Raw genomic sequence first — 54190 nt, forward strand, 5'->3', positions numbered from 1 at the left:
GCGCAGTGGTTCAGATTCTCCTGAGCCACTCACAAACACCAGTGCTCGCGCACAAGGACGGCCACGGCAACCGTAAAGAGGGTGGTCAGCGCTGCTGCCAGAATCTCTGGCTCTCGAAGGCTGCACTCTTTCCGGTCGTCACGTCTCAGTCATGTCGTGCTGACTTGGGGGCCGCTGCGAATAATCGACTGCGAATACTCGGTCATTAAGAGCCACGGCGCTCAAATTGCCTTCAGCCTTTTTCCGGCGCGCCGTTCAGCCGCCTTCCCCGGGGCAGCTAGCGGAGAACTATCACGCCGCCCATAGGCGGAGATAAGACCCATCGGGATCGTATTCAGCGGCCTGCTTGCGGGCATTGAACCGCCTGCCGCCACGTGGGTCTGTGCCGCGCCCCGCGATATACAACCAATTGCCCTGATTGCTGTAGACGTCGTAGTCAACGAGTTGCGATTCGAACCACGCGGCACCCGCGCGCCAGTCGCCTTTCAGATCATGCACGAGGTAGCTGGCGACCACCTGCCTGAGCCTGTTACTAAGGTACCCGGTGGCCTCCAGTTCGCGCATCGCGGCATCGACAAGCGGTTCTCCGGTCGATGCACGACGCCAGCGCTCGAAGCCCTGGGCATCGAGGCGCTCGGCGTGCTGCGGTTCATCGGCGAGACCACGTGCCCAGTACAGTCGCGCCCCATGCTGAAGATGCAGGAAGCGGAAGTAGTCTCGCCACAGCAACTCGAACCACAACCAATAGCTGCCGTCACTCTTGCCGTGCAACTGTTCGAACTGCTGCAGCTCCGCCATCACGCGTCGCGGCGATAACGCACCGCTGGCCAGCCACGCAGACCATTTGCTTGAGAAGTCCAGCCCAGCCAAGGCGTTGCGCGTGCGCTTGTACGTATGAGGCAGCTTGCGCTGCAGGTAATTGGCCAGATGCTGAAGGCCTGCCGTCTCACCTCCATCAAACTCCGGCCTGCCATACGGAAACGACGAGCGCGAATCCGCCGACGCGATTTCAGCTGCATCGGGAGCGGGCGCACGCGCCAGGCCCGGCGGAATGACGAGGCCAAATGGCCGTGGCGGAAGATAAGCCGGCGGCGGCAGCGGCTGCGAAGGTTGGATCTGCGCTTGTTCGATCGCTTGCCTGAACGTTGTGAACACACGCGGCAGCAATTGAACGGGCCAAGGCAGGCCAAGCGGATCCATCAGACTGCTCTGCCAGACGGTCTGCACGTGCAGCCCCGCACTTCGCAGTTCGGCCACGTCTGCCTGCTCGTATGGTGCGGCGATGTCTTCGCAAAACACAGCCGCGGCGCCCATAGCGTGCGCCAATGCGGGCAGGACCTTTCCAGGCGGGCCGCAGCACTCGACCAGCGGGTTGCCGAGATCGGCCAACTGGCGCCTCAAGTCCCGGACAGCTGCAGCAAGCACGGCCCGGCGGTGCACACCCACGCGTGCAAAACCCCAGGGCGTCAGGTCGTCGTAATCTGCATGGCAGTACACCGGTACGAGGTGCCTGGCCCCGCTCTCGCACGCTGCACGCAGTGCCGGCTGATCATGCAGCCGTAGATCGTTACGGAACCAGAACAGGACGGTACTCAACGCGCTTCTCCAACGCGTGCCTTGCCTTGCGCGGCTTCCCTGCGGCAACGCTCGGAGCAATACTTGACCGCCTCCCAGTCCCTTGCCCACTTCTTGCGCCAGGTGAATGGCAAGCCGCAGTGCACGCAGTGCTTGCTCGGCAAATTCAGCTTCTTGTGCATCGACGGATTTACAAGTCGAGACTGAGCTGCGAATACGTAGCCCCATTCCCACGGGGGGCGTCAACACGATCGCGGCGCAGGCGGGAGGCATGCCTCTTCACGATCGCGTCATTGGCGGCGCGAACCTCCGGCCGGGCGCGCAACGCATGAATGCGCATCTTGGCGTGCCGCGTTGCCGCCTCAAGATCGACCAGCGGAACAGGGATGTCTTCGCCAACCCGCACACCACAGCGGGTCTGAACATCGGGCGGCATGCGCCACGGCTGCAAGAGCCACGCATCGGGCACGCGGCGCAGGGCTGGCAGCCAGCGCCGGACAAACCGGCCGTGGGGGTCCTGGTCTTGCGCCTGCTTGATCGGGTTGTAGACCCGCGTGGTGTTGATGCCGGTGGTGCCGGCTTGCATCTGCATCTGGCTCCAGTGGATTCCCGGCTCGTAGTCGATGAACTGGCGGGCCAGCCAAAGGCCCACCGGCCGCCAGTGCAGCCATAACGGGTAGGAAGCAACCGAGACGAGCATGGCCCGCATGCGAAAGTTGATCCAACCGGTTTCCCCCAGCATGGCCACACAGGCATCCACCATCGGCCAGCCGGTACGCCCCGCTACAAGGGCGGCAAAGTGGCCCGCGTTCCATCCTGCTTCGCGCAGGCCGTCGTAGCCGCGGTGCACATTGCGGAACTCGATGGCGGGTTCAGATTCCAGTTTCTGGATGAAGTGGCAATGCCAATGCAGGCGACTGACAAACGCGGACAGCCCTTTACGCTGCCACACCGCATCGTCGTCTGTGTTGCCCTTGAGTTGGAGCAGGCGTTGCTCTGTGCCCTGCACCACTTCACGCAGGCTCAGGCATCCGTATGCCAAATAAGGGGAAAAACGCGAGCATGCGCTTGGCGCCGTCAAAGGTGAGGAGATGCCGCCTCGATAGTGGCGGCTTCGCTCAGACAGGAATTCGCGCAGTACCTCAGCGCCGCGTGCTCGTCCGCCGCGCTGGCGGCGCGGTGGCGAAGATGCATCCAGGCCAAGTGCCTCGCACCCGGGCCAATCCATCGTCTTCCATGGCAAAGCGACATTACTCAGGCTGCCCGCTTCGGGCGCAGCCACGCGCGGCGCGTACATGTGTTCGGCCCAGCGGTCGTGCCAGACGTCCCGGGTGGGCAAGCGCCGCACCACCCCATGCTGCGGCCACTCGCGCCAAGTGACGCCCTGATCGACACACCAACGGGCGACGGCCTTGTCGCGCGCAAATGTATGACCGTTGCCCGTCTCTTCGTGAGACACCAAGTGACTGAAAGGCACCGCCGCATGCAGCCGCCCGAATACCTCCGTCACTTCACCCACGGCGACCTGCAGCCGTGCCCCGCATGCACGCAGCTGCTGCGCGAGATCCTGCAAGCATTCCTGGATAAAGAGATAGTGCTGCGATGCGGCGTCGGGCTGAGCCCAGAGGCTTGGCTCGATGACGTACAGACACAAGACCTTTCCCTGGCGGGCGGCATGGACAAGCGGAGCATGGTCGTGCACCCGCAGGTCACGCTTGAACCAGACGACGGTGTAGCTCATTGGACTTCGGTGGCTTACAGCACAACTTGATCACGTCGCCCGAGTATAAGAACCACGGACCCGCTATGGACGACTGACCGGGCCAGCAGAGCCCGAATTTCCAACACATTCCCGATTCAGCCAGCCTGGCACGCCGTAGAAAATCCGTTTCACGGCCCTGTATTGCACAGCTGCATGGCGCGCTCAGGCGCTGGCCACGAAGCGCGCCACATCGGAAAGCACAGGCCCCAGAAACTGCAGCGGCGAAGCCAGCGCGGCCACGATCGTTTTGTGGTCCAGCCGTGGATAGACCTTGAGTTCCACCGGGTGCCGATACTCCATCAGGCGTTCAGCGAGTGACAGCGTATTTCGCCGGACATCCACGTATGCATCGTGCTCCCCCGTTAGCAGCAACGCTGGAGGCAGCCACCCCTGGCTTACGTGGAACACCGGCTGGCTATCCGGTGTTTCGTTCGGGTGGTTGAACACGGGCAACACATCGGCCGCTTGAATCGGCAGGAAGTTGTAGGGGCCGGCCATACCGATCCAGCCCGACAGCGTTTCGATGCGCAGACCCTGCGCTTCGAGCCAGCGGCTATCGGTTGCCACCATCGCAGCGTTGTAGGCGCCCGCGCTATGCCCCGCAACGAACAAGCGCGAGCCGGCATGGCCCTGCCGATCCAGCCAACGCCGTGCGAAGGCCGTGGCGGCTGCGCAGTCCAGCAGGAAGTCTGGGTAGCGCACCTCCGGATACAGCCTGTAGTCGGCAACCATCGCAATCGCCCCGGTTGCGGCCAATGCTTCACCCACGAATGCGTAATCCTTGCGGTCACCCTCGCGCCACGACCCGCCGTAGAAGAACACAACCGCACGGGGCGGCCCTTCCATCGGCCGGACGGGTCGATAAATGTCCAATCTCTGGCGCGGGTGTGGGCCGTAGGCCAGCCCCAGCGTCGGCACGCTTGCGTCGGACTTGGTCACTGCGTTGAGCACATCCAGGGCAGAACACCCTGCGAGGCTCGCCAACGCGGCTGCCATCCATGCTCGGCGGGTCACACCACGCATCGACTTCCTCCTTGCAGCCAAAAGAATACCGGGCAAACGCACGGGTAGCGGTCAACGCCGCCCATGCTCGATGAGATAGGAATCAAGTGCAGGCACATACAGGTTGATGTCAAGACAGAGCGCTCGAAGATATACGCACACCCGTGCGCGTTGGATGCAGTGCCCAGGATGGTTCGCAAAAACGTGGTCGCACAGCTGGCCAACCCGCGCACGCGCCTATCTGTGGCGCTAGCGCTCGAGCAGGGCCGCATGAATCTGCACGGCTGGGTCTATGACATAGAAACGGGCAGCATCGATGCGCTGGATGGCGCAACACGCCGCTTTGTGGCGTTGGCTGAATCCCCCACCACGGTGGCGGTCACGTCGCGCAACCTGCGGCAGGTCCGACGAAGATGACCGAGAGCCTTCGGGCACCGGTCGCTACCCGGCTATGCGCTGCGGGCGCGATGCCCGCCGCTGGAGTCATGCTGCGGGGCGCCGGGTAGCGGGATGTCTCGCGCGCCCCAACAGGCAATCCAATGCCGCTTCCAGATGCGGAAAGCGAAACAGATAGCCGGCCTCCATGGCCCGCCTGGGCTGCAGGTGTTGGCTGCCCAGCAGCAACACTGACATTTCGCCCAGCGCCATCCGCAATGTCCAAGCGGGAACAGGCAAGAACATCGGCCGGCGCAGCGTAGCCGCCAGCCTGCCGGCAAAGTCCGCGTTGCTGACAAGATGCGGCGCACATGCATTGAAGGCGCCCTTGCAATCGGTGCGGTGCAAGAGAAAATCGATCAGGCCCACCACGTCGTCAAGATGGATCCACGGCATCCACTGCTGGCCGTTGCCGAGTCGCCCACCCAGTCCCATGCTGAACGGCAGACGCAGTCTGGGCAACATGCCGCCATCGCTCGCAAGCACGGGCGCCGTGCGCAGCAAGACGACGCGCATGCCCAGCCCTTCCGCACGGCGGGCTTCCTCCTCCCATGCGACGCACAGCTGACTGCCGAAGTCGTGCTCGCCAGGGGGGCTGGCTTCATCCAACGGCTCCTGCCCTCGATCTCCGTACCAGCCGGCGGCGGATCCGGAAACAAGCACGCTAGGGCGCTTCTCGCAGCGGCCCAGCCAATCCACGAGTTCCCGTGTCAGGTCAACCCGGCTGCGCCATAGCACCTTCCGCCGTTGAACCGTCCATGGGCGATCGGCAATCGGCGCGCCCGCCAGATTGATCACCGCATCAAATGGCGCGGCACCATCCAGCTCACGCAGCGTTGCGACACCGCGTGCACCCGCACACAGCCGAGCCACCCGTTCAGGCGAGCGGCTCCAGACAACCAGATCGTGGCCCTGCGCACGCCACTGGCGGCAAAGCGCGCGCCCGATCAATCCGGTGCCGCCAGTCAACAAGATGCGCATGATGGGTTGATCTCCTGATTGCAGTTGAGCCGTGCGGGCCGCCGCATCCGTCATAGCGCTTCAAGCCGCGCGCGCACCTCGGCCGCACGCATGCGTAGTGCATCGCGCTCCTCGGTGTCCATCTTGGCGAGTTGCCGATACACCATGGCCAGGCGCGGATTGCGGCCGAACACGTCAATATGACGTGCGAAGAAATCCCAGTACAACGCGTTGTAAGGGCATGCGCGCTCTCCGACACGCTGCTTGCTGTCGTAGTGGCAGCCCTTGCAGTAATCGCTCATGCGCGAAAGGTAAGCGGCACTGCTGACATACGGCTTGGTGGCAATGCGTCCGCCGTCTGCCCACTGGCTCATGCCCACCGTGTTCGGCAGCTCCACCCATTCGAATGCGTCGATATACACACCGAGATACCAGCGGTGCACCTCGTCGGGTGAGAGTCCTGCCAGCAAGGCGAAGTTGCCGATCACCATGAGGCGTTGAATGTGATGGGCGTGAGCGGTTTGCAGCGACTGGCCAATCGCCAATTGCAGGCAGCGCATCTGGGTCTTTCCATTCCAGAACCACGATGGCAGCGGCGCATCATGGTTCAGCACGTTGTACGACGCGTATCCGGGCATCTGCGCCCAATAGATGCCGCGTACATATTCCCTCCAGCCCAGGATCTGACGGATGAACCCCTCCACTGCTGGCAACGGCGCCCTGCCATGCCGATACGCTGCCTCTGCCCGGTCGATCACCTCGCGCGGATTCAGCATCTTCACGTTGAGGGAAAAAGACAGCAGCGAGTGGAATAGCCGCTGGTGGCTGCTGCTCATGGCGTCTTCGAAATCGCCAAAGTGCGGCAGCGTCTGTTCGATAAATGCGTCAAGGCAAGCCAGCGCTTCCGTGCGGTTCACAGGCCACCGAAACTCACTGGCCCGCGGGTCGCCGAACGATTTCACGCCGCTGCGTTCCACGGTGCGCCACAACGCTTGGTGGTCATGCACGGGGCGCGCGTCGGCAGGTTCGGGGGGCGTGCCGCGCCACGGCTTGCGGTTGTCATGATCGAAATTCCATTGCCCGCTCTCCGGCCCACCTGTGTCGTCGAGCAGCACGTTGAAGCGGCGGCGCATCTCTCGATAGAACCGCTCCATCAGCCACTGCTTGCGGCCTGCAAACATGGCGGCCAGGTCATGCCTGCCCGTGAGGAAGTGTTCGGTGTCGACTTCGCACGTGGATAGCGACTGCGCTTCGGCCCATTCGCGCAACTGTGCATCCACGCGCCACTCGTCCGGGGATTGCCACTCCACCCGCTCGGCGCCGTAGTGTCCGGCCAGCGCGGCGAGATTCTCGGTCAGGGACTGGCGGTTGCTTTCATCGTCGATCGCCACATAGCGCACGCGGTGGCCGCCGGCTCTCAGCCCCTGTGCAAAGTCGCGCATGGCTGCAAAGATGGCGAGGATCTTTTGCGCGTGGTGCAGCACGTAGTCGGTTTCTTGCCGCACCTCCATCAGCACGTAAACCACGTCGTGGTCCACATGCGCAAACCAGGAATGCTGCGGGTTGAGCTGATCGCCCAGCACCAGCCGGAGCGTCTTCGCACGCTGGTTCATGTCATTGCTCTCGGGAACATGGCGCCACGGTCTTGCGCCTCGTACTCGCCCTTGGTGTGGTGCATGCGCCCTCGCTGCTACTGAGACGGGTCCTGCCGCTCATGGGGCACGGAAATCAGCGCGGACGTATCGATGCCGAGCGCACGCGCACGCGCAAAGATCGCCTCACGCTGTGCGGGGTCGAGATGCTTGTCTCGTGTCAGCACCCAGCAGTAGCTGCGGTCAGGCCCGACAACCAAGGCCCAGCGATAAGCTGGATCAAGCGCCGCCACGTGATAGCCGCCGTAGAACGGGCCGAAGAATGACACCTTCAGCGAACCGGTATCGTGCTCGCCCACGAACAGCGCTTTGCCCACGGCCTCGCGCCATTCGCCCTTGGCAGGATCAAAGCCACGGTTGACCACGCGAACGCTGCCATCGGGTTGGGGCTGATACATGGCCGACACATCGGTCAGGCCCCGCTCGAACGAATGATCGAGCCTGGCTTGCTCGTACCAGCGCCCCTGATAGCGCTGAAGATCAAACGGCGTGACGGCCGTGATGCCTTCGGGCGGGCTCGTCGGCGCACAGCCTGCCAGGAATGCCCCTGCAAGCAACGGTGCCAACCAGTGCAGGCGCGCGCGCACCGCGCGCAATGAAGCGGCCCGCAGAACAACGCCGCTCCGCTTGAACACGCCCCCACCATGCAGCCTTACGCGCTTCGCGAATTGAAATGCAGTTGTCAACACATCTGCCATCCAAGTCCCCTTAGAGTGAATGCCGCTCCTTGCGACATGAAACGCTGTACAACGCAGCGCGTCAACGGAATGCAGCAGAACAAGCGGCTCATTTCCGCCAATGAACATGGTTTGAGTTGGCATATCCGCTTACGCCGCCTCAACCCCAGTGTTGCTCAGCGGTGCCAATCGTGAGCAGGTTTTGCATCAAGAAAACTTTGTGCCAGCGTTTCCGCGTCACGCGCTCCGTCAGTAGACTTTGGAAGCGGACACTTCACCGCTTGACCTACATGTACGCACGCCCTCGCGATATGCCTGCCCAACGCATTCACGCCGTCCGAGCCCTGATCCTCACGCTTTGCACGCTTATGAGCGTTGGAGCGTGGGCGGACTGCCGCGATACGGTGCCCGCCCCGCAACTCTCCGGCAAGGGTGCCCTGTGCCTTTTCGGGTTCTGCCTCTACGATGCGCAGCTATGGAGCGCAGAACTCCCACCCAGCTATGACGCGCCCTTTGCCTTGGAGGTGACGTATCGGCGCGCGATCGAACGGAGCCGGCTCATCGAGACCGCCATCGACGAAATTCGCAGGCTCCAGGCGCCCGTTCCGTCCGACAACACCCTCGCGCAATGGCAGCGTGCAATGACCCCCGCTTTCCCTGACGTCAGGCCGGGCGACACCTTGTGCGGTGTGTATCTGCCCGGACGCGGTGCACGCTTCTACGCCAATGGACAACTGACGACCGAGGTGGACGATCCCGCCTTTGCGCGTGCCTTCTTCGATATCTGGCTGGCACCCGGCACGCGCGCCCCGTCCCTGCGTCGTCACCTCCTGGGCAAGTCACGTTGATGCGCGCACGGCTAGTTGGCATCTCCCGGCGACTGGAAGCCCGGTTGCCCGATCTGGCTCGGCACTTGCGGCACCCGCCGGAAACGCGAAATGTCATAACCCATCGCGTCGAAACGGCTCAATGCTGCGCGATAGTCGGCATCGCTCATGTTGGGGTCGCGCGAGAACACCCAGCCGAGGCTCTTGTCTGGATAGCCGAGCAGCGTCACCCGGTATTCCGGGTCGACATACAGCGTCAGCTGCGAGACGTAGATGGGCCAGAACAACCGCACGCGCCACTCGCCGCCACCGCTCCCGTCCACCACCGAATCAACGAACTGCATGCGTTTGAACGGTGCATCGAAACTGCCTGGCCGGTAGACATAGGCATCGTCAATACGGCCATCGGGCCGCAGGGACCATTCGGCATAGCTGCCGACATTGCCGCGCTCACCAAAGTACGGAATGTTGGCGATGACATACCAGCGCCCCATGTAGCGCGGCAGATCAACCGGTACCGTCTTCAGCGGCACGGCAGCCCTCGGGTTGGGATTCGGGGGCGGGCTGGAGCAGGCAGCGCTGGCGATGGCCAGCGTGAACACCGCCAAACGACGTGCCCAACCTGACGCGGTGAGCCAACGGTGGCCTCTTTGATGCGTTCTCATCGTGCTCTCCTCTATACGGTAGCCGGACAAGCCGGCTGGTTTGTCTGTGTGTTGAGTGCCGCGCGCGATGCCGCGTGGGTCGGCATCGTTTTTGTCGCCGTATTGCTCGCGCTTCATCTGCGGCAGGCCCGCCAGCCGTACCAGGAATGGCGGCTGGTGGTGTGGGTGGTGGTGCTCGCGGCGCCGTGGGAGACGCTCCTGATACGCTCCGGGCTCATCGCCTATCCGCACGGGGCCGTGTGGGCCGGGTTCGTACCGCCCTGGCTGCTGGCGCTGTGGGTACTGTTCGCGATCCAAGTGAATATCCTCTTTCGTTGGCTGCGCGGCAGGTGGTGGCTGGCGATGGTGCTGGGAGCCATTGCCGGCCCGCTGTCGTTTCGCGCGGGGGCAGCGCTTGGGGCGGCGCACATCCCCGGTATGGCCGCCACGCTGGGCGTGCTGGCCGTCGGTTGGGGGATATGGATGCCGCTATTGGTATGGATGGGTGAGCGCAGCGACGGAACGGGCATCCCGCGCTGACTGCTGCCGCCCTTCCTAGCGCTTGACGAACCGGTAATGCGCCACGCCCCACTCGTTGCCGCCGGCATAGCCGAACAAGCTCGATACCGCCAGATAGAACATGCGCCACCGCTGAAACCACACGGCGGCCTGGCGCTCGCCATACGTCTGCACGAACACCGGCATCAACCGGTCACGGGCCGCGTCAAGATTGGCCAGCCAATGGTCCGCCGTGCGCGCGTAGTGCACGCCGCTGACCCACCAGTGACGCGCCACACGCAGGTCTTCCTGGAAATGCAGCAGCAGCGCTTCCGATGGCATGGTGCCGCCGGTGAAGAAGTACTTCGACATCCAGTCGGTGCCGTCCTGCACCTGAAAGTGATACGCCAGCGTGCGATGCGCAAAGATGTGCACGAACAGCACCGCATCCGGGCGCATCCACCGCGCGATCTTGCCCAGCAACAGGCCGTAGTTCTTCATGTGCTCGAACATTTCGATCGACACCACACGGTCAAAGCGGCCGCCGTCGGGCATCTCTGCAAATTCGAAATCGACGATGTTTCCCGTGTGCACGCTGAGGTTCGTCAGCCCGCGCTCGGCCGCACGGGCCTCGATCCAGCTACGCTGACCGCGCGAATTCGACAACGCCACAATGCGTGCGTTGGGATAGCGCTTGGCCATCCATAGCGACAGCGATCCCCAGCCGCAGCCCAGGTCGAGAATGCACTGGCCGTCGGCCAGGCCGGCGCGTTCGGCATAGCAGGCAAACATGGCCTCTTCTGCCTCGGCCAGCGTTTCATTACCGCTCGGATACAGGGCGCAGGAGTACTTCAACTGCGGGCCCAGATGGGCCTCGAAGAATGCGGGCGGCAATTCATAGTGCTGCGTATTGGCCGCGTCGGTCTCGATTGCAATGGGGCTGGCGCGCAACTCATCCAGCAGCGCGTTGAAGCGTCGCGAACGCAGTTCGCCGTCATGAAGGCCTTCGTCTTGCAAACGCTGGCGCATGAGGGCGCGCATGCCAGCACGCACCAGCGAATCCGGCAGCCATCCTCGCTCACAGCACTGGATGAGCCAGCCTTCGCGTGCATCGGCCGCGGCCTGCGGCGGTAGGGTCGGCGTGGACAGCGCAGTCATGTCGGGGCTCCTTGGGTCTGTATGTCGTCTGTACATCAGTGGCGCGGCGGCCAGGGGATCAACACGCTCGTTGTGCGGGCGTATTCGGCATAGTCGTCACGCGTGGCACGCATATGGGCTTCGAGCATGGGAACGCCCGAGACCTTCACGAGCAGCCACGCCATGGCCACAGGTGGCAACAGCGTGAGCCATGCCCACGGCGTGCCGATCGCCAACGGTACGTAGGCCAGCCAGTGCACGCATTCAAAGAAATAGTTCGGGTGCCGCGAATAGCGCCACAGCCCCACTCGGCAGGTCTTGCCCCGGTTGACCGGGTCCGCCGCAAAACTGCGCAGCTGCCTGTCGGCCAGGGCTTCGCCCGTCACCGCAATCAGCCACAGGGCCACAGCGGCCGCCATGGCAAGGGCACTCGGTGAATCCGGCCGGTAGCTCGGCACGGCAAACGCGATCGACAGAAACATCGATACCGCCGCCTGCAACTGGAAGAAGCCAAACATGTTTCGCGGTGCGGCGCTGCCCCACTCCTCGCGCAACTTGCGGTAGCGCGCGTCCTCCGGCTTGCCGGCATTGCGCCGCCACAGGTGCCAGCCAAGGCGCGCTCCCCACACTGCGCCTCCTACGCCGACCAGCACACGTGCGGGCAACGACCCCGCACCCAGCCACGCGTAAAGCAATGCCACCATGCCCAGCGAGAACGCCCAGACCGGATCGACCATGCCGGCGTTCCCACTGCGAAGCTGCCACGCCCATACGGCGCTGAACACCGCCACCAGAAACACCAGCGCAACGAGCGCGACGCCAATCGCCGACATGCTCAGCCCCGCTCGAGCAGAAACTGCGACACGCCGATCCTGCCCTCGTCAAAGCCGGCCTCGCAGTAAGCGAAGTAGAGCCGCCAGATGCGGATGAAGGGCTCGTCGAATCCGAGTGCACGCGCAGATTCCAACCGGGCTTCGAAACGCTGGCTCCAGCGGCGCAGTGTCTCTGCGTAGTCGCGGCCGAAGTCGAGGCGGTCGACCACACGCAAGCCGTACTGTTCCGCCAGCTTGATAAAGCGCTCCCGGCTGGGCAACATGCCGCCCGGGAAGATGAACTGCTGGATGAAATCGGTGCCGGCGCGGTAGCGCTCGAAGTGGGCCTCGTCGATGGTGATGCTCTGCACCAGGGCCCGCCCGCCATGGCGCAGGCAGCGCACCAGCGTCTGAAAGTAGGTCGACCAATAAGACTCGCCCACCGCCTCAAACATCTCGATGGAGGCGATGGCGTCGTAAGCACCATCCAGGTCCCGGTAGTCGCGCAGTTCAACGTGGGCCCGTGGCTCGTCGGCCAGGCGCTCAGCCGTGTAGCGGCGCTGTTCTTCCGAGAGCGTGATGCCGTGCACATGCGCACCGCGCGCGCAGGCCATCTCCATCAGGCCGCCCCATCCGCAGCCGATCTCCAGCACTTCCATGCCGGGCCCCACCCTGAGCAGATCGCACACGCGCCGGTACTTGGCGGCCTGTGCGTCTGCCAAACCCTGGCGCAGGTTGCCGTTGAACCATGCAGACGAATACGCCATGCCCTCGTCCAGCCACAGTCGATAGAAATCGTTACCGAGGTCGTAATGCAAGTGGATATTGCGGCGGCTGCCGCGGCGGCTGTTCCGGCGCAGCAGGTGGCGCAAGCGAAGGACGGAACGCGCCAGCGCATTACCGAAGATCGCCTGATCGAGCGTGGCGGCGTTGACGATGGCCAGGCGCAGCAGGTTTGGCAGGTTGCCCGTGTCGATCCATCCGTCGCGATACGCCTCGGCAAAACCCACATCGCCGCTGCGCAGGATGCGCCCGCAGGCGCGCCAGTCGGTGATGCGCAGATCCGCCGCCAGCGACGACGCGGCATCGCCGATCTGCACATCGCCATCGGGCGTGACAAGGTGAAGGAAGCCGTGCCGCAGCCGACCGGCCAGCGCCAAGAACAGGCGGCCGGCCGCAGGAACATGAGGCGGCACCCAGGCCAGGGAGCGCGAGGCTGTCATCGGGAATTCTCCGGAGAAGTTCTGTCGTGGGCATCACGGCCAAGGAACGGCACGCCCTTGAGCCACAAGCGCAGAGCCTGCCAGTGGATGCGGCCGATGACCTGCAGCGCAAGCAACGGCTGCTTCAGCAATGCACGGCGCAGATGAGCCGCATCGAACGGCTGCAGCCGTCCGCCGATGGCGGTATGCAGCAAGAGGCCGTCTTGGTCGTGATAATCGATGCGCACCAGCGCTGTTGCCGCCGTCTCGGTAAAGCGGAACCGGTAACCACCCTCGACCCTGCAAAAGGGTGAGACATGCAACTGCTTAAGGCACGTCAGCACGGTTTGTGCGCCGATGGCTCCGCCGTCCTGTGCGCACAGCAGGTAGCTGTGGTGCTGCCCAAAGGTGTTGTTGACCTCGGCCAGCACCGCGCGCAGCGTGCCGGCCGCGTCGTGGCAATACCAAAACGAGACGGGGTTGAACATCCAGCCGGCAATGCGCGGAAAGGTCTGCAACCAGACCTCGCCATCGGCAGGCAAACCCGCGCTGCTCAGCACGCCGCGTATCCAGGCGAGCAAATCCGTGCCGTCTCGCGGGCCATAGTCACGCACGCGCAAAGACAGCGGCCGCAGGCAGTCCACGCCAAACCATGCGCCCGTCAGGCGCCCCAGCGCCGAGAGCTTCACGCGCACGGCAAACACCGGGTAGACAAAGCGGTTGGCCACCGGCCGCAGGCGGCGGTGCATGACCTGGCCGACAAGAAGTTGCGCGTCGCCATTCATGACGCCACCTTTGCCCATGCGGGGGCGCAGCCGAAGTCCGCCACCACGCGCAGGGCAGACTTCAGCCCGTCTTCGTGGAACCCGTATCCCGTCCAGGCGCCCGCGAACCAGGTGTGGCCGCGACCTTGCAGCGCCGGCAAACGAGCCTGCGCGTCGATGGCAGGCTGATCGAACACCGGGTGCTCGTATGTGAAGCGCTGATACTCCAGCTCGGGCGCCGGCGGGTCGGACGGATTCAAGGTCACGACCACCGGCGACGACACCGGCAGCGGCTGCAGCTGGTTCAGCAGATAACTGACGCACGGCGCCCCCCCGGTTGTGCCAGCCTGCGAGGCATCGAGATAATTCCACGCCGACCACACGCGCCGCCGACGCGGCAGCAGACGCGTATCGCGGTGCAGGAAGGCCGTGTTTGGCTGATAGCGGAATGCGCCCAACACGGCGCGCTCGTCGTCCGTGGCATCGTCGAGCAATTGCAGCGTCTGCGGCGCATGCGTGGCGAGCACCACGGCGTCATAGCGCTCGCTGCCGGAGTCGGTCCGCACGTCGACATGGTCCGCCGCACGGCGGATGCCGCGTACCGGCGTGCCGACTCGCACGTCTGCCAGCCCGCGCGCAATCGCGTGGACGTAGCTGCGTGCCCCGCCTTTGACGGTGCGCCAACGCGGCCGGTTGAAGACCTGCAGCAAGCCGTGGTTCAGGCAAAACCGCAGGAAGGTTTCCGCGGGGAACGCCAGGATGTCGCGGCTGGGCGTGGACCAGATTGCCGCCGCCATCGGCAACAGATAGTGCGCACAGAACGGCTCGCCATAGCGGCCGGCGGCGAGCAGCGCGCCCAGGCTATGGCGCTCATTGCGCGCCACCGCCAGGTTGGCGTGCGCTTGCCGGTTGAAGCGCAGGATGTCGCTCAGCATCGACAGGAACCGCGCCGACACCAGGTTGCGCGGCTGCGCAAAGACCGTGCTCAGGCTGGTGCCGGCCCACTCCAGCGCACCACCGTCTACCGATACGCTGAACGACATGTCGCTCTCACAATGGGCGACGCCAATCTCGTCAAACAGCGCGATCAGGTTCGGATACGTGCGTGCGTTGAATACGAGAAAACCGGTATCGACGCCGAAGACCTGACCGCCCTCCTCGATGTCGACCGTATTCGTATGTCCGCCAAGCCGTGGTGCGGCCTCGAACAGCGTCACGGCGTGCCGCTTCGCAAGAAAATGCGCTGCCGCCAGCCCGGAAATGCCGGAGCCAACCACGGCAATGCGCTTTGCAGGAAACTGAAGAATCTTCAAGGCGATGTCTCTTCGGGTGGCTGGGCGCTCATCCGCCGTGGCGGCCGGGCAGCAGCGCAAGAAACTCGCGCCGCAGGCTGGGATCGGTCAGGAACACGCCGCGCATCACGCTGCTCACCATGCGCGACCCGTCATCCTTCGTGCCGCGCCAGTGCATGCAGTAGTGTTCCGCCTCCAACACGACCGCCAGGCCGTCGGGCGCCATGCGGTCTTCCAGCAAGTCGGCAATCTGCTTGATGGCTTCTTCCTGGATCTGGGGGCGGCTCATGACCCAATCGATCAGCCGGGCATATTTGGACAGCCCGATCAGTTGCGAGTCTTTGCGTGGCATGACGCCGACCCACGCACGCCCCATCACCGGGCAAAGGTGGTGCGAGCAGGCGCTGCGCACGCGCAACGGGCCCACCACCATGAGTTCGTTGAGCCGCTCCGCATTCGGAAATGCCGTCACCTCGGGCGCTTCGACATAGCGCCCGGCAAACACCTCGCGGACAAACATCTTGGCCACGCGGCGAGCCGTCTCCCGACTGTTGTGGTCTTGCTCGACATCGATGACGAGCGCGCGCAGCACAGCCTGCAGGCGCTCCTCAACCTCGGCCTGGAGCAGATCGAGCTCGCCGTCGCGCAGGTAGGCGGCGATGTTGTCATTGGCGTGAAAGCGGTGGCCGGCACTCATCAGCCGCTCCCGAATCCGGACAGAAAGCGGCACGCTGCCAGCCGCCCCGGCAAATCCGGGCGGATCTAAAGTCAGTTTCATTGAAGTTGCCTCCGAAAATCGGCGGTGCGCTCACCGCCCATGCCGCCTCAGGCGAGTTGACGAGCGAGGACGATAGGACGCATACGCTACCTATACGCAGCTAACTCGCAGGTGGATTCAGCGTCTCGGCCCGAATGGCGAATTCCATCGCGTCTTCGAGCATCAACCGCGCGCGGTTGGCGACATCCCCAAGATGGCGGTGCAGTTGTTCGTCGAGCGCCGACCGCACCGCGCAGCCGTCGCTGAAACGCTCGAACGCGTCGAGCTGGCGGATCAGCCCGACAAGATGCCGGGGGCACTCGCAGGCAATCGTCTGGGATGCGTTGGCGAAGATTTCCAGCTGGCGGTCCGAAAACCGGCGCGCATTGCGCCGCAACGGTTCGAGCTTTCCGTAGACCGCGTCGACGCGCACGAGCTGCGCCAGCTCTTGCAGGACCTGATCGAGTTCGCCGTGTGCGTTGGGCTCCCGATACAGCCGCACGCCGGCCGCGCGCAGCATGTCGGTGGCGCGAACCGTGCCGAAGCTGTAGATCACGCCCACGGCACTGGCACCCGAACGCCGCGCTGCCGCCAATACAGCTTCCGCCGTCTCCGGATGCAGGGACGCGGCCTCCACGATCAATGCGTCTGCGTGCGGCAACTGCTCAAGCGGGGTCTCACCGTCGAGTGCGGGCAGCGCAATGACAGGCTCGATCCCCAGCGACGCGAGCGTGCTCTTTCTGCGCCGGACACGCTCCGCCAGCAACGCACCACAGACCGCAAGCGAAATTGCCGCGGTGGATGGCACCGGCGCCGACGTTTCAGCGGCCTGGGAGGTTTCCAGCAACTGCTGGAGTTCGGCACTGTCGGCATGCGCAATGGCACCGATCGCGTGCCCCTGATTGACGAGCGAGCGCAGCAGGATCAGGCGCTTGACGTCTTCGCTCGAATACAACCGCTGGCCCGATACCGATTTGGCGGGCGAAATCACGCCATAGCGCTGTTCCCACACGCGGAGGGTAGATACAGGCATCTTGGCCATGCGGGCGGCCGTTCCGCTTCGGTACATCGGGGCCGCGTTGTCTTCGTGTGGCACGTGCGTCTCCATGCAAGAGCTGCTTTGCTGACATGAAACGCTGTGCCGCCAACATCGTCAATGAAATGAAGCGCAAAACGCGCTTCTTGCGCGTGCATGAGTCGGAATTGAGTCGAAATTCCAGGGCGGGCCAACACGTTGCAAAGGCCGCCACATCGGCATGCTCCCGCCGTACCGCTCCGGCGGGAGTCGTTTTCTCGTTACGAAGCGCGTGCCGTCAGCCACTGGTTCGGTTGCAGCGGCGCGCCGACAATCCGCATCTCCCCAAGGCTGCCGAAGAACCCATTGCCCATGCTGCCGCCGTATTGCGCGCAGCCGATCGCCATCTGCTGGGTGCTCGCCACATAGCGGATGCCGTCCATCCCGCTGTTGTTTCGCAGGATGGGGGCGCCTTCTACATACATCGTCGTGCTGCCCTTCCCATCATTAACGATGGCCACGTGCAGCCACTGCCCCGCAGAGACACCGCCCGACCAGCACGCCAGGTTCTCGGTGTTGTCGGTCGGGATGACCTCCCACTGGAACTCCATCAGGTTGGAAAACGCGAACATCGCCATCGTGTCGCCCTGGTCGACATCGCCCGGCCACGTCACGCCAGTGGCTGCGCTGCGTGCGCCAAGCCGATAGAGAATGCCCATCCACGCGTTGTTCTGCGCAGTCCAGGCCGAGTCGATCTTCACGAAGGCCTCGATGGTGTAGCCATTGGCAAACGTTTGCACATTCAGCGCCGAAGTGGGGTCTGTCGTGAAATACGAAGACCTCGTCTGGTTGGCGTTCTTGAACTGCAGGCTGCCCGGCGCGGAAGACAGCGGGTGATGGTCTTTCGACCAGACCAGGTCGCCGGGTTGCCCGCCCATCCATGTGTTCAGCGAGATGGGATTCGTGCCCACCGTGGTATCGCCCGGCACGGACACATCCTTGATCTGGAAGCCCGGCTGATACGGAGACAGCGCCTCGCCTTCGGCAGCGGCTGTGTTGTAGAAGCGCCAGTGCGCCAGCGTGTTTGGCACCACCGGGTAGTCGTTCGGCCCGGACGCCGGCTTGCCCGCCTCCTGCGGCGGGTTGTGATAGTTCGCTAGAATCAGCCCCTTGGCGACGTCGGTCAGGCTGCCCGACACCGAGCCGGCTGCGGCCTTGAAGGTGGGATTGAAACCGGCAAAGCGCTTGGCAAAATCGATGTCGATCGAGAAGTGCTGGTTATCTGCCGTCAGCCATGCTGAGTCGAACTGATTCAGGCTCGCTTCCGGCTTGACCGGCACCCACGGCGAGAACGAACTGGCGATGATCTTGTTGTTCGTCAGGTCGAATTCGTACAAGCGCATCAGGCCATTGCCGCCCATATACGCCATCTGATAATCGACGACCATGAAGATGACGTCGTTGCCGGCGGCGTTTTTCTTCGTCATCTTGCACGAGCCGTGATAGTGACCGGAAACGGCCATGAAAATCTGATCGTTATTCTTGATCAGCTTGTCCCACAGGTAGTTCGAATACGCCGTATCGGCTGCCGTAACAGCGTCCGGGCCAATGCCCGCAAGCTGGTGGCAAATCAGGATGACCGGAATGCCGGGGTTCTTTGCGATGACCCAGTTGGCCCATGCAATCGCATCGTCCGAAGCGCGCCAAGACATCGACAGCACCAGGAACTGATTCCCTTCCGCCTGGAAGACGTGGTACTCGTGAAAGCCCGAGCCATGGCGGCCGCCGAAGGTTGGCTGCCGTTGTGCACGCGCGGTTGGGAACACCTTCAGATAGGGTTCCACCAGCCCTTGCCGGTGGCTGCCGCCGTCCTGGTATCCGTCGGTGTTATCGAAGCCGGAGACGCCAACGCCCCAGTCAGGCCCCCATTGCATCGACGAGCCGATAGCGCCGACATCGTGGTTGCCCGCGCAAATCGAATAGTTGCAGTTGGCCTTTTCCAGCACCTGCATTGCCTGGCTGGCCAATTCCCACTCTTTGGTCACCGTGCCGTTGCTGAGTTGGCTGTTGCCGAGCAGATCGGTACTCGTGCTCCACGGCGCCGAACCTTCAGAGGTGTAATACCAGGACTGGTCGACAATATCGCCAAGGTGTGTGGTAAATGCCAGTTTCAGCGCCTTTGCATTTTGGGCAATCCATTGCGTTTGCGCCTTGAATGGATTATCGAATTGCGGATTGATGGCTGGATAATTCTTTTGATACAACCCACCCATTTTTGCGGATGCATAGCGCGGATAAAATTGCGTATCCGGCAAGGCCGCCAGCGTAAATGACGACCCCAGCTTCGGCGTCGTCGTTCCGGTGCCCGGATCGCCCGCCCCTGGCGAGGTGCCCGTTGAGCTGGAACCCGTTGAGGCGTCCGGCGAATCCCCGCCACCGCACCCGCTCAGCACGCCCGACAGGCCGACCGCCGTCGAAGCCAGCATCATGCGCAGCAATTGCCGGCGCTTCAGTTCAGGAACCGCAGCCAGATCATCCAGCGTCAGCTGCTGTTGATCGGCCCCACTTTTCATTGACATGGTTCTCTCCGTTACGTTTTAGGCTACCCAGAAGACAAAGCGATTGCCGTCGCAATTCGCAGGGTTGGTCCAACGTTCGAAGGGAAATGAAAGTGACGCCCGAAAAATCGCAATTCTCATCGACACAGATCAACCGTACTGAGCCTCCGAGACAAAACATTCTCAAAAAGACTCAGATAGCGAATGCGTTCGATGCTCTTTTTATTGGCTGCGATTCATGAAATGAATCGGTCACATCGATTGGCACTCGCATGGTAGGAATGATGTGTGACAGGGGCGTTTCTTTAAGTCATGCAGATTCGATCGCGTTTGGATCAAATCGCAATTCAGTGCATAGGAATACCGCGCCTATTTGAATGCGGTGCGCGACGGCCCGATGCCGCACTGCCATGGGCTGCGCCGGCTCGCAGCAGCGTCCACAGCGGGCGATAAACGGGCGATCCTTGGTTGCCTCAACCGTGTTTGCAGGCGATGTCATCGAGCCCGACGCGACGCTCCGCCGAGCGGGTACATGGCTGCTGCAGCCCCGTGTACCCCGCGGGTGGGGATCGGGAAAACCCGCCCTTGACCACTAATATATCAATCCATAAATTCTGATATATCAAAAGACGTGCCCGGATTCCGCAGCCTCCTGCCGGGTCGACACGTCAAACAAAACTAGACGAGGAGACCCAATGACAGCGCCCTTCCGTAACCGGCGGCGGCAGGCATCTGATGCACGCGCCCCGCACAATCCGTCGCGACGTGCCTTTTTGAGTTACGGCGGTGCCGTCGTAGGCGGGGCGCTGGTGAGCGCCTGTGGCGGCAGCTCCGACGACGCCGCAGCACCAGTTGCCACCACGCCCACGGCGCCCGTTCAGGCAGACCCGATCTGGGGCACGAACGGCTTGGCTACCACCATCATCTCGTCGCTGAAAGGCGTGGCACAGAGTGCATTCCCGGCAGTCGATTTCCAGGTCGAGGCGTACGGCGCACAGCCATGCAGCGTTGTCGCACAAACCAGCCCCTACACCGACCCGACCAAGTCGCCCGTCAGTTCAGGCGCGGGCGCAACACAAGCGCCCGGCGCATTCGATTCGCGCCCGGCGTTCCTGGCAGCCATTGCGGCATGCAACGCAGCCGGCGGCGGGCGCGTGGTGGTGCCGTCGGGCACGTGGTATTGCGCCGGGCCGATCGTGCTGCAGAGCAACGTCAACTTTCACCTCAGCGCTAACTGCACGATCTACTTCAGCGCCAATCCGGCGGACTACGCCAAGGATGGCCCCATCGATTGCGGCACCAACGGCAAGCTCTACTACAGCCGCTGGCAGGCCGACGATTGCCTGAATTACGGCTCGCCCATCTACGCACGCAACGCCAGCAACATCGCGCTCACGGGCGAAGGCGCGACCTCGGTGCTCAACGGCCAGGCCATGACGCCATTTGCCGGCACGGGCAACACCAGCACGTGCTGGTGGACCTTCAAGGGCACCAACGGCGCCTATGGCTGCGCCAGCTCAAGCACGCCATCGCAGGCTTACAGCAACCCGAACAACGTCGACTTGCAGACCGCGGTGCCGGGCATTCCGAGCGCGCTGTACACGCTGCTCACCAATCCGGCGACGCCCTGGCAGCAAGACCAGAACTATCTGCCCGCGCTGTCCGAAGCCGGCGTTCCGGTCGAGAAGCGCATCTTCGGGCTCGGCCACTACCTGCGTCCGTGCATGGTGGAGTTCATCGGCTGCACCAACGTGCTGATGGAGAACTACCGTACGGTCAACACGCCGTTCTGGCAGCACCATCCGGTGCACTGCACGAACGTGGTCATCCGTGGCGTAACAGTCGACAGCATCGGCCCCAACAACGACGGCTTCGACCCCGACGCCTGCAGCAATGTGCTGTGCGAAAACGTCACGTTCAACACGGGCGACGACTGCATCGCCATCAAGTCGGGCAAGAACCTCGACACCGGCTACGGCCCGGCGCAAGACCACGTCATCCAGAACTGCACGATGAACAGCGGCCACGGCGGCATCACGCTGGGCAGCGAAATGGGCGGCGGCGTACAGAACATCTATGCGCGCAACCTGGCGATGCTCAATCAGTTCTGGGCAACGAACTCGCTGAACATCGCCATCCGCATCAAGACGAACATGAACCGCGGTGGGTTCGTAAAGAACTTCTATGTCACCAACGTCAGCCTGCCCAATGGCGTGAACCTCACGGGTGCCGGCTACGGCAGCAAGATGCTGGCGGGCAGCCCGATCAACAGCACGGTGCCGCTGGGCGTGGTGACGGCGGCCGCAGCCAACCCGTCAGCTTCGCAAGGCGGCCTGATCACGTTCGACTGCGACTACCAGCCTGCAGCCGATGCCATCCGCACGCGGCCAGCCCTGGTGCAGAACGTGAACATCTCCAACGTAACCGCCGGCAACGTCACCACTGGCAGCCTGACGGGCTCATGCTTCCAGGCCATCGTTGCGCAGGGCCCCGTGGCGTTCGACTACAACGGCGCGCTGCCTGTGCCCACCGTTCCGCCCATCACTGGCGTGACGATCTCGAACTGCAACTTCGGCACGCCCACGGCGGCGGGCCCCGCAAGCGCCACCACGCCTGGGCCGATCTACGCCTACAACGTGCACGACATCACGCTGCAGAACGTCGTGATCGGAGGACAGACCTTCAACACCACCGTGACCGACGTCCGCTGAGCAACCCGCCTCCTTCGCGCTCGGCTGGTTCCGCTGGCCGGCGCCTTTTTATTCCGACCCTGCTGCCCATACATCCATCATGAAACGCCCTACTACAATCGCTCGTTCGTCCCTGCTGTTCGCCGCATTGCTGGCCGCCTTCGCAAGCGGCGCTGCGCAAGCGCGCACCTTCCGTGTAGCCGACGTGCACGGCGACACCTACCCCACCAACATGGCCGTCAAGTTCATGGGGGAAGAAATCAAGAAGGCCACCGACGGCAAGGACTCCGTCAAGGTGTTCGGCAACAGCGCACTCGGCTCGGAGAAAGACACCATCGACCAGGTGCGCATTGGCGCGATCGACATGGTGCGTGCCAACGGCGCGGCATTCAACGAGATCGTTCCCGAATCGGTCATTCCTTCGCTGCCCTTCCTGTTCCGCGACATTGACCACTTCCGCAAGGTGATGTACGGCCCGGTCGGCCAGAAGATCCTCGATTCGTTTGCCGCCAAGGGCTTCGTTGCGCTGACGTTCTACGAGAGCGGCGCACGCTCGATCTACGCCAAGAAGGCCATCCACACCCCGGCCGACATGAAGGGCGTGAAGATCCGCGTGCAGCCGTCGGACCTGATGGTCGACGAGATCAAGGCCATGGGCGGCACGCCCACGCCGATGCCATTCAGCGAGGTCTACACCGGCCTGAAGACGGGCCTGGTGGATGCGGCGGAAAACAACATCCCGTCGTATGAAGAAACCAAGCACTTTGAAGTCGCACAGATCTACTCCGAAACGCAGCATGCGATGACGCCGGAAGTGCTCGTCTTCTCCAAGAAGATCTGGGACACGCTCACGCCGCAGGAGCAAGCCGCAATCCGCAAGGCAGCTGCCGACTCCGTGCCGTACTACGTCAAGCTCTGGACCGCGCGCGAGCAGGCCGCCACGGCAACCGTGACCAAGGGCAACGCCACCATCGTGCCGGCTTCGCAGGTTGACCGCGCCGCCTTCGTCAAGGCCATGCAGCCGATCTGGACAAAGTACGAGACCACGCCGCAGATGAAGGACATCGTCAACGCGATCGTGGCCACCAAGTAAGCCTGCATCACCGCTCAAGCGCGGGGCCTGCGACTTTCCCGCAGGCCCCGCGCCGGGCAGGCTCCCGATGTACGTCGTTGGTACACCGGCCCCGCCTGCCCACCTCCGATACCGCGTTCCCTCCAGGTTCAGCATGCAATCGATGTCTTTACTCAAGCGCATCAACGATGCGTTTGCGCTCGTGCTCACGCTTGTGGCGGCGTCATGCCTGGCCACGCTGACCGTGCTTGTCTTCTACGGCGTGATCATGCGCTACGTCTTCAACAACGCGCCGGATTTTGTTGAACCCATCGCCCTGCTCATGGTGGTGGTCATTGCCATGTTCGGCGCTGCGCTGAAGGTGCGCGAAGGCGGCCATATCGGCCTGGATTCCTTTGTTGAACGCCTGCCCGCGGGCGGCAAGCGCGCCGCGCACGTGCTGCAGAAGCTGTGCCTGATCGCCTTTGCCGTGGTGATCTTCATCGGCTGCTTCGATATGGCCGAAACCACGTTCGGTGACCGTATTCCCATTCTCGGGCTGCCTGAAGCCGTTCGCTATTGGATTCCTATCGTGGCGAGTGTCGCCATCGCCCTGTTCGCTCTCGAACGCCTGGTCGGGCTGTTCGCGCAAGACGCAAGTTAAGTCACCATGGATCTCGCCATTCTCTCCGTCAGTTTTCTGGCGTTTCTTTTGCTGGGCGTACCGGTTTCATTCGCGCTCGGCCTGTCATGCGTGCTGACGTATCTGCACGAAGGCCTGCCGGCGGCCACCGCCATGCAGTCGATGATCTCGGGCATGAACGCGTTCTCGTTCCTGGCCGTGCCGTTCTTCATCCTGTCGGGCGAGCTGATGCTGCACGGCGGCATTGCAGACCGCATCCTGCGCTTCGCACAATCGCTGGTGGGGCACTTCCGCGGTGGCCTGGGCATGGCCAACGTGGTGGCCTGCACGCTGTTCGGCGGCGTCTCGGGCTCGCCCACCGCCGACACGTCCGCCATGGGCGGCGTGGTGATTCCGCTGATGAAACGCGAAGGCTACAGCGCGGCCTACGCCGTGAACGTGACCACGCATGCCTCGCTGGCCGGCGCGCTCATGCCGACCTCCACCAACATGATCATCTACGCCTTTGCGGCGCAAGGCATCGTGGGCTCGCTCAACGGCCAGCAGGTGAGCGGCGTGTCGATTGGCGACCTGCTGTTCTCGGGGCTGCTGCCGGTGCTGTGGGTCATGGGCTTCGTGCTGATCGCCGCCTACTGGCAAGCCAAGCGCTACGGTTTCCCGCGCCGCGCCGATGGCTCGACCGAGCTGCCGCCCTTCCCCGGCTGGTTTGCCGTGGCACGTGCCTTTGTGGGCGCAGTACCAGGCCTGATGGTGATCGCGCTGATCCTGGTGTGCGTGGCCATGGGCATTGCCACCGCCACCGAAGCCGCGGCCATCGCAGTCGCCTATTCGCTGTGCCTGACGGTGCTCGTCTATCGCTCCATGACGTGGACCAAGTTCCGCCGTGCGCTGGCCCACGCCGCCAAGACCACGGGCGTGGTGCTGCTGCTGATTGCCGTGTCGAACATGCTGCGCTTCCAGATGGCCTACCTGGAGATTCCGGACGCCATCGAGCAGATGCTCACGCAGACCAGCGCCGCACCGTGGCTGATGCTGCTCTACATCAACGTCCTGCAGGTGTTCCTGGGCACGTTCGTCGACATGGCCGCGCACATCCTGATCACCACGCCGCTGTTCCTGCCCATGGCCATGCATTGCGGCGTCGGCCCGGTGCAGTTCGGGATCATGCTGCTGCTCAACTGCTCGCTGGGTCTGGTGCATCCGCCCATCGGTTCAGTGCAGTTTGTCGGCTGCGCCATCGGCGAAGTCTCCATTGGCGAGACCACCAAGATCGCCTGGCCTTACTACCTCGCCATCTTCACCGCCATCAACGTGGTGACGTACATGCCGTTCTTCTCGACCTGGCTGCCGAGCGTGATCAACGGGCACCCGGTGTACTGAGCCCCCTCAACGAATAACCAACATGCAGCCACGGCTGCGACATCAAGGAAGGAGTCATCATGAAGAGCCAAGTAGCAATCGCGGCAGCGATCGCGCTCACAGGAGGCATCGCCGGATCAGCGTACGCGCAGAGCAGCGTCACGCTGTACGGCAACATCGACGTGTCGGTCGGGTATCAGAGCAACCAGACCTCGGTCGGGTCCACGTCGAACGGCCACTCGGTCGTCAAGCAGAACAGCGGCATCTGGTCGGGCAGCCGCTTCGGCTTCAAGGGCAACGAAGACCTGGGCGGCGGCAACAGCGCGCAGTTCGTGCTTGAAGAAGGCTTTAACGGCGACACGGGCTCGCAATCGGTCTCGGGGCTGATGTTCAACCGCCAGGCCTTCGTGGGTCTGGCCAACCGCGAGCTGGGCACCGTCACGCTGGGCCGCCAGTACACGGCGTACTTCTCGATCCTGGCCCCGTACAGCCCGATCAACTGGCTGACCGGCTTCTACGGTGCGCACCCGGGCGATATCGACTCGCTCGACACAAACTACCGCGTCAACAACTCCGTGGTCTATACCTCGCCCACGCTGGGCGGCGTGACCTTCAGCGGCTCCTACGGCATGGGCGAAACGCCGGGCAGCGTGGGCAACGGTTCCACCTGGAGCTTTGCCGCGCGCTATGCCAATGGCCCGGTCGGCGTGGGCGCCGGCTTCATGCGCGTGAACAACTCGACGGTGGGCGGCGGTGCCTGGGGCGCGAACTCAGCGCTGTCCAACAACGGCAGCCAGCCGGCCGTGTCCGCCATCAACGCCGGCTACCAACTGGCGGCGGCGCAACAGCGCTTTGCCGTGCTCGGTTCATACACGTTCTCGCCGGCATGGGACGTGTCGGTGTCGTACTCCAACGTGCAGTACATCCCGGGTGTGAACTCCAAGTTCGCCAGCGAGGCGATCTTCAATACCGGCGGTGCCGTCCTGCACTACAAGGCCACCCCGACGCTTGACCTGGCCGCCGGCTATTCGTACACGCGCGCCACCAAGGCCAACGGCATTGCGGACGCGGCGACGTATCACCAGTTCAACCTGTCGCAGTACTACAGCTTCTCCAAGCGCACGGGCCTGTACCTGCTGGAGGCGTATCAGAAAGCAAAGGGTAAGACGATCTCGCCCACGGGGGGCATCATCGATGCCACGGCGTCCATCGGCGATGGCCAGAACGGCGCGCCTTCGGCAACCGGGTCGCAACTTACCGTGGCTGTCGGCATGATTCACCGGTTCTGACCGGTTTGAGCGCCGGTCACGGCGTCCGCCCGGACGCTGTGACCGGGTTCACCTCAGTTCAAGTGCGCGGAGTTTGCCGCTATCATGGTGCCCGCGCTGCCCTTGGTCTCTGACCGCATCGACACCTCAGGCCGCGCCGTTGCGATCCCTTCCACTTCCCCCCGAACTCGTTGCGAGCTGTATGACTTCGCGCCCTTTCCCCTCGCCCCCTGAGGACGAGGCCACCATGACCGCCGCCCGACGCGTGTATCTGAAGCTGCGTGAGCGGATTGTCGAGATGGAACTGCTACCCGGAACGCGCATCGTCGAGAAGGATCTCGCAGAAGAATTCGGCACCAGCCGTACCCCCGTTCATGAGGCCGTCCAGCGGTTGGCCGAGGAAGGGCTGATCGACGTCCAGGCCCGCGTCGGGACGTTCGTGTCGCGCATTCCCCTCAACACGCTGGAAGAAGCCATGCTCGTGCGCGGCGCGCTGGAAGTCGCCATCATCGAGAAGGCTGCCGAGCGCATGACGCCCGAAGGCATCCACAAGCTGAACGTCGTGCTCGAACGGCAGGCGCAATGCGTTCGAGAGAGCAACCGGCGCGGCTTCTTCCGCACCGACGAAGCCTTTCACGCCACGCTGGCCGAGCTGTCGGGCTACCCCGGCGTCTGGCAGATCATCCTGGAAGTCAAAACGCAGATCGACCGCTACCGGCTGCTGACCCTACCGCTGGAGGGCCGCATGACCGAGGTCCTGGCCGAGCACCGCGCGGTGATCGACGCCCTCGCTTCCAACAATCCGAAACGCGCCGTGCGCGCCATGCGGGAGCACCTGGATCACGTGCTGCCCGTGTTGGAAATTACCCGCCGGCTGCGCCCGGAGTACTTCACCATCTAGCGGGTCCGGGCAAGTGGCCGCTTCAGGCTGGGGCGGCCGCTTGATGCACCGTGTCGGAGCACGGCCTTCGCCAGCCCGCACCGCCGTGACTGGCTCCGGCACAAACATCCCCTCCCCTGGGAATGCACATTCCCGAATCGCCCTGTCGCATGCACCAGTCGTTCGGCCCTGGCGCATTGTTAATCCTTGGTTCACATGCGCAGTGGATCATGTCAGATCAACCCGCTTCCCATGCACCGCCCTCCATGCCGAATTGCACTTCAGTGAACCCTTTGCCGATGACCTTGCCTGCTGCCGCATTGGTACTCAGCCTGGCACTCGCGCTGCCAGCGCTGGCACAAACGAACGCCCTGCGCGTGGCCTCCGATGTAAAGGACATCCGCATCAAGCCGTTGAACGTGCTGCCCAAGGCCACCGGCAGCAAGAGCGACCGAGCTGACTGCCCACAGGTCGTCATGAAGCCGGCATCGGCAGCAGCCAAGCAGGTGGCGGCACAAGGCTGGGCGGTCATGGCCGATGTGCCGCTTGGCTCGGCCTCTTCCGGCACGTATCGCGCCATCAGTTTTGCGGGCCGTCTGGAAGCCGGTACCAGCGCAACCTGCAGCATCACGCAAGGCAACGTGGCCGTGTTCGACAACGACAAGCTCGTCGCGCTGGCCTACGGCAAATCCGCCGAAGACACCGCCATCGGCACCCTCACCGCGCTCGAAGGCGGCGCCGTGCGCGTGTGGGACGGCGACATGGTTGCGTCGCCGGTCGGTGACTTGCGTGTCGACGCTGACGGCACGGTGCGCCTGAGCAAAATTGCCGACGAAGATGCCGTCTGCCATGGCCGCGCCAAGGTACCGGCCATCTACGGCATGCCGATCGACAAGGCCCGCAAGGCACTCGCCTCCAGGGGCTGGAAGCCTGTACGAGGCGGCCCCAACGGCGAGCCGCGCCAGAGCGCCCTGGTCAAGCAGGGTCTGGTAGAAACCGAAAACTGTGCAGGCACGGGCCTCGCCTACTGCGACTTCAGCTACACCGGCCCCGCCGGCAAGCTGACCGTGACCACCGCAGGGGAAGACGACCCGCCGCACGTTGTCGACTACGAGGTCAAATGCCGTTGATCGGCAGCGGCGCGCTCTTCAGGCACCTTCCCGTTACATGTTGTTACACTTTCGCTTGCCAGGTCTGTCGACTCCGCCCACCCTTCATTCGACGTGCAAGTAGAGGCGCGAACATCATGCGTCGCCTCCAAACCCATCGAACTCAAGGAGAAACACCATGCGATTCATGATTCTGCGTCTGGCCGACAAAGACACCGAAGCCGCCGTCATGCCGAGCGAAGAACTGCTCACCGCCATGGGCAAGTACATGGAAGACTTGGCCAAGGCAGGCGTGCTGCTGGGCGGCGAAGGGCTGCACCCCAGCTCGCGCGGCGCACGCGTGGAATTCAAGAATGGCAAGCCGACGGTGATCGATGGCCCGTTTGCGGAAGCCAAGGAGCTGATCGCCGGCTACACAATGTTGCAAGTCAAGTCGGAAGAAGAAGCACTGGAGTGGGTCAAGCGCTGGCCCGCACTGGATGCCGGCGGCAATGTGCGCCTGGAAATCCGCCGCGTGTTTGAAGCGGAAGATTTTGGTGCGGAGTTCACACCCGAAGCCCGCGAGCGCGAAGAACGCCTGCGCGCAGAACTGGCGGCCAAGCAGCAATAAACGGCGCCGTCATGGCCGGTTCAACGCCGGATGCGCTCGCCATTCACCGCACCATCGATGCGGTGTGGCGCATCGAATCGGCCAGGATCATTGCCGGGCTTGCACGCCTGCTGCGCGACGTGGGGCTGGCCGAAGAGCTGGCGCAGGATGCGCTGGTCGCGGCGCTGGAGCAATGGCCAGCATCCGGTATCCCCGACAATCCGGCCGCGTGGCTCACGGCCACCGCCAAACACCGCGCCATTGACCGGCTGCGCCATCACACGCTGGCGGAACACAAGCATGCGCTGCTTGCGATCGAGCTGGAGATCGAACAGGAGCTTGCCCAGGCCGACGCCGAAACAGCGCGCGACGAAGCCATCGGCGACGATCTGCTGCGGCTGGTCTTCATTTCCTGCCATCCGGTGCTGCCACACGAAGGCCGCGTGGCGCTCACACTACGACTGCTCGGCGGGCTGACCACGGACGAGATCGCTCGGGCCTTTCTGGTGCCGGAGCCCACGGTGGCGCAGCGCATCGTGCGGGCAAAGAAGACGCTTGCCGCCGCACACGTGCCGTTCGAGCTGCCCGAGCCCGATGCGTTGCCCGAGCGGCTTTCCGCCGTGCTGCAGGTGATCTATCTCGTCTTCAACGAAGGCTATGCCGCCACCGCGGGTGACGACTGGACGCGTCCCACGCTATGTGAAGAGGCGCAGCGCCTGGGCCGCATCCTGGCCGGGCTCATGCCGGGCGAGCCGGAAGTGCATGGTCTGCTTGCGCTGATGGAGCTTCAGGCCTCGCGCCTGCGTGCACGCGTGGGCCCGGGCGGCCGGCCCATCCTGCTGATGGAACAGGACCGCAGCCGTTGGGACTACCTGCTCATCCGGCGTGGCTTTGCAGCGTTGGCACAAGCGCAAGCCTGCGGGCGGGGGCTCGGCCCGTATGGACTGCAGGCGGCAATTGCGGCATGTCATGCAAGCGCACGCACCGCCGAACAAACCGACTGGACGCGCATTGCTGCGCTGTACGACGCGCTGGCGCAGCTCACGCCGTCGCCCATCGTCGAACTGAACCGCGCCGTGGCGGTGGGCATGGCGTATGGCCCGCAGGCGGGGCTCGAGATTGTCGATACGCTGCTGGCCGAGCCGGCGCTGCGCAGCTATCACCTGTTGCCCAGCGTGCGCGCCGATTTTCTAGCGCGCCTCAACCGCCCGGAGGAGGCCCGCGTGGAGTACGAACGCGCAGCAGTGCTTGCACACAATCGGCAAGAACGCGCGCTCTTGCTGGAACGCGCAGCCAAGTGCGGCGCACCGGAGTAACGCCGCGGCACGCCGCTTGCTACGCAGATTGGCTTGTCGATAACGCGACGGCGGCGGAACCTTGATCGCGCCGTGGTCGTCCATCCTGCGTGAACCGTTCTTCGTCTTCCCTTCTCAGCATTCAGGCACTGCGGGGCTTTGCCGCGCTGTATGTGGTGGTGTACCACTCCGGGCTCGCCTTGGCCCATGCCGATATCCCTGCCCTTGCGTGGCTGACCACGCATGTGATCAAGCGCGGGCATGTGGGGGTGGATGTGTTCTTCGTCATCAGCGGCTTCATCATTGCGTGGGTCGCCATTCTTGGCCCGAAAGGACCTGAGCCGGCCAGCGAATTTCTCGTCAAGCGTGCGTTCCGGCTTGCGCCGCCTTACTGGCTGATGTCGGTGCTGCATTCCACGTGGCTCAACCCGGTGTCGGCGGGCGTGCTGCTGACCTCGCTCGCGTTTGTGCCGCAGGCGAATGTGGATGCGCCGTACCTCGGGTATCCGGCACTGTATGTGGGCTGGTCGCTCAACTACGAGGTCTTCTTCTACGCGCTGTGTGCGGTCGGGCTGGCGCTGTTCGGCCGGCGCGCGCTTGGGCTGGTGGCACTGGCGCTATTCACGACCACGATCATCGTGCCGTTCTGGCACAGCGGCGTCGTGCAGCGCAACCCGGAAGCGCTGTACGACTGGGCCACCCCGCTGCAGGCCATGGCAGCCAATCCGCTTGTGCTGGAGTTCCTGCTGGGCGCGGGGCTGGCGTGGCTGTATGCGGCAAATCGGCATCGTCTCACGCCGGCCTACGCGCGGGTGTTGATGGCGATAGGCGTGGCGACGTTCGTGATATCGGTCGTTGGCCCTGTTCCCAAGTTCGATCTGCTCGCCCGGGGGCTGCCCGCAGGCGCATTGTTGATCGGCATGGTGGCGATGGAGCACTGCGGCGAGCTTCGCGTGCCGCGCGTCGCTGTCTGGCTGGGTGAGCTGTCGTACGCGCTCTACCTCGTTCACCCGAGCGTGATTGAAGCCACGCACCGCCTGGTGGGCAGGCTGGCGCCCGAATGGATCGGCACCCAGTTGATGCTGTTTGCCGTCAATCTTGCATTCACGCTGGTGTTGGCCATGCTGCTGCATCGCTATGTGGAGCTACCGTCCATTGCCATGGGCCGCCGCGCCATCGGCTGGATGCGCAACCGTCGGCACGCCTCGCGTACGCGCCTGGGTCAACAGGAATCTTGAGCAGCGACGCCTCTGCGCCGCCTGCGGTGCGTGACGCGATGCCGCTGCCTGCTCTCCTCAAGCTGTCACGCTGAACATCAACGCCTGGATCTTGCCGTCGACCGGGCCCGCGCCGAACTGGGCCGTCAATGCATCGGTACATACCTCGGTGGCGTCGGTCAGTGCATCGGGGCCGAATGCCTCCAGTTCGCCTCGCACCGGCGTGCCCTGGCAGTAGGCGATGGCCACCACGCGTGCCGTATCTGCCCGGCTGCGCGCTGGGACAACGTCGTACATGACCTCTGCGGTAAAACCGCCCGCGCGGGCATCGGCTTGAATAGGCACCGGGTCGTAATGACCATGCGGCGTACGCGCCAGAAACATCGGCGGATTTTCGGGAAAGCGTTTCGCCAGCGCCTTCGTCACCACATTTGCAAAGTCGTTATCTTCAATCCGGCCCCACACGCTCAAGAGCAGCCTGCCGCCTGGTGTCAGCACACGCCGCGCTTCAGCAAAGGCCCTGGGCCGGTCGGGGAAGAACATCGCGCCAAACTGGCAGATCACCACATCGAAAGAGCCATCGGCAAACGGCAGTTGCTGGGCGTCGGCCTGCTGCCATGTCACGGGCCGGTCTGTGCCCACGGCGGCCGCGCGATCGAGCATCGGCGGGTTCAGGTCGGTCGCGACAATCTCGGTGGTCGCAGGCAACGCACGCGCCAGTGCGCGCGTCACGGCTCCGGTACCTGCCGCAACTTCCAGTACGCGCTGCGGCTGACATGCCGCCGCCCGTGCAGCCATGTCCACCGCATAGGGCTCGAAGATCAACGGGACCAGCAGCGTGTCATACAGCTCGGGAATGGAGCCAGAGAAGACCTGATCGGTGCCATGCGCAGCCATCGTTCACCACCTTTGCCCAAGGAAGGGTCGAGCATGAATCGTTATAGCCCGGAACCGCGCAGCGGGCACTCCGCCAAGTCGACTAGAGGACATGCCCGCCAAGGCATGAAGGGCCGTCAAGGCGCGGGATTACACACGTTTTCTGGTGGCCGCCCCTGCCTGACGCGGCATGCGCCCCAACGCCGGCTTGAGCACCGGTGCGTGGTCGCCGAGAAATTCCCACAGCCGATTGGCGACCGGCCCGTGCGGCTGATCCCGCCGTCGCGCAACCGCCAGCTCCTGCACCATGCCAGGAAAATGCCGCCCCGCAATCGATAGCAATGTCCCTTCGCGCAATTCCGCATCGATCAGGAAACGCGGCAGATGCCCCCACGCCATGCCGTGCAGGATCAGCTCTTTCTTCATCAACTGATCGGGCACGGCGCACTGCGGTGCCCCTTCGATGACGTAGTGGGATTGCTCCGGCGGGTTCCGCGCCGAATCATTGATGACGCACTGCATGAAGCGCTGCATCTGCTGTGGCGTCACTGCCGATGTGATGGGGAACGGCAGAAAGCCCGGGGCCACCACCGGCACCATGGCGATCTTGCCCAGGTCGATCCATTCCATGCGCACATCGCCCTTTGGTACGCGGTGGACGATCAGGTCGGTGTCGTCGTCCAGCAAGCGTTCCCACGGCCCGGTGACGGCTTCAAACTGCAATTGCAGGCGCGTCTGCGGGCACTGGCCGAAGAACTGGCTGAGCAGTGCCAGGACGGGCTGCAGCGGGCACAGGTCACCCAGCACCACGCGCAATTCGGCTTCCTCGCCCATCGCCAGCTGCTTTGCGTGGGTTCGCAGTTCATCGCTCTCACGCAGCACGGACTGCACCTTGCGATGAAACGATCGCCCCGCTTCCGTCAAGCGCACGCGATAGCCGCTGCGGTCCAGCAGGCTCAAGCCCAGTTGCCCCTCCAGCTTGGCGACCGCCGCAAACACGGAAGGGTGCGAGCGGTGCAGCCGATCGGCGGCCGCCTGAAAGCTGCCGCCGGCGACCACCGCGTCGAAGCACTGCAGCTCGTGAAGCGTGAAGTTCTGCATTGTCGGCAAAACCTACAAAGGTTGTCAGAACTTCATAGTATCCACGAACCACCTCGGCTTCTAGGATGACGACATCCAATCGTTTCAACCGTCTTTCTCAGGAGCCCATCATGACCACCCGCAACGACCTTTCCTTCATCACCACCGGTGACGGCACGCGCATCGCCTATCGCTTCGACGGCGCGGCGGACAAGCCCGTCCTGCTGCTGTCAAACTCCATCGGCACCGACCTCCATATGTGGGACGTGACCGTGCCACGCCTTGCTGAGCACTTTCATGTGCTGCGCTACGACGCGCGCGGCCATGGCGCTTCGGATGCCCCCGCCGGTGCCTACTCGATGGATCGGCTTGGGCGTGACGTCGTGGAGCTGCTCGATGCGCTGGGCATCCAGCGCGTGCACATGCTGGGGCTGTCGCTGGGCGGCATCGTGGCGCAGTGGCTGGCGATTCATGTGCCGGAGCGCATCGATCGGCTGATCCTATCCAACACCGCCGCGCACATCGGACCGACGCAGTATTTCGACCAGGCCATTGCAGAGCTTCAGCAGGCGCCCGACATGCAGGCAACGGCCGAAACGTTCCTGCGCAACTGGTTTCCGGCACGCATGCTGGAGGCACGCGACCCGGCCGTTGAACCATTCCGCCGCACGCTGCTGGCGACGCCGCGCGAGGGCATCATCGGCGGGTGGACAGCGGTGCGCGATGCCGACCTGCGCCGCACGATCACGCTGATCACGCATCCGACGCTCGTCATTGCCGGCCAGCACGACACCGTGACGTCCGCCTGCCACGGCGAGGAAATTGCCGCCGCCATTCCGGGGGCGCAACTGCACATGCTGGACACCGTGCATCTTGCCAACGTGGAGCAGCCGGATGCATTCATGAACGCTGTGCTGGATTTCCTGGCCGTGCGCGAAACGGCTTGATGCGTGGACGATGCATCGACACGGCATCGACACGCGGCAACCCAGCCGGTTAACATGGCGGCCATCCAACCGATGTGCCGCCAGCCATGTCCCGCGTCAAGAACGAAGACGAATTCGAACTGCGCCGCGAAAGCGTGCTCGACACCGCCGCCGAGGCCTTTGCGGCCGACAGCTATCCGAGCGTGTCGATGAACCAGCTTGCCGCTGCGTGCGGCGGCTCCAAATCGCGCCTGTATCACTACTACGAAGGCAAGGAAGCCATCCTGTTCGACCTGCTGGACCGCTACACGCGCCGGCTGGCCGATCTGGTTGAACGCGCCGAGAGCGACGCGCGGCACGCCAAGCTTTCGGCGCGCGCCACGCTGCATCTGCTGGTCCGTACGTTCCTGGCCGAATACGCTACGTCGCGCACCCGGCATGTTGCTTTGCTCAATGACGTGAAATACCTGGCGCCGGAGCAGCGCGACATCGTGCTCGCGCGCGAGCGGGACGTAGTGGCGGCCGTGGGCCGGCAACTTGGCGCGGCCTACCCAGACAAAGTGGATGAAGCCAACCGCACGCCCATCACGATGATGCTGTTCGGCATGATGAACTGGACGTTCACCTGGCTCAAACCTGACGGGCCACTCTCGTACGAGGGCTATGCGGAAATGGTGATCGACATGCTGGAAAACGGGCTGAGCGACCCAGGCGGCAGAAAAGGCTGACGTTCACCGCTCGTCATAGCTGACCACCACGCGCTGCGTGAGCGGGCGCGCCTGGCAGGTCAGCACAAACCCCTGCTGGATTTCCCAGTCTTCCAGTGTGAAGTTCTTGTCCATCTCCACACGGCCTTCCAGCACCTTGGCACGGCACGTACAGCACACACCGCCCTTGCACGCATAGGGCAGATCGAGCCCCGCGTTCAACGCACTGTCGAGCACCTTGGCATCCCCCGCCATGGGCACTTCGTGCGATTTGCCGTCGAGCACCACAGTCAGCGCGACATCGCCAGCCATGGCGGCGTGTTTGCGCGGCCTGGCCGCCGCCGACGCATCGCCCACCGGCACGCCAAAGCGCTCGGCATGCACGCGCTCGCGCGGCACCCCGCGCTCAAGCAGCGCCGCTTCCACCGCGTCGATCATCGTCGACGGACCACAGATGAAGGCGGCATCAATATCCTCGGGCGGGATCAGCGTGTCCAGAAAAGCGCGCGCCTTCGCACCGTCCAGCCGCCCGTTGAACAGCGCGATCTCTTGCGCCTGCCGCGACAACACGTGATACAGCGCGAAGCGATCGAGGTAGCGGTCTTTCAAATCTTCGAGCGCTTCGCCAAAAATGATGCTGTCGACGCTGCGGTTGCCGTAGACCAGCGTGAAGCGGCTCTGCGGCTCGGCCGCCAGCGTCGTCTTGATCAGCGACAGGATGGGCGTGATGCCGCTGCCAGCCGCAAAGGCCACATAGTGACGCGCGCTTTCGGCTGCCAGCGGTACGTAGAAGCGGCCGTCAGGCGGCAACACATCGAGCGTCTGGCCCACGCGGATACGGTCGTGCAGGTGATTGGAGAAGACCCCCGCATCGACACGCTTGACCGCCACACGCAACTCGCCGTGCGCGTCGTAGTCCTGCACGGCGCAGCAGATGGAATACGAGCGCCGCAGTTCTTCGTGTCCGGGCAGTTGGCCGGGCGGCACGCGCAGCGTCAGAAACTGGCCTTGCGTAAAGCGGTATGCGTTACGCAGATCGTTCGGCACGTCAAAGCGCACCGAAATCGTATCGGCCGTCTCGCCGCGCACTTCGGCAACACGCAAGGGGTGGAATTGCGGAGTCATGGCGGTCGGGCTCGGTGGGGCTTAGTAGGGCTTAGTAGGGCTTAGTAGGGCTTAGTAAGGCTTGAAATAGTCGAACGGCTCGCGACAGGCGCGGCAGCGGTAGAGCGCCTTGCAAGCTGTCGAACCGAAGGCGGAGATGAGCACCGTATCGTGCGATCCGCATTGCGGGCAGGCGATATGCTCGGCCTGCATTGGGCGCGTGAGACGAATCGGGCGGGTGCCATCTACTTCGGCCACATGTGCCGGCGGTGCAATACCAAAGGCGCGCAGCTTGCGGCGCCCTTCGGCAGTGATCCAATCCGTTGTCCATGCCGGCGACAGCACCGAACGCACGCGATACGCACCCACGTCTGCCGCCTGCAACGCGCGGCTCACATCATCGGCAATCTGCTCCATGGCCGGGCAACCGGAATACGTGGGCGTGATCGTTGCCACCAGTGTGCCGGCTTCGTCGAGCTGCACATCGCGCAGGATGCCAAGCTCGGCGAGCGTGACCACGGGAATCTCCGGATCGGTCACGGCGTCCAGCGCGATACGGGCGCGGTCCAACCGCTCGCTTACCACGATGCCCCCGGATACTGGCGCGCCAGTCCCTGCATCTCGGCCAGCAGATAACCCATATGCTCGGAATGCACGCCGTGCTTGCCGGTGCTGACATACGGACCAGCCTCTGGCCAACGCAGCGTGGCCTCGTCCAATGCGTCGCGCACCGTGGCTTCCCATGCGCCGCGCAGGTCTGCCGGATGCACGCCGATACCGGCCTCGGCCGCGGCAGTTTCAACGTCATCCGCAGCGAAGTATTCGTTGGTGTAAGGCATCAGCCAATCGAGCGCGGCTTGGGCCCGCGCATGCGATTCGTCGGTGCCATCACCGAAGCGCACGAGCCAGTCGCGCGTATGGGCGAGGTGGTAACGCATCTCCTTCACCGATTTGGCGGCAATGGCGGCCAGTTCGGTATCGGTCGAACGCGTCAGCGCCTCCCACAGCGGCACCATCAATGCGGCGTACAGGAAGTGGCGGACGATGGTGACGGCGTAGTCGCGCGCGGTTGCGGAGGTCGCCACCATTGGCCCCGCATGCGGCAGCTCGAGCAGCGTGTAATTGCGGAAAGCAGGCTCCGCACGCCAGTAGGCGTAGTCATCCTCGGTGCGAGGCGTACCGGTGAGCGAGCCTTCAATCTGCCCCGCGTGCGTGTAGAGCAACCGCGCCTGCCCGATCAGGTCAAGACTCAGGTTGGACAGCGCGATGTCTTCTTCCAGCACCGGGCCATGGCCAGTCCATTCCGCGTTGCGCTGGCCGAGGATGAGCGCGTTGTCGGCCAGACGAAGGATGTATTGCAGATGCGCGTCGGAAGTCATCACCGCGGCTCACATGTGGTTGACTTCATCGGGGAGCCGATAGAACGTCGGGTGCCGATAGATCTTGTCGGCCATCGGGTCGAAGAGCATCGGCTTGTCGTCAGGTTCGCTGGCGGTGATGGCGGCCGATGGCACAACCCAGATCGAGACGCCTTCCTGCCGGCGCGTATACACATCGCGCGCCATCTGCAGCGCCTGCTTGGCGTCCACCGCGTGCAGGCTGCCGCAGTGCTTGTGCTCCAGACCCTGCTTGCTGCGGATGAACACTTCCCACAGCGGCCATTCGTGTTGATGCATGGTGGGCTCCTTCCGGTTCAGGCAGCTTGTTGGTTGGCGGTGGCGCGTTCGGCCCGCTTGCGCGCGTAGGCAAGCGCGGCCTCGCGCACCCATTCGCCTTCTTCGTGTGCACGCTTGCGGGTGGCAAGGCGCTCGCGGTTGCACGGGCCGTGGCCGTCCAGCACACGCTTGAACTCAGACCAATCGAGCGGTGAGAAATCGTAGTGGCCGCGCGCTTCGTTCCACGTGAGGCCGGGGTCGGGCAGCGTCACGCCCAGCACGCGCGCCTGCTCGACGGTGGCATCGACAAAGCGTTGCCGCAGATCGTCGTTCGAGATGCGCTTGATGCCCCAGGCCATGGTCTGCGCGCTGTTGGGCGATGCAGTATCGGGCGGCCCGAACATCATCAGCACCGGAAACCACCAGCGGTTGACGGATTCCTGGACCATGTCGCGCTGCGCCTGCGTGCCGCCCATCATCGTCAGCAAAGATTCATAGCCCTGGCGCTGGTGAAATGACTCTTCCTTGCAGATGCGGATCATGGCGCGCGCATACGGGCCGTATGAGCAACGGCACAGCGGCACCTGATTCATGATCGCTGCGCCATCGACCAGCCAGCCGATCACGCCCACGTCTGCCCAGGAGAGCGTCGGGTAATTGAAGATCGACGAATACTTCGCGCGACCTTCGTGCAGCGCATCGATCATCTCGTCGCGCGAGCTACCAAGCGTTTCTGCGGCGGAATAGAGATAGAGGCCATGGCCCGCTTCATCCTGCACCTTGGCCAGGAGGATGGCCTTGCGCTTGAGCGACGGCGCGCGGCTGATCCAGTTGCCCTCGGGCAGCATACCCACCACCTCGGAATGCGCGTGCTGCGAAATCTGCCGCAGCAAAGTCTTGCGGTAAGGCGCAGGCATCCAGTCTTGCGGCTCGATCTTGTGGTCGGCGCCGATGCGTGCGTCAAAGCGCGCCTGCAAATCGGCTTCGCCTTGGGAGGCAGCGGCCAGCTCCTGCTCCGTGGGCAGACCGCCGGGCTGGTCGAGGCTTTGGGTGTACATGCGATCCTCCGGCCGCTTTCTGGGCATGTGCACGGCACGTCATGTGCGCCGTGTTTTGGATGGATCGATTATAAACCGTCCGACCGGTCGGTCAATAACGGGTTTCACCGCATGCCTCGTTTGAGACATGCGGTGAAACCGGCGTCCTCTTTGCCCTTCTCGGACTTAGATTGGCGCTGCAGACGACGCTTCCCCCTGCGCCGCCCCATGCGTGCGGGTGCGCACAAACACCCCTGCCAACACAGAAGCAAGCAGGGCTGCAACAGCGCCCAACAGGAACGCGAGGTGGTAGCCGCCATTGAGCGCGGTCGTGGCATCGGCGCCTGCCGCGGTCAAACCTTCGGTGCGTGCAGCGGCCAAGCTTGCCAGGATGGCCAAGCCTAACGCACCGCCCATCATGAACGACGTGTTGACCACGCCCGACGCCAGGCCCGACTCATCCGGCGCCACATCACTCATGGCCGCCAGCAGCACCGGATTGAATGCCACACCGGCGCCCAGGCCCAGCAACAGCATGCCGGGCAGCACGTCGAGCACAAAGCTGCCGCCGGCAGGCGCGCGCGCAAACAGCACCAGCCCCACAGCTGCCACCAGCAAACCCAACGACAGCGGCGCGCGAATGCCAAAGCGCATCACCAGCTTGGCCGACAAGCCCAGCGAGAACACCGCCATGATGATGTTGGCCGGCAGGAAGGCCAGCCCCACCTGCATGGCGCTGTAATCAAGCACGCGCTGCATGTACAGCGCCGAAATGAAGAACCACGCGAACATCGCCGCCGCCCACAACACGCCCACCAAGTTGGCCGTGGCCACGTTGCGCAGCGCGAACATGTGCAGCGGCATCAACGGATGCGACACGCGCGATTCAATGATCAGGAACGCGATCATCAGCGCAATGGCAATGCCCAGCTGCGTCAGCGTTTGCGTGGATGTCCAACCGGCTTCGTTGCCATGCACGACCGCATACACCGCCAGCATCAGCGACGCGGTCACGGCAATCGCGCCCGCCACGTCCAGCTTCGTGCGATCGGCCAACGGCTTGCCCGCAGGCAACAACGCCACGCACGCGGCATACACCGCCACGCCAATCGGTAGATTAACCAGGAAGATCCAGTGCCAGCTCAGCGTGCTCGTCAGCAAGCCACCGAGCAACACGCCGATGCTGCCGCCCCCCGCACACACAAAACCGTAGATCCCCATCGCCTTGGCGCGATCCGCCGGCGAGGTGAACAGGTTCATGATCAGCGACAGCGACACCGCCGACACCACTGCACCGCCCAGCCCCTGCACGGCGCGCGCCGTGATCAGCAGCCCTTGCGAATTCGCCAGCCCGCATGCAGCCGAAGCCAGCGTGAACAACGTCAGCCCCAGCAGGAACAGCTTGCGATGTCCGAACAGGTCTCCCAGCCTGCCACCCAGCAGCAGGCAGCCGCCAAAGGTCAGCATGTAGGCGTTGACGACCCACACGAGCGAGGTTTCGGTAAAGCCCAGGTCTGCCTGGATGGACGGCAGCGCAACGTTCACGATGGTCGTATCCAGCACGATCATCAGCACGCCCAGACAGAGCACGATGAGGGCAAGCCAGCGCTTGCGTTCGTCGATGCCATGCGTCATGGAATCACTCCTATGATTGGCCGCTGCGCCTGAATGTCGATCAGGATTGCGCAGCCGATTTAAGGTGGGCGAGACCGGCTTCAAAGTCCTTGCCGATCATCGCGTCCATACTGAAGAACAGGCCCATCACCTTGGAGATGAACGGGCTCGGGCCATACATGGCCCAGGTGACGTGCGTCACATCGCCGGCAGGCTTGAGCGTGAATTCCGCAGTGTTGTGCGCCGCGAAGGGCTTCAGGAAATCCAGCTGAATCTGGATGCGGCTGGGCGACGTTGAATCGACGATCTCCATGCGCCCGGCCCCCACTTCCCGCGAGCCATCCCACGCATAGTTCGCGCCTTTGCCACTCGCGGGGCTGCCATAGGTGCGCTTCATTGCGGGGTCACGCTTTTCCCACGGAGACCAAGTCGTCCAGTGGTGAAAATCGTTGATCAGGGCGAACACTTCTTCGGGCGGTGCCTTGATGTCGATCTCGCGCTGCACTTTGAAGGTATCCGGGCGCGCGGCGGCAAAACCCAGCACAGCAGCAATCGCGACGACGATGACGATCGCAATGATCTTCAGCATGAAGAGCGCTCCAACAGATGGGGACAGCAGGTGAAGGGACGCCTTTGCGCAAGCCGTGCAAAGGGTCGCGGCCAGAACAGCCGGTCGTCGCCAAGGGGGTGGTTTCGTTGATATTAGTAAGGCGCCGATGATCGCGCAGCCTGGCACCGGACCGTGGCCCTGCGCCAAGGCAGGCGCCCTACGATTTTTCGTAGAACGGCCACCGAGCGGCGGCCGTTTTCACACGCACCGCAATTACATCGGCTTGGGCGCGATCACCATCCACGTGATGCCGAAGCGGTCGGTCACCATGCCAAACGCGTTGGCAAAAAACGTTTCGGACATCGGCATCGTGACGTGACCGCCATCGCCGAGTGCCTTGAATGTCCGTTCGGCAGTGGCGTTGTCGGACACGCTCACGGACAACCCGAAACCTTTGAAATCCGTCTTGCCGCCGGCCATGCCGTCGGACGCCAGAATCTGGGTTTCGCCCACGCGGAAGGCGGCGTGCATCACCTTGTCGAGCGGGGGCGCCATGCCGCCGCATTGCTCGGCAGTGGGCTGTGCGTCCTTGGGCGCATCCTTGTAGTGCATCACCACATCGACCTTGGCACCAAGCGTCTTCTTGTAGAACTCCAGCGCTTCTTCACAACGACCTTCGAAGAACAGATACGGTTGAACTTGCATCACAACTCCTTGGGGTGGACTTGGGGGACTGCAAAGCCGCGCATTGCGCCACGCGGTCGGGGGAAAACCTCGCTCAGCCGCACGCCGGTTCAGTCACCGGCATCGGCACTGAGGCATGCTCGTGTACGACTTGCCAACGGCCATCGCGCTTGCGGAAACACACGGTAGCGCGCGTCTGCGCATCGTGCTTCGCACCGTCCCGATAGCGCGCACGCAAGCGATTCACGCTGAAGCAATAGGCCAGATCGCCACTCACCTCAAGGTGCAGCTCGGTGAATTGGAAATCGGCCTGACCCTCAAGCGCATCGAACCAGCTTTGCCAGTTGCGGCGGTATGCGTCGACGCCTTTGACGAACAACGGCGGCATCACATCGAAGACCACCACATCGTGTGCGTAATGACGCATGACGGCGTCGACATCCTTGGCGCGGACGGCGGCAGCCCACTCGTTAATCAACGTACGTAGTTGGGCCTCGTCGTCCGCTGCGGTAGTGGCAATCGTCATGTTGGCCTCCAAACATCTGTTGCACGAAAGGCTTGGAAATTTGCGTCACAGCGCCTAGGGTTTAATTGTGAACACTGTCCACAAAAGATAGCAGACATAATGGACGGTGTCCACATAGAACTTGCGGAGTTGCATTGCATGACCCAGGAACCGCCCCGACCACCCGTGCGCACCACGTATCGCCATGGCGACTTGCGACGTGCGCTGCTTGACGCCGGCATTGAACTGGCGCGCGCCGGCGGGCCCGACGCCATCGTGCTGCGCGAAGCCACGCGCCGCGCGGGCGTGGTGCCAAATGCCGCCTACCGGCACTTCGCGGGGCGACAGGACTTGCTACAAGCCGTGCGGGCAGAGGCATTGGCGGCGTTGGCGCGCGCCATGGAAGCGGAGTTGGATGCCATCGACCCGACGTGGCCAGAAGATGCGCGCGCACGTGCGTCGCTACGCGCCATCGGCGTGGGTTATCTACGGTTTGCGCAGACGGAGACCGGCCTCTTCCGCACAGCCTTTGCGGTGCCCGATGAAGTAGAAAACGACGCGGACCCTGCCAAGGCCGGCAATAGTGGCCTGAACCCGTTCCAGTTGCTAAGCCTGGCGCTCGACCGGATGACCGCTGCCGGCGTACTGCCGTCCGAACGCCGTCCGGGCGCCGAATACCTCGCATGGTCGGCGGTGCATGGGCTGGCCCTGCTCATCATTGATGGGCCGTTGCGCGGGCGCCCGCCTGAGCAGACCGGCGCCATTGCATTGCGTGTGGTGGAAATGGTGGAAAACGGCCTGTAGAGACAGCTGGACAGAGGGCCGATGGAATATTGTCTGCACCCGAAGTGTTTACCATCAGCACAAGCCACACACCGGAGAACCACCATGCAGATGCGACCAGGCAGATGGATCAGCGCCGCCGCGCTCGTGCTGAGCGCATGCGCGGCGCTTTCGCCGATCCAGACGGCCCAAAAGATGATCGGCCAGCCCGAAAGTGCCGTACGCGAGACGTTTGGCACGCCCACCGAGACGTATCAGTTGGCAGGCGGCACGCACCGCTGGATCTATTCCAAGCAGCCGATGGGGCACGAAGTCTATGCCGCAGACTTTGACGCGGGCGGCAAGCTCACCAACTTCCGGCAGATGCTGACTGAAAAGGAAATCTACGAAGCGCGGCCCGGCGTCTGGACCAAGCATGATGTGGCGGAGCGCTTTGGCATGCCGCGCGAACCGACGCAATACTACCCGCTGATGAAGCGGGAGGCGTGGTCATACCGGATGTACATCGTCGGGCATCAACAGGCGCACTTCAACGCCCTCTTCGACGACAACGGTGTGCTCGATCGCACCATGATCGTCGTCGACCCGCTTGGCGGCGATCACCAAAGCCGCAAGTGATAAAAAGCCCGGGCGGCGCATTGCACGTCGCCCGGGCTCCAGGGTTTAGCCCAGCGCAGAAGCGATGGCCTGCGCGAGTTCGTTCGCTTCAAACTTTGCAACGTAGCCGTTGGCGCCAACGCGGCGCACGTGGTCTTCGTTGGCGGAGCCCGACAGCGACGAGTGAATCACCACCGGAATCGACTGGAATGCCGGCTCGGTTTTGATCTTGCGCGTGAGCGTGAACCCGTCCATCTCGGGCATTTCCAGATCGGTCAGCACCAGCGCGATCTTGTCGCGCACAGTCTTGCCTTCGCGTGCGGCATCGCGTGCGATGTTCTGCAGCGTGTCCCACGCTTCCTGGCCGCTCTTGGTCATCACGTACGGTGTGCCCATCGCTTCCAGACCGTTGGCGATCAGCGAGCGTGCAAGGCCCGAATCATCCGCCACCAGCAGCTTGGCACCCGGGGGCAGCTTGATCGGACGCTCGCCATTGTCGGGCGCCAGATCGGTACGGCGGGTCGGGAACACATCCACCAGAATCTGCTCGACGTCGATCACCTGGGCCAGGCGCGAGTTGTCGGCGTTGCCATCCAGGCGCGCCAGGCTGGTGATATTGCTGCTGCCCACGCTCGCCTCGGCCGGAAAGATCTGGCTCCATTCCAGGCGCACGATCTCGTCCACTTCCTCCACCGCAAAGCCTTGGGTGGAGCGCGCGTATTCGGTAATCAGCAGGATGTTGGCATTGCCGTTCTTGGTGCCGATCACACTGGCGAGGTCAATCACGGGAATGATCTGGCCGCGCACATTGACCGCGCCCAGGATATGGGCGCCGGCATCCGCCACATGCGTCACAGGCGGCATGACCATGATCTCGCGCACCTTGAACACGTTAATGCCGAACATCTCGCGCTGATTGGAGCGCGCAGATTCGCCCAGGCGGAACAGCAACAGTTCAAAACGGTTGTTGTTTGTCAGATTGGTCCGTTCATCAACTTCGTGCTGCGACATTGTCTTCCCCCGTTCAAGCACACGTTATGTGGCGGTAAACGGCACGGCGTTTGGCAACTTGAAGGGGTTTTGCGAATGTGAAGGCCGAGCCCTGCCAGCGTGGGGAAACACAAGCCTAGGCAACCTTCACATGGGCGACCAGGAAATCCAGAAACGCCCGCACGCGCGCCGGCAGATGCGCCCCGTGACCGACATAGACGGCGTGGATGTCCTCGGTCTCGCCCGGGTTGTAATCCTCCAGGACGGGGACTAGACGGCCCGCATCCAAGTCAGCGCGCACCTGAAACTCGGCCAGACGCGCCAAACCCAGACCGGCGACCGCCACGGCGCGCAGCGCCTCGCCATCGCTGATCTGCGTGTTGCCGTGTGGGGTGAATTCGGTGCGGCGCCCGCGCTTGATAAAGGGCCAGGCACTGATGGCGCGAACGTAGCTGAACGCCAGGCAGTTGTGGTTTGCCAAATCAGCCGGCGTGCGCGGCATGCCGGCGCGCGCCAGATAGGCAGGCGACGCCACCACCATCAAGCGCGTCTGCCCCAGCTTGCGCGCCACCAGCCGAGAACTCTTTAGCGGACCACTGCGCAGGGCAACATCGGTGCGGTCTTCCAGCAGATCGACCACGCGATCCGTGAGCGCAATGTCGAGCGACACCTCCGGATGGCACGTCAGAAACGCCGGCACGATCGGCAGCAGTAAATGCGTGCCGACAGGCACATTGGAATTGATGCGCAAGCGCCCTGCTGGCTGCGCCCCGGCAGAAGCCTCGCGCTCGGCCTCGTCCAGATCGGCCAGTACCGTCACGCTGCGCTCATAGAACGCCATGCCCTCGGGCGTGAGCTGAAAGCGCCGCGTGGAGCGGTTCACCAGCCTCGCGCCCAGCCGGGCTTCCAACCGTGCCACCAGTTTGCTCACCGCCGACGGCGTCATGCGGCAAGCACGCGCCGCAGCGGAGAGGCCGCCCTCTTCCACGACCCGCACGAAGACTTCCATCTCGCCAAAGCGATTGACATCAAGCCGCGACATTGTGATTTCAATTCATAGATGTTGTGCTTGCCGGCAGTCTATCGCACAGATCCGACCGTTCTCATACTGGTGGCCATTGCCATTGCTGCTTCGGGCTCAACCCAACACCAACATGACTGCACAGAATAAAGTCGCGCTCGTCGTGGGCGCACAGGGCGTGATCGGCCACAACCTGATCGAGCACCTCGCCACATTGCACGACTGGCGCATCGTGGGCCTGTCGCGCCGCGGCGGAGCATCGACGCAGCGCATCACGCACATCGCCGTCGACCTGCTCGACGCAGCCGACACGCGCATCAAGCTCGGCGCACTTGGCGACGTCACGCACCTCTTCTACGCCGCCTATCAGGACCGCCCGACCTGGGCTGAGCTGGTGCCGCCCAACCTCGCCATGCTGACCAACGTGGTCGACGCCATGGAAGCCGCATCGCCCCAGCTCGCGCACATCAGCCTGATGCAGGGCTACAAGGTCTACGGCGGTCACCTCGGGCCATTCAAAACCCCGGCGCGCGAAACCGATGCGCATTTCATGCCGCCCGAATTCATGTTCGACCAGCAGACCTTTCTGGAAGCGCGCCAGGTGGGCAAGGCGTGGACATGGTCGGCCATCCGCCCGTCGGTGGTGGGCGGCTTTGCGCTGGGCAATCCGATGAACCTTGCCGTGGCCATCGCCGTGTACGCGTCGCTATCGAAAGAACTGGGCCTGCCGCTGCGCTTTCCCGGCAAACCCGGCGCATACGACCACCTGCTGGAAATGACCGATGCCGGCCTGCTTGCCCGCGCCACCGTGTGGGCCGCCACCGACCCGCGCTGCGCCAACCAGGCCTTCAACATCAACAACGGAGACCTATTCCGCTGGAGCGAAATGTGGCCGAAGATCGCCGGCTACTTTGCGATGGAAGTCGCCCCGCCGCTGCCCTTGTCGCTCGACATCGTCATGGCCGACAAGGCGCCACTCTGGCAAAGCATGATCGCCAAGCATGGTTTGGCGAACACGCCCTACCGCGATGTGTCTTCGTGGCGCTTTGCCGATTTCGTCTTCTCATGGGACTACGACATGTTCGGTGACGGCTCCAAGGCGCGCCGCTTTGGTTTTCACGAATACGTGGAGACGGAAGCGATGTTCATGCGCATCTTCGACGACTTGCGCCAGCGCAGAATCATTCCGGGGTAGAGCGTCCGGATGCCTCCGCCCGAGTAGCGCACTGGCCGATCCGGCTAGGGGGATGTCCCGACTCGGGTTTCCTCAGGAAGGGTCGATATAGTGAAGGCGGGACGGTAGCTCATGGGTCGAGCGGCGACGGTTTACCGACGCAGGCAGGCAGGTTCAAATCCTGTACGTCCCACCAAATTGATGTTCGTTGTGGATCAACGAAATTGTGCTGTTAGGCATAAAGTGGCCATCTGGACAGGTTATGGTTGTTTAGTCGTTTAACGGCCGCTCCTGGCCGATAACGGTCGGTGATGACGTTACCTGCGCCAGCGACCACGCTGCGGCGCCACGACGTCAGCGCATGGAAGCAAACGCATAAACGAACACGCCCACGACGAACATGATCGCGGACCAGAAAAACCACGTCGGGACACGTGGCCCCCTAACCGGCGGAGTGTTCACGCTCTCCAGCACCTTGGCCTTGGTTGCGGAGTTCCGAGAGAAGAAGACCGCCCAAGTCACAACGACGCTCGCAAGCAGAAAAAGCGCACCGACAGCCAGATTGCTGACGACATAGGTGTAAAACGAGCCTTCGTTCGCACCCCCGCGCATGGCGACGTATGCCTCGGCGTTCTTTGGCCGGAGGAGGACTGTGCCTTCAGTCCATGTGCTCCAACCATTAAGAAGCAGACCGATGGCCACAAGGTAGAAGCCGGCTAGTTTCACGTACGTGCGAAGAGTCGGCTGCGCCGTGTTCCCGGTCTGCATAGCGTGAATAGAGGGTTCGATTGGAGTCGAAATATTGCCAGAATCGCAGAGCTACTGCGCCTCTTCGAGCACGCTTCGAAGCTGCTCCAATCTCCGCGCCGTCAGGTAGCTGATAAGAGAATCGCGATCTACGCGTGGGCTTCTAAGGGTCTCGATGAACTCAACCCACGCACCCCTATATTGGATCCAGGCACGCTGCGCTTCAGCAACGTCGACCTTTGTGATCGTCGTATCTCCGATTCTGTCTGAGGAGTCGGCGCGAATCGCTTTGGACAACATGACTTCGTGCAATACTTGGTCCATCTGCAGATCGAGCTCTCTGACTCTTGTCGGGTCGGCCCTCTCTAGCGTGCCACCCGCAACCTTCCCAAGAAGGCTCACAAAAGCGTCGTACTCATCGGCACTAGCTTGAATGGCAAGGGCGGCACGGGCAGTGCCCGTCATGTCGGTCTCACGGTCGCCACGCCGCTGAGCAAACGCAGACAACGCAGTCTGCAACTGCTCGAACGCGCCACGCTCGCGCTTATTCAATTTTTGCGAAAATTTCGCAAGAACTTTGGTTCGATTTTGAGCACGCCGTCGATCTTCAATACGCGCGCAATAGCCGGCCATGAACCCGCTTGTTGCATCGTCGCAAATATCGAACTCTGCGCCGTCGCTTTTACCATCCATCATCGACAGGTGAAGAACCCGCGACTGTTCCTCGGCAGCCGCCCCACCGAGAAGACAGGCATATCGCACCGCAATCGCTGGGCTCCTTTTTACACCGTAGCCATTTGCGTAAAGCATCATCAACACGCCTACCTCGTCTTGAGCGAAGGCGCAAGCTCTGACGCGCGCCCAGTCGGCATCAGTACGATGAGGAAGGTGCTTTGTGTCGTAGTAGAGGTCGTCCGGCACGCAGATAGCGGCTGACTGCCGCTCTGCGTCGGAAGGCAGATCCTGCGCAGGCGGGACCGCATCCTTCGATGCCATGCAGGCTCGATACCATGCGGACTGCGTGTCGACCAGGTCTGCCGGCATGGATTCTGTGTTGGGGTAGCTGGGCGCGGCAGTTGCCGCTTGCCAGACATACAACAGCATTGCAAGCAGGAGCGAGGATCTCATCGATTGGGCGCGATTGCGGCTCGGATTGCACAGGCAAGCTCCAGCTCTGTGCTTTCCGCCCTCTTTAATGGTTGGATGCAAACGCCAGCCCCCTCGACCGCACGTTCGCGCGCCTGAAGATAGCCGGCATTGTGCTTACTGCAGCAGACGTTGAATGTCGCCTTGCCGTATGGGAAATTTCTTGAAGTCGCCGTAGTCTTCAAAGAACCATACACATTTGCCAGCCGTTTCATCGGTACCACGCGCAAGGCATACCTCGGCTTCGCGAGAATACCAACCCTGCTTTCCATCCTCGATCGTGATGCGCGTGACCGACGGATTACCGAAGCAACTTGACCCAAATACCACGCGCTCAAGCAACGGCTCACCGTTTCTCTGGAGACTCAGGAAGATCTCTGGTGCAGCCCCACACATTCCCCGTTCACTCCAGCCAGTTTGAGTAGCGATGATCGTGTACTTCGAGTCGGGCAATGAGCATTCGTAGGAGAGTTTGCTTGGCGAAAAAAATCCATGGCGAGCCAACACGTCGGGACGAACCGTGCCGTGTTCAGTCAACGCGGAGATCGCCGGGTTGTGTATCCCTCGATACTCGACGTCTAAGAATTGCGCATCCGGGATGCATGAAATGCGCACGAAATCAACGGTATAGTCGGCCCACACTGGACTAGCGAGCACCGAGAGCAGCAGCGCGACGAGTGGAAACCACTTGTGCATTTGAGGCTGCCGACGATCAGTGTGCTTGAGGGTCATGAAGAAAACTTGTTGCCTTGGGTTCGCAGCAGATCCATCTCCATCGCCCTCTTCGAGGGAACACCGGTCAGTATCGGACCATTGTCGGAAACGTATCACTGACTCGCGACCATTTCTAGCAGCGCGAGGAAGGGTGTCAGGTACGGGCGACCGTATTGAATCGAATCGGATGTCGACTCATGGCCGAGAGCGTTCGCTTATCGCACTAACTATGACGAGCCGTTCCCTCCTTGCGAGGGGCACAAATAACGCCCAGCCCTCGGATAGCATCGCAACATCGTATCAATAGTGCGAGGAGCGGCGTGACGCTCCGATCTCGATAACAAGAATGGACAGCAAGCCCGAGCAGAAAGAGCCTTTCGATTATTCGAAGCTCATCCTTTTGGGCACAGCCGCAGGAGTCCTAGCGCTCGCCTATATTGACCTCTACGCCGGGGTGATCCCATTTCTCGGCCCCGCGCTTGTGGTCCTTGCCCCCAACATCTTCCTTGTGGGCGTAGCCCTGATGCTTGCTGGTCTCATGTGGTTGGTCACTGACCGGTGGCTGATCATTACGCCTTTGGCATTGGCCCTGACCCTGGCCATCGGATTGAACACGCGCATTCCAGAGGCGTGGGCCGACGCGAACCGCGCATGGTCGTCGATGCATGTGGCGCGGACGTACACCGGTACGGTCGGGCAACCTTTGATCATTGACTCGAAGCCGCCCTTAATCGAGGGCCGTCAATGGGGCTACGGCACCGTGAGGATCAACTGCGTCATCGAGCAGTGCTTCCAGTCGGAGGGCTTCCGAACGATCATTCCTGGTATCGAAAATGAGTACTGGCAGGAATCGGTCCAAGAGGTTGCGCTAAACGCAGGATTTACAGCGGCAGCTCAAAACGAAAGAGCGCCAAGGCTGGTGGTCCGATCCGAACAAAAGGATGGCTTGCTGCTCGTTCACATCAAGCTGTCGGACTCGGATGGCAGTGAGCTGGCGACCGGGACCGCCACCTACCGCAACGGCTTCAAAGCGGAGCCGCGAGACGGCAATTGGACACCTAAGCCGCCACCTAGAAACCTAGCCTTGCAGTTTCTTCTTCACGGAAACTTGGTAAGCCAGAAGGTGGGTGACTGGGTCGGACACACGGCTGCCTACCCTTTGCGCACTTTCTTGCAGCAGGCCACCGAACTGAGCGAACCCCAAAATGGCACCCCCGTTGTTGCCGAGCAGGACATTCTGCGTTCGGAGCACTTCGATCCGCCAAAGGCCTTCCGACAAGGGGCAGAGCCAAGTGAATCGACTCCCAAATTTTGGGATGAGCGTAGGGAGAAGCGTTGCCGTGAGCTGCTCCAGCCCGAGTTCTTCGGCGCACGCGCTAGCGCATGGTCTGTGTTCACGACAGACCCAACGCGGCGGCACAAGATTCGGCCAGCACCACTGCTGATCTGCGACGACGCTGCCATCTGGAATTTCGACTACGGCGCAATGCCCGGCCACGTAGTTGTGTCCAAGTACGACTCAGAAGGAAACCTCAAATACAGAATAGCGATCGCGCGGCCCGCAAGCGACGCCATGGTTCGCCTGCCCTCTTTCCATGCCGAAGAGCGAACTCTGGACTTCGAATGGTGGAGTGGCAGCCATTCCGGATCAAACTACAACGTCACGTCGGTCACTCGCGTGAGAGTCAGGGAGCCGGCGTGAGAGCAAGAGAAGATGGCCGACAAATCAATATCTCTCGATGAAATCGAAGCAGAATGTTCCGTGACCTTGCTCACCGCATCGCGTCCGTCGCTACGGAAGATGTTGGGCTGACCACTCGGTGTCGGGTCGCCCGCCTCGCCCTTACCCAGCGCTTGTAGCTGCTCCTGAATGTCCTTGGGCAGCGCCGCCAAGAATCGGAACGCACCAAACAAGCTGCTCTTAGTCTCCCATCACACCAGGGCGGACCGTCTTGTCGTCAAGTTATGGGCACAAAAAAGGCCGCTCCGATTTGCCGGAGCGGCCTCTTTGCTTGTTTCTGGCTCTGCCCTTAACTGAACCGCATTCGGCTGGAGGGCCGATTTTGTGCTGCCTGTGGCAGCGTCCAACGATCAGCCTGCAGCCAGGCTGCCGTTTTCCACGTGCACGCGGTCACCCACTTGGAAGCCCGGTGCGGCCTTATACGTGAAGGTCCGGGTCGCGCCGTTGTCCATGCGTACGCTGACGTTGTAGGACGTGTCGCGGTGGTAGTAGTTTTCAGCTTCATGGCCTGCGTAGCCGCCACCCACCGCGCCGGCGACGGTCGCCAGCGTGCGGCCATTGCCCTTGCCGACTTGATTGCCCAGAAGGCCACCCACCACTGCGCCGCCGATCATGCCCAGACCGGTTTCGTTGCCTTGCTGCGTGGCGATCGGAGTGACGGCGGTCACCTGACCGGCATATGGACTCGCCGCCGGGCGCGGTTGCGCATAGTCGGCGTTAGACGACGGGTTATGTTCCGCATACGACGGGGCCGGACGATGCACCGCATGGTGTACCGCGCCCGGCTGTGCCAGATAGGCCGGGGCCGCTTGGTTCGGCATTGCCGTCTGGCCGGGAGCCGCAAGTGCCGGCGGTGCGGAGGCCGGTTGCGCGGCGACGTTCGCCTCGGTGCTGCCATGCATAGCCTTCGAGGTGGGCAGCACGCCCGTCATGGCGGCCACCCCCGTGACGCTCGCGATGATCACAGCGACGGCAGCGGCGGCCATCAGCGGATGCATGCGGCGCGACTGTGGCATATGGCCCATCGACGTGCCGGCGTAGTGTTGACCTTGGACGTTCGGTTGCTCGTTGTTCATCTTCGTTCTCCCGTGACCATTGCATGTGGTCTGTTGATGGAGAAAGTTTGGTCGATCGGCCGAGTGGATACCGTTTTAATTTGTAAGGATCTGTAGGGCTCTGTTCCACTTACAAATCAATGGGTTGAGCACCTTCGGTGCGAGGCGTGGCAACCTGACGATGTTACAAATGGTGGGGGAGGCTCGCGGTTTGCGTCCGCGCTGCGCACAAAAGACGGTTCATCGCTGGTTTCCCGGGAAGCCCCCAAGACCTCAGGAACGGGCCGAATTTGGCCGAAAGATGTCCCGACTGATAGTTAGAGCTCTGGCGCCGGGCGCCAACCGACTTAGCTCGGAAATGGCGCGTTGACACAGAACGCAAGAAAAATCTCGACAACCTGGTTCGCCATGAACCACTCGTCGGACCGTATCGGAAGGTTGCCGGCTCCGAAGACCAGAATGGTTCCATCTGGGCCGGCGGCGCTAGACTTGGGTCGCATCTCCGGGCCCGCCTGACAGCCGCCCTCACCATCGTCCGTTCCTGGCCGAACACAGCCGTTGGAACATGTCGCATATCCTGCTGCCTTTCTGCGATATCTGCCCTGCCTGAACATACGAAATGCTCGCGCGACACAAAGCAATTCTGGGCCTGTCCCTGCTGTTCCTTTTGTTGTTGTCTATCTACCCGGCGTTCTTGTTTGCGCGCGATTGCTACGCTCCATCCCTGTTTCCAAGGTTCTATATCGCCTTGGCCGGAGGGGTGATTGTCGCAACGCTGTTCGCCGTACTCGATTTCCCAAAGTCGGACACCTCGTCAAAACGCAGGATCGACCCAGTGGGGCAATTTATTTGCTTTGCGCTGTTCGGCGCCTTCACGACGTGGACCTGGGCGACTACAATTCCCCGCTTCACTGCAGATCGCGTTGTCACCGCCCAAGCCGCATTTGAGAAAGTCCGAGGCGCAAAAAGCTGCCATACCGCCGTCCAGTTTGTCGACCCGGGCGGCGCCGGCACGATCAAGACGTGCGCTTCCCTGTGGAACCTACCTTCTCTGCCGGAGCACGGCACGATCAGCGTTACCGAAAAGGTGAGCACGCTCGGGGTCTACCTGGTCAAAATCGACCTCGTCACTCCGCAAGTTCCAACAGAACGCCAATAAGCATGCCTCTGGAAACCGTCCGCTTCGATCGCGTCTTCGGCATTACCAAGACCTCGCAGAACCGCATGCCAGTGACGCTGTTCGGCTTCCAAAGCGGCGACCACATTGAGTATTCCGCCGCCGCGCCCGGCGAGCCTCGCATCGAGGCCGGCATGACAGTGACCGCCTATTTGAGGGAGCCCGGAAACTGGCAGACGCTGGTAGCGTGGCGCGACCACGGCAGCGGCGACATCATCTGCGAGTCAGAAGTGGGATGGCTGCTGTGTCTGATCGGCCTTGCCGCGCTCTGCTTTTTCGTGCCGCGATTGTGGCACCAGCCAGTCACGCTGATGCTCACCGCATCGGTGCCCATTGCCCTATTCGGATCGGGCGTCCATAACATCCGATTCCTACGATCTGTGCGGCGCCATTTGGTGGCCAATGCCGACACTAGGCCGCTTCGCTAAAACGTCGACTACTTCAAGGCCCAATACCAGTTGCCCCCATAGTCTCGCTCCACGGTCTCAAGTGACTGGAAAGTGAACATGAGACGTCGGACGATGTCATCGGGACACCCGCGTGCCTGAAACACTGCCTGGAACTCGCTTAAGAGTGTTTCGGTCATTCTCAGCAGGTCACGCTCCGCGTCTGTCTTTGTTTTTACCAAGAACCATGG

At 62.9% G+C, this 54190-nt stretch carries 54 protein-coding genes and 1 pseudogene; 21 read left to right on the top strand and 34 right to left on the bottom strand.

Features of this window, described 5'->3' with window-relative positions; translation table 11 throughout:
* Positions 1–291: 291 nt before the first annotated feature.
* The 4 genes from BG83_RS0124795 to BG83_RS0124805 form a co-directional block, all read right to left on the bottom strand.
* Complete coding sequence (locus BG83_RS0124795; protein ID WP_024979283.1) at positions 292–1596, bottom strand: DASH family cryptochrome; 1305 nt, start codon at positions 1594–1596, stop codon at positions 292–294.
* A complete protein-coding gene (locus BG83_RS29945) occupies positions 1593–1757 on the bottom strand; it encodes a DUF2256 domain-containing protein (RefSeq protein WP_235193275.1) in 165 nt (54 codons plus the stop codon). The genes BG83_RS0124795 and BG83_RS29945 overlap by 4 nt, the downstream gene beginning before the upstream one ends.
* Positions 1758–1765: 8 nt before the next feature.
* Complete coding sequence (locus BG83_RS0124800; RefSeq protein ID WP_024979284.1) at positions 1766–3316, bottom strand: cryptochrome/deoxyribodipyrimidine photo-lyase family protein; 1551 nt, start codon at positions 3314–3316, stop codon at positions 1766–1768.
* Positions 3317–3499: 183 nt separating this feature from the next.
* Complete coding sequence (locus BG83_RS0124805) at positions 3500–4360, bottom strand: alpha/beta hydrolase (RefSeq protein WP_024979285.1); 861 nt, start codon at positions 4358–4360, stop codon at positions 3500–3502.
* Positions 4361–4423: 63 nt separating this feature from the next.
* Between BG83_RS0124805 and BG83_RS0124810 the strand changes: the two genes are divergently transcribed.
* Complete coding sequence (locus tag BG83_RS0124810; RefSeq protein ID WP_152543758.1) at positions 4424–4756, top strand: carbonic anhydrase; 333 nt, start codon at positions 4424–4426, stop codon at positions 4754–4756.
* A 66-nt stretch (positions 4757–4822) separates the two neighbouring features.
* Here BG83_RS0124810 and BG83_RS0124815 read toward each other — a convergent pair whose 3' ends face one another.
* The 3 genes from BG83_RS0124815 to BG83_RS0124825 all read right to left on the bottom strand — a co-directional run bounded on the left by BG83_RS0124815 (position 4823) and on the right by BG83_RS0124825 (position 8084).
* Positions 4823–5755, bottom strand: coding sequence for a TIGR01777 family oxidoreductase (locus BG83_RS0124815; protein WP_024979287.1), 933 nt, complete (start codon positions 5753–5755; stop codon positions 4823–4825).
* A 50-nt stretch (positions 5756–5805) separates the two neighbouring features.
* Entirely contained in the window at positions 5806–7347 is a 1542-nt protein-coding gene (locus BG83_RS0124820; RefSeq protein WP_024979288.1) for a cryptochrome/photolyase family protein, read from the bottom strand.
* A 77-nt stretch (positions 7348–7424) separates the two neighbouring features.
* The gene (locus BG83_RS0124825; protein WP_152543759.1) at positions 7425–8084 is read right to left on the bottom strand and encodes a lipocalin family protein; all 660 of its coding nucleotides are present in this window, start codon (positions 8082–8084) and stop codon (positions 7425–7427) included.
* Positions 8085–8431: 347 nt separating this feature from the next.
* Between BG83_RS0124825 and BG83_RS0124830 the strand changes: the two genes are divergently transcribed.
* Positions 8432–8911, top strand: coding sequence for a chalcone isomerase family protein (locus tag BG83_RS0124830; RefSeq protein WP_037032481.1), 480 nt, complete (start codon positions 8432–8434; stop codon positions 8909–8911).
* A gap of 11 nt (positions 8912–8922) precedes the next feature.
* Here the strand turns inward: BG83_RS0124830 and BG83_RS0124835 are convergent, their stop codons facing one another.
* Positions 8923–9555: a lipocalin family protein gene (locus BG83_RS0124835; protein ID WP_200869070.1), complete on the bottom strand. Its 633-nt coding sequence runs from the start codon at positions 9553–9555 to the stop codon at positions 8923–8925.
* On the opposite strand from BG83_RS0124835, the gene BG83_RS0124840 reads away from it, so the two are divergent.
* The gene (locus tag BG83_RS0124840; RefSeq protein WP_024979292.1) at positions 9544–10074 is read left to right on the top strand and encodes a DUF2878 domain-containing protein; all 531 of its coding nucleotides are present in this window, start codon (positions 9544–9546) and stop codon (positions 10072–10074) included. The two genes, BG83_RS0124835 and BG83_RS0124840, sit on opposite strands and share 12 nt — an antisense overlap.
* Before the next feature lie 15 nt (positions 10075–10089).
* Here BG83_RS0124840 and BG83_RS0124845 read toward each other — a convergent pair whose 3' ends face one another.
* From BG83_RS0124845 to BG83_RS0124880, 8 genes are all read right to left on the bottom strand, one after another.
* Positions 10090–11190: an SAM-dependent methyltransferase gene (locus tag BG83_RS0124845; RefSeq protein ID WP_024979293.1), complete on the bottom strand. Its 1101-nt coding sequence runs from the start codon at positions 11188–11190 to the stop codon at positions 10090–10092.
* Between the two features lie 35 nt (positions 11191–11225).
* The gene (locus tag BG83_RS0124850; protein WP_024979294.1) at positions 11226–12002 is read right to left on the bottom strand and encodes a DUF1295 domain-containing protein; all 777 of its coding nucleotides are present in this window, start codon (positions 12000–12002) and stop codon (positions 11226–11228) included.
* Between the two features lie 2 nt (positions 12003–12004).
* On the bottom strand, positions 12005–13204 hold the full coding sequence (locus BG83_RS0124855; protein WP_024979295.1) for an SAM-dependent methyltransferase: 1200 nt from the start codon (positions 13202–13204) through the stop codon (positions 12005–12007).
* Complete coding sequence (locus tag BG83_RS0124860) at positions 13201–13968, bottom strand: DUF1365 domain-containing protein (RefSeq protein WP_024979296.1); 768 nt, start codon at positions 13966–13968, stop codon at positions 13201–13203. The genes BG83_RS0124855 and BG83_RS0124860 overlap by 4 nt, the downstream gene beginning before the upstream one ends.
* Positions 13965–15260: an NAD(P)/FAD-dependent oxidoreductase gene (locus BG83_RS0124865; protein ID WP_024979297.1), complete on the bottom strand. Its 1296-nt coding sequence runs from the start codon at positions 15258–15260 to the stop codon at positions 13965–13967. The genes BG83_RS0124860 and BG83_RS0124865 overlap by 4 nt, the downstream gene beginning before the upstream one ends.
* Before the next feature lie 28 nt (positions 15261–15288).
* On the bottom strand, positions 15289–16017 hold the full coding sequence (folE, locus tag BG83_RS0124870; RefSeq protein ID WP_024979298.1) for a GTP cyclohydrolase I: 729 nt from the start codon (positions 16015–16017) through the stop codon (positions 15289–15291).
* Positions 16018–16117: 100 nt separating this feature from the next.
* Positions 16118–17092 (bottom strand): MerR family transcriptional regulator, encoded by a 975-nt coding sequence (locus BG83_RS0124875; protein WP_235193276.1) that lies wholly within the window; start codon positions 17090–17092, stop codon positions 16118–16120.
* A gap of 200 nt (positions 17093–17292) precedes the next feature.
* On the bottom strand, positions 17293–19590 hold the full coding sequence (locus BG83_RS0124880) for a LamG-like jellyroll fold domain-containing protein (protein ID WP_235193277.1): 2298 nt from the start codon (positions 19588–19590) through the stop codon (positions 17293–17295).
* A gap of 674 nt (positions 19591–20264) precedes the next feature.
* Here BG83_RS0124880 and BG83_RS0124885 point away from each other — a divergent pair.
* The 10 genes from BG83_RS0124885 (at position 20265) to BG83_RS0124930 (ending at position 31691) form a co-directional block, all read left to right on the top strand.
* Positions 20265–22280, top strand: a complete 2016-nt coding sequence (locus tag BG83_RS0124885; protein WP_024979301.1) for a glycoside hydrolase family 28 protein — start codon at positions 20265–20267, stop codon at positions 22278–22280.
* A 79-nt stretch (positions 22281–22359) separates the two neighbouring features.
* On the top strand, positions 22360–23352 hold the full coding sequence (locus BG83_RS0124890; RefSeq protein ID WP_024979302.1) for a TRAP transporter substrate-binding protein: 993 nt from the start codon (positions 22360–22362) through the stop codon (positions 23350–23352).
* Between the two features lie 133 nt (positions 23353–23485).
* A complete protein-coding gene (locus BG83_RS0124895; RefSeq protein ID WP_037032478.1) occupies positions 23486–23974 on the top strand; it encodes a TRAP transporter small permease in 489 nt (162 codons plus the stop codon).
* Between the two features lie 6 nt (positions 23975–23980).
* On the top strand, positions 23981–25333 hold the full coding sequence (locus tag BG83_RS0124900) for a TRAP transporter large permease (RefSeq protein WP_024979304.1): 1353 nt from the start codon (positions 23981–23983) through the stop codon (positions 25331–25333).
* Positions 25334–25392: 59 nt separating this feature from the next.
* The gene (locus BG83_RS0124905) at positions 25393–26601 is read left to right on the top strand and encodes a porin (protein ID WP_024979305.1); all 1209 of its coding nucleotides are present in this window, start codon (positions 25393–25395) and stop codon (positions 26599–26601) included.
* A 226-nt stretch (positions 26602–26827) separates the two neighbouring features.
* Complete coding sequence (locus BG83_RS0124910) at positions 26828–27481, top strand: GntR family transcriptional regulator (protein WP_024979306.1); 654 nt, start codon at positions 26828–26830, stop codon at positions 27479–27481.
* A 278-nt stretch (positions 27482–27759) separates the two neighbouring features.
* Positions 27760–28590, top strand: coding sequence for a hypothetical protein (locus BG83_RS0124915; protein WP_024979307.1), 831 nt, complete (start codon positions 27760–27762; stop codon positions 28588–28590).
* Positions 28591–28747: 157 nt separating this feature from the next.
* Positions 28748–29179: a YciI family protein gene (locus BG83_RS0124920; RefSeq protein ID WP_024979308.1), complete on the top strand. Its 432-nt coding sequence runs from the start codon at positions 28748–28750 to the stop codon at positions 29177–29179.
* Positions 29180–29190: 11 nt separating this feature from the next.
* Positions 29191–30474: an RNA polymerase sigma factor gene (locus BG83_RS0124925; protein ID WP_024979309.1), complete on the top strand. Its 1284-nt coding sequence runs from the start codon at positions 29191–29193 to the stop codon at positions 30472–30474.
* A gap of 89 nt (positions 30475–30563) precedes the next feature.
* Positions 30564–31691, top strand: coding sequence for an acyltransferase family protein (locus BG83_RS0124930; protein WP_024979310.1), 1128 nt, complete (start codon positions 30564–30566; stop codon positions 31689–31691).
* Positions 31692–31748: 57 nt separating this feature from the next.
* On the opposite strand, the gene BG83_RS0124935 is transcribed toward BG83_RS0124930, so the two are convergent.
* Together BG83_RS0124935 and BG83_RS0124940 are read right to left on the bottom strand one after the other, a co-directional pair.
* Positions 31749–32567 carry a class I SAM-dependent methyltransferase gene (locus tag BG83_RS0124935; RefSeq protein ID WP_024979311.1) on the bottom strand — a complete coding sequence of 273 codons (819 nt, stop codon included), beginning with the start codon at positions 32565–32567 and terminating at the stop codon, positions 31749–31751.
* Between the two features lie 129 nt (positions 32568–32696).
* Positions 32697–33647 (bottom strand): LysR family transcriptional regulator, encoded by a 951-nt coding sequence (locus tag BG83_RS0124940; RefSeq protein ID WP_024979312.1) that lies wholly within the window; start codon positions 33645–33647, stop codon positions 32697–32699.
* 110 nt (positions 33648–33757) lie between these two features.
* Between BG83_RS0124940 and pcaD the strand changes: the two genes are divergently transcribed.
* On the top strand, positions 33758–34573 hold the full coding sequence (gene pcaD / locus BG83_RS0124945) for a 3-oxoadipate enol-lactonase (protein WP_024979313.1): 816 nt from the start codon (positions 33758–33760) through the stop codon (positions 34571–34573).
* A gap of 86 nt (positions 34574–34659) precedes the next feature.
* Positions 34660–35280, top strand: coding sequence for a TetR/AcrR family transcriptional regulator (locus BG83_RS0124950; protein WP_024979314.1), 621 nt, complete (start codon positions 34660–34662; stop codon positions 35278–35280).
* Positions 35281–35283: 3 nt separating this feature from the next.
* Here the strand turns inward: BG83_RS0124950 and paaE are convergent, their stop codons facing one another.
* From paaE to BG83_RS0124995, 9 genes are all read right to left on the bottom strand, one after another.
* Entirely contained in the window at positions 35284–36384 is a 1101-nt protein-coding gene (gene paaE / locus BG83_RS0124955) for a 1,2-phenylacetyl-CoA epoxidase subunit PaaE (RefSeq protein ID WP_024979315.1), read from the bottom strand.
* A 51-nt stretch (positions 36385–36435) separates the two neighbouring features.
* A complete protein-coding gene (paaD, locus tag BG83_RS0124960) occupies positions 36436–36948 on the bottom strand; it encodes a 1,2-phenylacetyl-CoA epoxidase subunit PaaD (protein WP_200869071.1) in 513 nt (170 codons plus the stop codon).
* Complete coding sequence (gene paaC / locus BG83_RS0124965) at positions 36942–37742, bottom strand: 1,2-phenylacetyl-CoA epoxidase subunit PaaC (RefSeq protein WP_024979317.1); 801 nt, start codon at positions 37740–37742, stop codon at positions 36942–36944. Before paaC ends, paaD begins: the two co-directional genes overlap by 7 nt.
* A 9-nt stretch (positions 37743–37751) precedes the next feature.
* Positions 37752–38039, bottom strand: a complete 288-nt coding sequence (gene paaB / locus BG83_RS0124970) for a 1,2-phenylacetyl-CoA epoxidase subunit PaaB (RefSeq protein WP_004635034.1) — start codon at positions 38037–38039, stop codon at positions 37752–37754.
* Between the two features lie 17 nt (positions 38040–38056).
* Positions 38057–39076 (bottom strand): 1,2-phenylacetyl-CoA epoxidase subunit PaaA, encoded by a 1020-nt coding sequence (paaA, locus tag BG83_RS0124975; protein ID WP_024979318.1) that lies wholly within the window; start codon positions 39074–39076, stop codon positions 38057–38059.
* A gap of 165 nt (positions 39077–39241) precedes the next feature.
* Entirely contained in the window at positions 39242–40690 is a 1449-nt protein-coding gene (locus BG83_RS0124980; protein WP_024979319.1) for a DHA2 family efflux MFS transporter permease subunit, read from the bottom strand.
* Between the two features lie 40 nt (positions 40691–40730).
* A complete protein-coding gene (locus BG83_RS0124985; RefSeq protein ID WP_024979320.1) occupies positions 40731–41258 on the bottom strand; it encodes an SRPBCC family protein in 528 nt (175 codons plus the stop codon).
* A 234-nt stretch (positions 41259–41492) separates the two neighbouring features.
* Positions 41493–41924: a VOC family protein gene (locus BG83_RS0124990; RefSeq protein WP_024979321.1), complete on the bottom strand. Its 432-nt coding sequence runs from the start codon at positions 41922–41924 to the stop codon at positions 41493–41495.
* A gap of 73 nt (positions 41925–41997) precedes the next feature.
* Complete coding sequence (locus BG83_RS0124995) at positions 41998–42429, bottom strand: YybH family protein (protein ID WP_024979322.1); 432 nt, start codon at positions 42427–42429, stop codon at positions 41998–42000.
* A gap of 138 nt (positions 42430–42567) precedes the next feature.
* Here BG83_RS0124995 and BG83_RS0125000 point away from each other — a divergent pair, with 138 nt between their 5' ends.
* Together BG83_RS0125000 and BG83_RS0125005 are read left to right on the top strand one after the other, a co-directional pair.
* The gene (locus tag BG83_RS0125000; RefSeq protein WP_024979323.1) at positions 42568–43212 is read left to right on the top strand and encodes a TetR/AcrR family transcriptional regulator; all 645 of its coding nucleotides are present in this window, start codon (positions 42568–42570) and stop codon (positions 43210–43212) included.
* Positions 43213–43296: 84 nt separating this feature from the next.
* Positions 43297–43809 carry a membrane protein gene (locus BG83_RS0125005; RefSeq protein ID WP_024979324.1) on the top strand — a complete coding sequence of 171 codons (513 nt, stop codon included), beginning with the start codon at positions 43297–43299 and terminating at the stop codon, positions 43807–43809.
* Between the two features lie 45 nt (positions 43810–43854).
* Here BG83_RS0125005 and BG83_RS0125010 read toward each other — a convergent pair whose 3' ends face one another.
* Both BG83_RS0125010 and BG83_RS0125015 read right to left on the bottom strand, forming a co-directional pair.
* Entirely contained in the window at positions 43855–44799 is a 945-nt protein-coding gene (locus BG83_RS0125010; protein ID WP_024979325.1) for a chemotaxis protein, read from the bottom strand.
* 115 nt (positions 44800–44914) lie between these two features.
* On the bottom strand, positions 44915–45820 hold the full coding sequence (locus BG83_RS0125015) for a LysR family transcriptional regulator (RefSeq protein WP_024979326.1): 906 nt from the start codon (positions 45818–45820) through the stop codon (positions 44915–44917).
* Between the two features lie 112 nt (positions 45821–45932).
* Between BG83_RS0125015 and BG83_RS0125020 the strand changes: the two genes are divergently transcribed.
* Positions 45933–46994 (top strand): SDR family oxidoreductase, encoded by a 1062-nt coding sequence (locus BG83_RS0125020; protein ID WP_024979327.1) that lies wholly within the window; start codon positions 45933–45935, stop codon positions 46992–46994.
* 333 nt (positions 46995–47327) lie between these two features.
* Here the strand turns inward: BG83_RS0125020 and BG83_RS0125030 are convergent, their stop codons facing one another.
* The 3 genes from BG83_RS0125030 to BG83_RS0125040 all read right to left on the bottom strand — a co-directional run bounded on the left by BG83_RS0125030 (position 47328) and on the right by BG83_RS0125040 (position 49598).
* The gene (locus tag BG83_RS0125030) at positions 47328–47699 is read right to left on the bottom strand and encodes a hypothetical protein (protein WP_152543760.1); all 372 of its coding nucleotides are present in this window, start codon (positions 47697–47699) and stop codon (positions 47328–47330) included.
* A gap of 93 nt (positions 47700–47792) precedes the next feature.
* Complete coding sequence (locus BG83_RS29040) at positions 47793–48716, bottom strand: hypothetical protein (protein ID WP_235193278.1); 924 nt, start codon at positions 48714–48716, stop codon at positions 47793–47795.
* 267 nt (positions 48717–48983) lie between these two features.
* Complete coding sequence (locus BG83_RS0125040) at positions 48984–49598, bottom strand: hypothetical protein (protein ID WP_235193279.1); 615 nt, start codon at positions 49596–49598, stop codon at positions 48984–48986.
* A gap of 328 nt (positions 49599–49926) precedes the next feature.
* Here BG83_RS0125040 and BG83_RS0125045 point away from each other — a divergent pair, with 328 nt between their 5' ends.
* On the top strand, positions 49927–51282 hold the full coding sequence (locus BG83_RS0125045; protein WP_024979331.1) for a hypothetical protein: 1356 nt from the start codon (positions 49927–49929) through the stop codon (positions 51280–51282).
* A gap of 389 nt (positions 51283–51671) precedes the next feature.
* Here BG83_RS0125045 and BG83_RS0125050 read toward each other — a convergent pair whose 3' ends face one another.
* Positions 51672–52397 (bottom strand): glycine zipper 2TM domain-containing protein, encoded by a 726-nt coding sequence (locus tag BG83_RS0125050; RefSeq protein ID WP_024979332.1) that lies wholly within the window; start codon positions 52395–52397, stop codon positions 51672–51674.
* Positions 52398–52995: 598 nt separating this feature from the next.
* Between BG83_RS0125050 and BG83_RS0125055 the strand changes: the two genes are divergently transcribed.
* Both BG83_RS0125055 and BG83_RS0125060 read left to right on the top strand, forming a co-directional pair.
* On the top strand, positions 52996–53535 hold the full coding sequence (locus BG83_RS0125055) for a hypothetical protein (RefSeq protein ID WP_024979333.1): 540 nt from the start codon (positions 52996–52998) through the stop codon (positions 53533–53535).
* A gap of 2 nt (positions 53536–53537) precedes the next feature.
* Positions 53538–53981, top strand: coding sequence for a hypothetical protein (locus BG83_RS0125060; protein ID WP_024979334.1), 444 nt, complete (start codon positions 53538–53540; stop codon positions 53979–53981).
* Positions 53982–53989: 8 nt separating this feature from the next.
* Here the strand turns inward: BG83_RS0125060 and BG83_RS29950 are convergent.
* Positions 53990–54190, bottom strand: a pseudogene (locus tag BG83_RS29950) (hypothetical protein); the annotation flags it as partial.

Source organism: Ralstonia pickettii, assembly GCF_000607165.1.
Lineage (GTDB): Bacteria > Pseudomonadota > Gammaproteobacteria > Burkholderiales > Burkholderiaceae > Ralstonia > Ralstonia holmesii.

Bases quoted from the DNA above. Each gene is read 5' to 3' on its own strand.
- BG83_RS29945 (WP_235193275.1), bottom strand. From the start codon at position 1,757: ATGCACAAGAAGCTGAATTTGCCGAGCAAGCACTGCGTGCACTGCGGC.
- BG83_RS0124800 (WP_024979284.1), bottom strand. From the start codon at position 3,316: ATGAGCTACACCGTCGTCTGGTTCAAGCGTGACCTGCGGGTGCACGAC.
- BG83_RS0124805 (WP_024979285.1), bottom strand. From the start codon at position 4,360: ATGCGTGGTGTGACCCGCCGAGCATGGATGGCAGCCGCGTTGGCGAGC.
- BG83_RS0124810 (WP_152543758.1), top strand. From the start codon at position 4,424: ATGCTCGATGAGATAGGAATCAAGTGCAGGCACATACAGGTTGATGTC.
- BG83_RS0124815 (WP_024979287.1), bottom strand. From the start codon at position 5,755: ATGCGCATCTTGTTGACTGGCGGCACCGGATTGATCGGGCGCGCGCTT.
- BG83_RS0124820 (WP_024979288.1), bottom strand. From the start codon at position 7,347: ATGAACCAGCGTGCGAAGACGCTCCGGCTGGTGCTGGGCGATCAGCTC.
- BG83_RS0124825 (WP_152543759.1), bottom strand. From the start codon at position 8,084: ATGGCAGATGTGTTGACAACTGCATTTCAATTCGCGAAGCGCGTAAGG.
- BG83_RS0124830 (WP_037032481.1), top strand. From the start codon at position 8,432: ATGAGCGTTGGAGCGTGGGCGGACTGCCGCGATACGGTGCCCGCCCCG.
- BG83_RS0124840 (WP_024979292.1), top strand. From the start codon at position 9,544: ATGCGTTCTCATCGTGCTCTCCTCTATACGGTAGCCGGACAAGCCGGC.
- BG83_RS0124835 (WP_200869070.1), bottom strand. From the start codon at position 9,555: ATGAGAACGCATCAAAGAGGCCACCGTTGGCTCACCGCGTCAGGTTGG.
- BG83_RS0124845 (WP_024979293.1), bottom strand. From the start codon at position 11,190: ATGACTGCGCTGTCCACGCCGACCCTACCGCCGCAGGCCGCGGCCGAT.
- BG83_RS0124850 (WP_024979294.1), bottom strand. From the start codon at position 12,002: ATGTCGGCGATTGGCGTCGCGCTCGTTGCGCTGGTGTTTCTGGTGGCG.
- BG83_RS0124855 (WP_024979295.1), bottom strand. From the start codon at position 13,204: ATGACAGCCTCGCGCTCCCTGGCCTGGGTGCCGCCTCATGTTCCTGCG.
- BG83_RS0124860 (WP_024979296.1), bottom strand. From the start codon at position 13,968: ATGAATGGCGACGCGCAACTTCTTGTCGGCCAGGTCATGCACCGCCGC.
- folE (WP_024979298.1), bottom strand. From the start codon at position 16,017: ATGAAACTGACTTTAGATCCGCCCGGATTTGCCGGGGCGGCTGGCAGC.
- BG83_RS0124880 (WP_235193277.1), bottom strand. From the start codon at position 19,590: ATGTCAATGAAAAGTGGGGCCGATCAACAGCAGCTGACGCTGGATGAT.
- BG83_RS0124885 (WP_024979301.1), top strand. From the start codon at position 20,265: ATGACAGCGCCCTTCCGTAACCGGCGGCGGCAGGCATCTGATGCACGC.
- BG83_RS0124890 (WP_024979302.1), top strand. From the start codon at position 22,360: ATGAAACGCCCTACTACAATCGCTCGTTCGTCCCTGCTGTTCGCCGCA.
- BG83_RS0124895 (WP_037032478.1), top strand. From the start codon at position 23,486: ATGCAATCGATGTCTTTACTCAAGCGCATCAACGATGCGTTTGCGCTC.
- BG83_RS0124900 (WP_024979304.1), top strand. From the start codon at position 23,981: ATGGATCTCGCCATTCTCTCCGTCAGTTTTCTGGCGTTTCTTTTGCTG.
- BG83_RS0124905 (WP_024979305.1), top strand. From the start codon at position 25,393: ATGAAGAGCCAAGTAGCAATCGCGGCAGCGATCGCGCTCACAGGAGGC.
- BG83_RS0124910 (WP_024979306.1), top strand. From the start codon at position 26,828: ATGACCGCCGCCCGACGCGTGTATCTGAAGCTGCGTGAGCGGATTGTC.
- BG83_RS0124915 (WP_024979307.1), top strand. From the start codon at position 27,760: ATGACCTTGCCTGCTGCCGCATTGGTACTCAGCCTGGCACTCGCGCTG.
- BG83_RS0124920 (WP_024979308.1), top strand. From the start codon at position 28,748: ATGCGATTCATGATTCTGCGTCTGGCCGACAAAGACACCGAAGCCGCC.
- BG83_RS0124925 (WP_024979309.1), top strand. From the start codon at position 29,191: ATGGCCGGTTCAACGCCGGATGCGCTCGCCATTCACCGCACCATCGAT.
- BG83_RS0124935 (WP_024979311.1), bottom strand. From the start codon at position 32,567: ATGGCTGCGCATGGCACCGATCAGGTCTTCTCTGGCTCCATTCCCGAG.
- BG83_RS0124940 (WP_024979312.1), bottom strand. From the start codon at position 33,647: ATGCAGAACTTCACGCTTCACGAGCTGCAGTGCTTCGACGCGGTGGTC.
- pcaD (WP_024979313.1), top strand. From the start codon at position 33,758: ATGACCACCCGCAACGACCTTTCCTTCATCACCACCGGTGACGGCACG.
- BG83_RS0124950 (WP_024979314.1), top strand. From the start codon at position 34,660: ATGTCCCGCGTCAAGAACGAAGACGAATTCGAACTGCGCCGCGAAAGC.
- paaE (WP_024979315.1), bottom strand. From the start codon at position 36,384: ATGACTCCGCAATTCCACCCCTTGCGTGTTGCCGAAGTGCGCGGCGAG.
- paaC (WP_024979317.1), bottom strand. From the start codon at position 37,742: ATGACTTCCGACGCGCATCTGCAATACATCCTTCGTCTGGCCGACAAC.
- paaB (WP_004635034.1), bottom strand. From the start codon at position 38,039: ATGCATCAACACGAATGGCCGCTGTGGGAAGTGTTCATCCGCAGCAAG.
- paaA (WP_024979318.1), bottom strand. From the start codon at position 39,076: ATGTACACCCAAAGCCTCGACCAGCCCGGCGGTCTGCCCACGGAGCAG.
- BG83_RS0124980 (WP_024979319.1), bottom strand. From the start codon at position 40,690: ATGACGCATGGCATCGACGAACGCAAGCGCTGGCTTGCCCTCATCGTG.
- BG83_RS0124985 (WP_024979320.1), bottom strand. From the start codon at position 41,258: ATGCTGAAGATCATTGCGATCGTCATCGTCGTCGCGATTGCTGCTGTG.
- BG83_RS0124990 (WP_024979321.1), bottom strand. From the start codon at position 41,924: ATGCAAGTTCAACCGTATCTGTTCTTCGAAGGTCGTTGTGAAGAAGCG.
- BG83_RS0124995 (WP_024979322.1), bottom strand. From the start codon at position 42,429: ATGACGATTGCCACTACCGCAGCGGACGACGAGGCCCAACTACGTACG.
- BG83_RS0125000 (WP_024979323.1), top strand. From the start codon at position 42,568: ATGACCCAGGAACCGCCCCGACCACCCGTGCGCACCACGTATCGCCAT.
- BG83_RS0125005 (WP_024979324.1), top strand. From the start codon at position 43,297: ATGCAGATGCGACCAGGCAGATGGATCAGCGCCGCCGCGCTCGTGCTG.
- BG83_RS0125010 (WP_024979325.1), bottom strand. From the start codon at position 44,799: ATGTCGCAGCACGAAGTTGATGAACGGACCAATCTGACAAACAACAAC.
- BG83_RS0125015 (WP_024979326.1), bottom strand. From the start codon at position 45,820: ATGTCGCGGCTTGATGTCAATCGCTTTGGCGAGATGGAAGTCTTCGTG.
- BG83_RS0125020 (WP_024979327.1), top strand. From the start codon at position 45,933: ATGACTGCACAGAATAAAGTCGCGCTCGTCGTGGGCGCACAGGGCGTG.
- BG83_RS29040 (WP_235193278.1), bottom strand. From the start codon at position 48,716: ATGGCATCGAAGGATGCGGTCCCGCCTGCGCAGGATCTGCCTTCCGAC.
- BG83_RS0125040 (WP_235193279.1), bottom strand. From the start codon at position 49,598: ATGACCCTCAAGCACACTGATCGTCGGCAGCCTCAAATGCACAAGTGG.
- BG83_RS0125045 (WP_024979331.1), top strand. From the start codon at position 49,927: ATGGACAGCAAGCCCGAGCAGAAAGAGCCTTTCGATTATTCGAAGCTC.
- BG83_RS0125050 (WP_024979332.1), bottom strand. From the start codon at position 52,397: ATGAACAACGAGCAACCGAACGTCCAAGGTCAACACTACGCCGGCACG.
- BG83_RS0125055 (WP_024979333.1), top strand. From the start codon at position 52,996: ATGCTCGCGCGACACAAAGCAATTCTGGGCCTGTCCCTGCTGTTCCTT.
- BG83_RS0125060 (WP_024979334.1), top strand. From the start codon at position 53,538: ATGCCTCTGGAAACCGTCCGCTTCGATCGCGTCTTCGGCATTACCAAG.